We start from the raw sequence: 57,671 nt of genomic DNA, 5'->3' as shown, positions 1-57,671 counted from the left end.
AGTTGCCGCAAAAAACAATATTGACCCTTCTTGGGGGGCAAGTGCAAAACTGCGTTCAGTGCACAATAACTACCTTACACTGCCATTGTTATTCATCATGATCAGTAATCACTACCCCATGACCTACCAACATCCTCAAAACTGGGTAGTACTGATTGTGATCATGGCCCTTTCAGCTTGGATAAGACATTACTTCAATCTAAAGCATCAAGACGTGAAGAAACCTGCCATTCTCGTGTCAGGTGCAATGGGTATGCTACTGTTGGCCATTTGGGTTTCAATGCCAGTTAACAGTGATTCCACTATCGCAGAACAGTCTAATGCACAAGCGCACATGGCAGAAACACGCCCTTTGCAAAACACGACACAGCAGCAGGTACACCAGTTAATCAACACCCACTGTACCGGCTGTCACGCTACTGTACCAACCGATGACATCTTTAAAGTTGCGCCGTTGGGAGTGAAGTTTGACAGCTGGGAGGATATTGAACGCTACTCAGGTCAGATATATCGACGCACAGCCGTTAGCAAAGATATGCCGTTCATGAATAAAACCGGCATGACGGACGTAGAAAGAGAACAAATTGCCAGCTGGTATTTAGGCAGACATTAAAAACAGGCGCGTCGCCTCTTCACCTAGCGGCGGCGCGATAATATACGTATTGTTGTTTCCCTGAATCTAACGTCACTCCCACTGTTTTTACTGTTGTAGACTGGGAAGCGCCAGAAAGTTCTAGCGCATCATTCCTCCACTTACCCTCTGAACGCCCAGTGCATTTTATCAGCAATAAAATTGCTCAGTGCTCTAGCATTGTCATAATGTTGCTTTACTCGGGGGTGTGCTCTATAACCTGTGAACTCAAAAACAAAGGTGTGTAGGCGCTCAATATCTTTTTTCTGTTTAGGAGATGCTTTTATCGAGGCAATGGCATTGGCAATATAGTTCGGCCATTTAGATGTGCTTGCTGCATCCATACTGCCTATTGCACAGATGAATACAGCATCGGGATGATGGGACATCAGTTTACGCAAAAAAGTCTCATATGCCTGCTGAATGTCCTTGGGTTGTGCTTGAAGTCGCTTCTCGTTCTCGATCAACCAGCGATCGTTTTGTCCGAGATTAACTACCACCACGTCTGGTTGCCAGGCGGCAAAATCCCAGCGAGAGCTGTTATTGTTTTCTCCTGTAAGCTGGTCGTAATATTCCGGCATGATGAAATCAAACCAACTCACCATAAAACCTATACCACTTTTAGCGATAGCATGGTGTTCAGCATTGAGGATTCGCGCCGCTATTGATGCGTAGGAAAGGTAGTGATTTTTTTCTGCAGGTTTACTATCTGGATCATTGTACGCAGCTTCATTCCCCATGCCCACGGTAATTGAATCTCCGTAAAAGAGAATTCGCCTTTTAGGGGCCTTTGGGGGAGACAACAATTGTTGAGAATCTCCAATTTCCACACCGTGAAAATACGTCCCCCCTTCTTCGCCCTCCGTTCTTTTAAAAATGGTTACCTGGCTTTTTTCTCTATCTATAAAATGACTAAGATCGTAAACATGTCGACCCTTTTGCAAATGAAGTACATAGGGAAAGTCATCCTTGCCATTAAAAATAACATTCATGTAATTCTGGCCAGACGTGTCCTCTAAATCGAGCTTCAGCCTATTCCCAGTAAATGCAAAGTGAATACTACTGCCAGGCCAGGTAAGAAAGGCGCTCTCATTCTCAAAAGCAATTCTGCCAGTATATCTGAAACCGTCGTCAGAGTAGGGAAACTGTTGATCCGCCGACGCAGGAAATATCAGTACGCCGAATACCGCGAAAGTAACAAGCAAAAAAATGAGGATATTTTTTTTAAACAAGATGGGTGTTGTCCGTTCAGTAAAACTTCAAGTTTACACTGTAAAGCGACCGCGAAATAACAAGATTGCTTTTTGACAGCACAAAAAAAAGCGCCGAAGCGCTTTTTCCCGCTATGTTTTCTCAGCGTTTACGCAATCTGCGCATAGCCAAAAGAGACAAGCTTATTAAACCAAGCGTAGTCGGCTCGGGAACACCAACAGGATTACCTGGCAGGGCCTCAACGTTAAACGTCATCTTATAGTCAATACCTTCCATACATTGTGCAACAATGCCCACACCATTGGGATCTGGCACATAGGTTTGTGCGCAAGTGCCCGTTGCGTCAAGCAAGCTGGAATAAACACCTTCCATCACATTTAACGCTGGTGAATCGACACTTTGCATGGCTTCCCCAAACTGCGTGCCTTCAAGTCCGGATACAGTGAAAACTTCTGGTGTTGTACTGCTTTCTTCAAAATACCAGCTAGCTGCACTAGCACCATAGGTATTTTGCTGTAAATACCCTGAAACAGGTGGATAAGTAAACCCTATGCCAGGTAAATTTGTCCCCCATAAAATACTGGCGCTCGTCAGCACGTAACCTGACATTATCTCTACTGTGAAAACATCTGCATTATCTGTCGGCCCCCATACAGAACCGACAAACTCGTTTACGCCCTCGATGAGGGTGAACTTTGCAACGTCGTCTAAACCGCCAATGGTGTCAAAATCACCAGCGGATAAGCCGTCTTCAGCAGCCACTGACACCTCATCAAAAAAGCCTGAATACGGAACATCAACAAGAGCAGCATTCACCTGAAAACCCATGGTCACAGCGAGGAAAGCCAGTGATTTTTTAAACTTCATAAGTTACCTTAGCAATACATTTAATTTACATTTTCACCACATGCAAACAAAGTACCAACAAATATATAAGCCTATTTTTCATACAGTTATTGAAAAAGTACTATTGCAGGTGAGTAAGCATGTAAAGGAAGCCGACACTCGCCCACCTCCTATCGGTTGACCTTAAGCAGGGCTTTATTTTGTCGCAGTAAAGCTTCCATCTCCATGGCTGCGACAGGTTTGGAATAAAGATAGCCCTGCACATATTCCACTTTCAGGTTATTGCAATAAGAAGCTTGTTTTTGGGTTTCAACGCCCTCTGCAACGATGGCTAAATGCAGTTTGTGACCGACATTTATCATGGCTTCCATGAGTGCACCATCAAAATCATTCTCCGGTGCATCTTTAAGAAACGAGCGATCTATTTTTAATTTACTTACCGGAAATTGCTTTAAATAACTGAGTGAAGAATAGCCGGTGCCAAAATCATCAATTGATATTTCTACGCCCTTTTGCCGCTGTAATGTCAGCCCTTCTAGAATCTCAGATTGCGACCTTATAAGGACATTTTCAGTAAGTTCAATACCGATATCTTCAGGCGCTAGGCCGTAGTTTTTTCGGCACGCATCCAGACTTGCGAAAAAATTAACATCTTCTAACTCCCTTCCGGATACATTAATATCAATACGCACTGACAACCCTTTTTGTTTCCATATTTGGGATTGCTGACACGCTTTATCCAGTACCCAATGGCCTATCCGCTTTATCAAATCTGTGCGCTCAGCAATGGGAATAAATACGTCTGGTGGCACTGGTGTATTTTCCCCTCGAGGATACCAACGAAGGAGGGCTTCACACGCTGAAATCAGCCCCGTACATAAATCTACCTGAGGCTGAAAGTAAAGCGTCAATTCTTCGTTGACTAAGGCGTCGTGCAGTTTAGAGGCAATGGTTCGTTGTTTTAGTAACCGCTGGCTTAACGCAGAGGTAAAAAAATTGAAACGGTTTCTACCTTCAAGTTTCGCCTGATACATGGCGTTATCAGCATTTTTCAATAAATCCACCACGTCATCACCATCCCGCGGAAACACGCTAACACCTACACTGGCTGTAATACGGATGTGCTCGCACCCCAATAGAAAACCCGATTTAAAACATGCCATCAAATGCTCGGCCATGGCTGTTATCTGACTATCATCATCAATTGCTGGTAAGACAAGAACAAACTCATCACCACCGAAACGCGCGAGTTCTCCCTTCCCCGCTACGCAATCCTGGAGTCGCTTAGCAACGCCTTTGAGCAATGAGTCTCCCCACGTATGGCCAAGGGTGTCATTCACCTCTTTGAACATATCCAGGTCGATAAAAAAAATAGCGAACTGACGTTGTGACTCCCTCGCTTGGGTAATAATGTCAGACAGAAAGTTATTGAGATGACGACGATTTGGCAAGTTAGTGAGTAAATCCGTAGATGCCATGCGCTCCAGTTCGTTGCGAATGGCAATTTGCTCACTGAGATCTATGTCCACACAAAACATTTCGGGTGATTCGGTATCTTGTTTCAACATAACGTGAGACGAAAAAACATGAACAGGCGCGCCATCTTTACGCACTAACACAAGATCTTCAGAAGGAATGGGCTCCCCCTTTTCGAGCCATTGGGTGTGTAGCCTGACGACTTCCGAACGCATAAACTCTGGAATAATAAGGTTTTCCAGTTTTTGACCAAGGGCTTCTTGTTCGGTAAAGCCGTAAATATGCTCGCTAGACTGATTCCAATAAATTACTCTGCGGTTTTTGTCATACCCTTGAACGGACACTTTAGGTAAGCCGCTAATAAGTTCGACAAAGCGCCTCTCTGCGAGATCGTGACTTTCGAATGTCACATCAACTTTCGATTTTTGTAGTTTCATAGCACTCCCGCTGGGCTTTATCTGACACCCCTACCCGTTTGTACTGAAGACGTTGTAAATAAGTGCAGTGGCATATCCTGAAAAGCAGAAGAAAACGCCTAAAGAACAGATTAAGTGTAGCCTAAAATAGTGTTGGTGCAGCAATTTTGGCACCGCCACCTGGAAAGCTATCGTTCACTTTAAAAATTAATACCTGCTGATTAATTGCGTGTTTAAAGGACCAGATGCAAAATAATTATTAATTAAGTATTAGGGGGCCGCACCTCTTCAAATAGAAGTTGACGACTCTACTTCCCGACGCCCTTCGTATAGAAATGCTTCCGACGTTTATCTTTCCGATGTCTCCAAATTTTCAAACTCGTCAAGCAGATGTGTTAGCCTGTGACCTGCAACCTCTTTGTAAAGCCAACTAATAATTTTATTGTCTCTGTTTTCGGGTTTGAGTTTTACAATTAAAAGTGCGACCAGGCCTGCAAAGACCAAAGCGAAAATGCAAAACATAACTTTTATTTCGATGGGCATCAGTGAAAGTAAATCAACACCAATGACAATGTCATAACCAATAAATACATACGCCATATAAAAAGGTGCAGATAGCATAATGAGTTTAAATGTATTTAAATTATGTGTTCTCACCGCGATAAGCGCAGTAAGTGTTTCTTTAACAGGTTTGGCAAAATCTATCTTGCTAAGTAACACTATTTGGCCAATGCTCCCGGCTAAGCCAACTATTGCAAATATATTCAGTATAAAAGCCGACACGACAGGCGCCGTTAACGCCCAGGACGACGCCATGTAACTTCCCAGACAGGCGATAATGGAGAAAAATATAAAACCTTCGATGCCGCTTACCAAAATGAGTTTGTTTAACTCTCCTCTTTGACGCTCTATCTTTTTCTCTGCGAGTAGCGTTTTATTCAGATTGATACACTGATCTAATTTTTCGCTATGCACTTGCCACATAGCCTGGATTTCTTCTAAATTCATACTAGTTCCACCCTTTCGTTGTTATCCGACGCTTTGCTTTAACTTTTGCTTAATTCGACTAATTTTGGTTGAGACATTGGAAACAGAGATACTCAGGTTGGCGGCGATTTCAGACTGTTCCTCGCCGTCTAAGTACATTAATAAAACCGCTTTATCTATGTCATTTAACCTATTAATAAACCCGTACAATTCACGCAAATCCTGTTCATTTTCACTTTCCTGTTCCATATCATAACTAAGTAGCCTGTCTTCCATTTCCGTATGCGCATAAGCGATTGTTTTGTCTTTTCTGTAAAAGGAAATGGCAACATTAAGTGCCACACGATACATCCACGTGGTCACTTTAAAAGCAACGTTGTACGTATCTAAAGAGCGCCAAACTTGTGCAAAAATTTCTTGCGCCAAATCTTCCTGGTCAAAGAAATTTTTGCAGTAGGCGCGAGTAACTTTAAAAACAATGCCCTTGTGCTTTTCTATGATCTCCAGATATAGCGCATGCTTACTTGTATTCATCTCACTTTTCTTAACGGCCTGTTGCATCTATTCGTAACCCAGATAAAACGTCTTATTGACGGACAGTAAACTCCATTGGGCGAACCGCTGAAAATGAATTATCGCGATGCCATTCCCCATTGCAAAACTCAGTCGTTAAAAAATGTAGTTTAATAATGATTCGCCGCAGGAAGGTAAATCTCACACATTTTTTTTAAAAATGTGAAATGAGCCTGTAAAAGGGCCGTTGTCTAATAGAAAAAGTTTGGATTAAAAGACGAACTAAACGTGTTACCTTTACCTTGCCCAAACTATCAATAGGATGACAGAGTGATTCGGTTCTTTTTAATTATATGCATATTGTTTAGCACCAGCGCATTCGCGCAAGAATTAAAAATTGCAACGTGGAATATTCAATGGTTGAGCGACCATGAAAACAATGTTCGTACAGAAAAAGATTATCAGGAACTGCGTGACTATACTCAGCAACTTAATGCCGATGTGATTGCCTTACAGGAAATAGAATCCGTCGCGTTAACGCAAAAAGCCCTCGGCGACGACTATGATGTCTATGTTTCTTCGAAAGATTGGTTTCAACGTGTCGGCGTTGCTGTGCGTAAATCCGCCGGTTACGACATCAAAGCGTTAGAGTATAAAGCGCTGGACGTAGGCAGTGTGCGCTACGGTATGGATGTGACTCTGGGTAAAGAGGGTAAACAATTCCGTTTATTGAGCGTGCATCTCAAGTCAGGATGTTTTGAAAAACCTCTTGATAAAGACAATGTTGATGCCATGCCCACTACTGAAGAAAAACAACAAAAAGAAAAAAATGCCTGCTATTTACTGGGCAAACAAATCGAACCACTTGAAGCCTGGATAGATGCCCGCGCAAAAGAAGGGACACCTTTTGCCGTACTTGGCGATTTCAATCGCCGTTTTGTCCAGGACATTGCCAACAAACAGTCTGAAGCATCCGGCTTATGGCAGGCCATCGACGATGAGGGTGCTGAGGCGATGTGGAGTCCAACACTGACCAAGGATTCAGAATGTTGGGGCGGTTACTACAAAGACTATATTGATCACATTGTGCTTGACCCAAATGCGAGATCGCTTCTTATCGACGATTCTTTCGAACAGCTTATCTTTGCGGGTAGTTATAGCGAAGACGCCCATCGGTTAAGTGATCACTGTCCCATCGCAGTAACGCTTTCGCTCTAGGCAGAAATAAGCCACTCACTCCAATATGGGTTGTATCCTATCGGCAAGTGGCTTTGCTTTTTCATCAAACCATCAGTAACAGCGCCGTTACGCTGGCCATTAATTGCTGCTATGGTTTTAGGATGAATTCTCTGGATTCAGCATTGGCTTCAATTTCATCCCTTTGTAACCACAATGTCCGATATTCATCATTGCGTAAGCGCTTCAACTGATCAGCATAGTGCACCGTTCCTTTTTGGCGGGAGTTACCGTAAGCCATCAGTCCTTTTGCTTTAATGGGGCTTGAGAATTCGACCATAGAAACCCAGGTTTCACCGTGGTAGGGCTCGCGAACACCGTCGCCGTCTGAATCCATCCAAGTGATAACATTAAACGCGCCTAAATTACCAAAACCACCGTGGCCAGGCAGGTTTACATCTTCAATAATAAAGCGATTAATGTCACCAAAGCGCGGATCGATTTTTCCATATTTTTCTTTTGTTTTCTTTATGGCAACACGCAACATCTCAACCGCCTCATTACTATTTTTGAGGCCTGTAGGCGTGGTGATAGGGGCATCAATCGACCACGGAGTTTTATAGTTGTTTTTCCCCAGAAATCTCGGTGGCGGGCCGGAAAACTCTGTAGCAAAGGCTTCAAACAACATACCTGCTCGGTTGCCTTCAGAAAAAGTACGGTCCCATTCAGACAGTAGATTTACTGCGGCCTGCATGTCAGGGTCACTGTCTGTCGCTGCGGCTGCCAATAACTCATCCAAAACACGGTCTGCCATTAAGGCGTATGTAGACACCTTTATTTCTTCAAAATCATCAAAGCTAATCTTTTCTCGCTCAACCATCATTTTAACGGCATTTTGTGCCCGAAAGGACATGGGCCCTTTAACCGCTACGTACGAAGGGAAATCCTCCGCTTTATATACCGGCGGATAAGTGGCGACCCATGGTGGATCATTGGCGTTTTGTACAAAGCCACTTGGCGGATTAATTACCTTGGGTAACTCGTCATAGCTGTGAATGTCACTCCACAGATACTCAGAGGTATCGCCTGGTACTAACCCTTTCCAGAATGCTAAATCCCCCTTATCCCGTTTCGGCAAAATGCCATTGTCGAGATATTCAATGTTGCCTGCTCTGTCTGCATAGGTGATATTAAATGTGGGAATTTGCAAGCGCTTCATGATGGATTGAAATTCATCAAAATCTTTGGCTTGCAACATGTCAAAGTATTGTTGCAACATACCAGGGCGGTCAAGGCCGGCAACGCGCAGTGCAATAATCTCCCCGTCATCACGCTCAAATACGGCGCCGTGAACCGTCTTCCTAACCAATAATGACTTTTCAATTGTGCTGCCGTCATCCTGCAATACCTGATAAGTCTTTACTTCAGAATCAAATTTTCGTACTTCACCGTCGAACACGTAACCGTCGTCTTTTAGTTTAAGATGATAAGAGGTAGCGCCCAGCATGCCGTTGACCGTATTTGAGATCCCCATGTTTTGGTTAAACGCAAACCGGATCACCGGTAACCCCACTTGCGTAGCGCCATACATTTCAAAATCAGGCCCCACTAAATGCGCTTCGAAATAGGTGAAGAAGCCGGTAGCCCATGGCAAATGTGGGTTCTGCAACAACAGTGTATTTCCTGTTTTTGATTTTTGAGGCATGACTACATAGGTATTTGAACCAGATTTTACTGGTGGCGCAGCGTTGCCGATTATGCGACCAGGGTTAGCGACATAGATAAAATTCATTAACCTATGAGCATGTGTCACCACATCGACACCGGTTACAGGAAGTACTTTCAGTACTTCAGCGTCAATAGTGTCGCGATGGGTGTTTGCGTAATCGTTGATACCTTGAGCAAAAGCATCCAAATTTTGCTTAAAATCTTCAGATTGTTGGCGATACCATTGTTTTCCTCGTTCTGGCACATCATTGCCCAGCAACCATTTATCCGTTTCTTCGTACTTTTCTCCCCAATACTCTGCACCACGACCACGGGCTTGGCCATACAAACGCAAAATGGCGTCGCCCTGACTTTTCGCTTGTGACCAACCAAAACCATAAAAAACAGAAGGTGCATCATCGCCGTAAATATGGGGAACGCCAAATGTATCCCAGATGATTTCAGTTCCGGATGCGCGCAGAACGGTTTCTTTGTCTGGCGTTTTGGCGGTTTCCGATGACGACGAATCACATCCTGTCAAAAGTAGACTCAGCACAGCACCAAGTAGAAATAGCGTTATTTTATTTCTCATAATGTCATTCTTTATTCTTTGAAAAAGTTAAGCAGAACCCCACAGCCTTGTGATCGAGGAACATTTAATTCCAAAGGTTGGCAGCGGTTAAATACCCGCGCACGGGATGATTTATAGTCAGTGAAAATACGAAAGATGGACCTTTTTCCCACGATTCGTCCTGCAAGATATTTTCTTGCGATCTATTTTCATTCTGTCACAAACGACAAAATTAACAAAAACACGCATCGTAAAGATGCAATACAGGCAAGGTCCTATGCAGCCAACCATGTATTGGATGCTGAAGAAAACAGTAGATTATCGAGACTGGCAAACTCAGTAAAAATTGTTCTTTATTGATAAAGGCTCTAACGTTCCCGACCTCTTATATTTTGATTGGCAGGAATGAATTCTTCATCATTTCGAATTCCAGAATACCCCGATATTTCAGAGTTATGCAATAGTGAATTGCCGAATGATATCGATAACGGAAAAAGTGTGATCACACTTGATGAGCTTACTATTCGTAGCTCAAGCAAGCCTGGTCCATCGAAACCATATAACTTAACGTCAGAAGATATTTTTGTAATCAGGAAAAATTGGATTGTTTCGGTTAGGGGTCACTTTCTCTATAGTCCATTGTTCAGCGATAACTTGAAATGTATTTCCATGTGCCGTTTTACGCTCATGCTTGGCTTCGTCTCTAAAGGTTTTAGGGTCGATGTCACTAGCCAACTGTTCCCTGCATTCACTCCGCAACTTTTCGCGCTTTTGCAAGTTTACCTCTGGGTATTTACCAAAACTCTTGGATTTGGTTGAGTCTGTTTGGACCGAGTTGGAGTACTAGAGCCTTAAAGCATTGAACATTATGGAATTATAAGTCTGTATTGGACTTTATTGGATATATAATTGGTGCGTCTACCCTGACTCGAACAGGGGACCTCTACCATGTCAAGGTAGCGCTCTAACCAACTGAGCTATAGACGCATTCAGACCTTATCAGCGATTGCTGAGAACGGCGCGTATAATAGCCGCGCCTATCATGGGGTGCAAGCAGTTTTTGTCATAAACCGTTTAAATGAATAACTTTTGGCCAGCAAAGCAAACGCCGATCAATATTAAGAAGCGACCTGAACCGCGCTATCGTTGCGGTTTCGCATTTGTGCATAACTCAACGCCCACATAACAAACCCGCCGAGAAACAGCAAAGCCGCGGCATACCCCGTCATATTAAAACTGCCTCCGGAGGTTAGTACTACGCCGCCCACCATGGGCCCAATGGCGTTGGCGGTATTAAACGCACATTGTACCAGTGCACCAATCATAGCGTGGCCTGTAGGTGAAACGTCTAACAACATAGACTGTATTACCGCGGCCAAGCCAACACTTGCCCCCAAACAAAATACACTGATATAAACCAGGTATATGTTGTGAGCGGCGAAGACGTAGAGTATGGAAATAGCAATACTACATAATAATGCAATGCCAGTGGTTGCCAGAGGCGAATGATCGGCCAGTTTACCGCACACTAAATTACCAATGGTTGTACCTATGCCAAACATCATCATAGCGATTGAAATTGTTACCTCTGGCGCTTCGGTAACGTTGATGATTGTGTCCGCAAGATAGGTATAAATACAAAACACGCCGCCAAAACCTATGAAGATAATGCCAGAGATAGACCAAATGAGCTTATTTTTTAATACGCCGAATTCTTCTTTTAACCGTGTAGGTTTTTTTACTGGGCTACTTGGTACAACGAAGTAAATGAGAAAAGTCGCAATAAACGCCATTACCGCAACAATCGCCATACACGCACGCCAACTGATATTTTGCCCAATCAAGGTTGCCATAGGCACACCCACTATGGTGGCAATCGTCAAGCCTGCAAACACTTTAGACATATAACTGGCTCGCTTACCCAAAGGCGCCATCTCAGAGGCAATCAGTAGCGCCGTACCAAAATAGGCACCATGAGGTAATCCGCTCAGCACCCGGTAGAACACCAGTTCAGGTAATGACGACGCGATAGCACTCAGCGCATTTGCAATACACATCATTGAGGCAAATAAAATTAAAGACGTACGACGGTTAGTGCGATTTGTCAGCAACATAAATAGCGGCGCACCAATAACCACGCCTATCGCATAACCGCTAATGGCATTACCGGCTTCTGATGGCGTGATCTGTAATGACTCTGCGATTAATGGCAACATGGACATAGACGAAAACTCGGTCAGTCCGAGAATAAAGGACCCCATTGCCATAATGAAAATCGGCCAAAAATGTGACCGTGTTTGTGCAGTATTGATAACTGTCATAACTACCTTTTACGTTGGAGCAGGATATAAAAAACCATCATCGTTCGCCAGGTTTCAAACGCGGCGAAATCATTGATATAGACGTATTTAAGAACGTAGGGATTTGTCGAAAGGATTATTTTTATGGTACCTGTAACCGCCACGACAAACAGTTACAGTTTTCTAATTCTATTTTTTTGCAGATTATACCGGCTAACAATCGCCCTTAAAAGCCCTTTCGAACCTGGAAAATCTGTACTCAGGGCCGGAGTACAATGAAAAGCCGTGAATCAGCGCCCCTAGCTAGGTAACAGCGTAAACGGAAGTGGTTGTATTTTATCCATAATACTGCCATCAGCAGTAATTTTCATAAAGTACTCTCCCAACCTATCCGTTTCTTCCAAAACCTGTCGCCAGTACTTTATCCGTGTGGTGGTATCCAGGTTTTTAAAATCACTTCTGTCTGGTATTTTTCCGTATGGTAGCGAGGCAACAAATGCTTTAGACGGCACCAGCATAACGACATTGTTGTAACTACTTGCGTGGGGTAAACGCCGTCTAATTCCTTTGTCAAACCACCCTGGCACAGGTGTATCGTAAAAGTGAGGGTACAAAACCAAACCATCCTGAGACCCAAAAGACAAATCGAAATGATAGTCTACTATCCCGCCATCCCGATACATTCCCTTAGGCGCCTCAAGGATATCTTCCACACCCTCCAGTACCAAAGGAATTGAGCCAGAGGCCAATAGCACTTCTTTGACGTTCACCAAACACAAGTCTGTGATCTCCGTTTTAAGATTGTAGGGATCACTTATCTCAAAGTCGCTGCCAGGCGCAGAAAATATATGCCTTGAGTAAAATGCACCCAGTGCTTTCCTACTTACGGCGTTGACTGCCGCGCTCATGGCCAGACCGAGCATCTGTGTAATTCGACCACGACTTGCCATAGCATTATAACAACGGGAGACGAATATTTGCGCTTTAAAGCGTTGGTTGTTAATTACGTCTAACGTTCCATTTTCCCCCAGTACAGCTGAAATAAGGTCCCTGGCTTTGCCGGTAATCTCATTTGCCGTGGGCTTAGCAGAATACACGGTTTCCGAGTAGTGTTTGGCCAACGCGTTAAATGCCTGCAACGGGTCATTCTGCACTGCACAAGCGGCTCTAAACGCTCCCGCAGAAGAACCAATAACCTGAACCTGACCTCCCCTGTTGTTAAACCATTCAGGAAACAGCACCCTGTCTAATCCTGCCAGCACAAACCACTTGGGCCCTCCGGATGCCCCCAAAAAATAATTAAACAACAAGGGATAAAAACCGTACTTTTTAAGTGTCGCCAGCGCGCCAGGGCCAGCGTATATATTCAGCGGCGCGGTCAATGGATATTCCTTTACCTTTAAGTCAAACTCTTACTCTACCAGCGCAGGTTTACTTTGTCATGAAGACTCACCGTATAACGCGAAGCAAGCCCCGGAGGGATCTGTCACATAAACAAATTGTGCATTGCCATGCTGCCTCACTTTCCCCATTGTGTTAGCACCTCTTTGTTTCGCCCTGTGTAGCGCATCATCGAAGTCCGATACTGTAAAATACGTTATCCACCCCTCCGGAACCTGCGCGTTGGCGCCTTGGCGACGGCAAATCCCCCCCATTACATTGCCCGCTGCATCTTTCATAATGTAATCGTTGTAACCGTCCATGTTTACTGCTTCCTTTTCCCACCCCAAAACATGCTGATAAAATGCACTGACATCATCGGCATTGGCTACGGTAAGATCACGCCAGGATTCATTTGAAGTACTCATTGTCGCCTCATCTTTCTTTTAGTGTGTCAAGGTTAACAGAGTAAAGAATTTCTTCATTTTTCTAAATATTTTTTATTTAAAAGGTAGACACGGCCTGTGGAAAATGCTTCAAAAAATACCAATGTTATCCACTGAACAATGTTTGACCGATTAAATAACATTTATAATATCAACAACCTATAACAATCACACACACTACTCAACAAACTTATCCACAGATAAAGTGGATAACACCAGGTGAAGTCTGTTGAATAATCCTTTAAAATTTGACTTCCCTTTATCAGACGCAAAATCAATGAGCAAACAAACCCTGGCTATCATCAATGAAGAATTCACCATTCATGCATTTGACCCCCATAGTGCCATACCGAGTCAAGTTTTAAACAGTCGTTTATTCTTTATTGGGAAAACAGAAGACACCCTGTCTGTCGTTGTGCCAAGTTCCGTAAACCTCGTTTCGTTAGAATCCGACAAAGGGTGGTGCGCACTGGAATTATTAGGCCCATTGGCTCTCTCCATGGTGGGCATTATGGCCAATTTAGGTGCTGTTCTAGCAAAAGCAAAAGTCAGTATGTTCATCGTCTCTACATTCGACACCGATTTCTTTTTAGTTAAAGCCGATAAACTTCAGGATGCCGTTACTGCCTTGAGAAAAGACGGCTACACCATTATTGAATGAGAAAACAGCCATGCCATGGATACACCAGCGCCCGCTAAACGCAAAGCGCGAAATCATTCTAACAGCACCTGTTAACGGCACTATCGCTGAACAAGCAGATGTGGACGCCCTTCTGGTAACAAGCGGACTTTGGGGGCCTGCTTGTTTCTTTCACTTTTCCGGGCATACGCTTTTTGCGCCAACAGATTGCAAGGTAGTTTCATTGCCCCGCAACGGATATGAAGTCACACTAAAAACCCCTTTCGGTCTAAAACTGTGGATAAGCCTGAATTTGCCAAATCGCGCTCTAATGGGTGAAAAGTGCGAGTTTGTCTGTCGAGAAGGCCAAGCGCTAAAAACCGGTGACCCAGTATTCCGTTTCCAATTAAACTGGATGAAACAGAACAACATGCCCACTACTGGCGCTTTAACCCTGGTGAATGGAAATAAATGTGCGGGATTGAGAAAAAGTTCGTTACAGAGTGTTATCGCCAATCAAGACCCGCTAGTTTATGTATATTTATAACCAGGGCTGAAATCCGTAGCGAGGGTTTATTTTCTCGTTTTACCGCTTCGGGTACACGTTTGTCCCTACCAGGCTTTGCATCGCTCAGTTAACAAAGCTAGACTGGCAGCATTTTATAACTAAGCAAAATTATTTTATGAGTACTACCCTTTATGGTATCAGCAATTGCGATACCATCAAAAAAGCAAAAAAATGGCTGGAACAACGCGGTATCGAATATACCTTTCACGACTATCGCAAAGACGGGTTAAGCGAGGAGTGGCTTAGCCAAACCGCAACCCGACTCGGTTGGGAAAACCTGCTCAACAAACGCGGTACGACGTTCCGGCAGCTTTCTGAAGAAGAGAAAACGAATTTGGATGAACGCAAAGCCCTTGCGCTTCTATTAGCCAACCCTGCGATGATAAAACGCCCGGTACTGATACACAACAGCAACTATCACCTGGCTTTTAAACCTGCACAGTACGAGGAAATTTTTGCCTCATGAGCCAAGTTATAGATGTTGCTAAAAACCTCATTAATCGGCGCTCCGTAACTCCAGAAGATGCGGGCTGCCAGGAATACATGAAAGACTGGCTTAGCGAGTCCGGATTTAGCCACGAAACCATGGTGTTTGAAGACACCACTAATTTGTGGTCCCGCCGCGGTACCCAAGCGCCTGTTTTTTGTTTTGCGGGTCATACCGATGTGGTACCAAGCGGGCCTGAAGACGCCTGGCAAACCCCGCCCTTTGAAGCCACTGAAAAAGCGGGTTACCTACACGGCCGTGGGGCCGCGGATATGAAAGGCAGTCTGGCTGCAATGATGGTTGCCACACGCCGTTTCGTAGCCGATTACTCCACACACAAAGGCAGTATTGCTTACCTCATAACCAGTGACGAAGAGGGGCCGTTTATCAATGGTACCACGCGAGTTATCGATACCCTGGAAGCGCGCAACGAAAAGATCACCTGGTGTCTTGTAGGTGAGCCCTCCTCGACCAAACAGGTGGGAGATATTGTTAAAAACGGCCGCCGGGGATCGCTCACAGGCGACCTGACAATAAAAGGTGTGCAAGGGCATGTGGCTTATCCTCACCTGGCAAAAAACCCTGTTCACGATGCTGCACCAGCATTGGCAGAACTTAGCCAAACACACTGGGATAATGGCAACGCATCTTTCCCTCCAACCAGTTTTCAAATATCCAATATTCACGCCGGTACAGGTGCAGGCAATGTTATTCCAGGTACATGCCAGGTATGCTTTAACTTCCGTTTTTCTACGGAGGTAACCGATAATCAGCTCATTGAACGGGTCATCACTATACTGGATAAACACGGCTTAGATTACGACATAAAATGGACATTTAACGGGCAACCATTTTTAACAGATAAAGGCGATTTAGTAGAAGCTACCCAACATGCTATTTGCGAAGCGACAGGGTATGAAACGCAACTTTCCACCGCCGGCGGTACGTCGGATGGCCGTTTTATCGCTCCCACTGGGGCCCAGGTCATTGAATTAGGCCCTGTCAATGCCACCATTCACAAAGTTGATGAATGCGTCAAAATGGCCGATCTGGACATGCTTGCCAATATCTACTACGGAATTCTAGTGAGACTGTTGACATGAAGTGCAACAATGCCTGGTTAGGCATCGATAACCCGTTCCTTACCGCCCTTGCCAGTGGCTTTGAACTCCATGAAGCTGTGGTTGAAGATTGGCTTGCTTTACAACAAGCAGCTCAAGCGGATGGCATTGATTGCCAACTCCTCAGCAGTTATCGCAACTTCCACCGTCAGTTACAAATTTGGAACAAGAAATGGCGAGGTGAAGCAACCCTTTTCGACAAGTACGGGGTTGCACTGGATTACCGACAGCTGGATGACAACGGTAAAATTGAAGCTATCCTCACGTGGTCAGCCTTACCCGGAGGAAGCCGCCACCATTGGGGAACAGACATAGACGTGTTCGATAAGCGAGCTGTGGAACAATGTGATAATGGCTTTGATTTAGTTGATGCCGAATATCGCTCTGGCGGCCCCTGTTACCCGTTGGCGCAGTGGCTGGATAACAACCTAAGCCGATTTGGCTTCTTTCGCCCGTTCACGGAAGATAATAACGGGGTTTCAGTAGAGTTGTGGCACTTGAGTCATGCAAAAACTGCTGCGGACTTTGAACAACAACGCAACGTGAATGCCCTTGCTGATGTTATTGCCGGTGCTGACATGGAAGGAAAAGACGCGGTGCTTAGTCGTATCGATGAACTGTACCATCGCTACGTACTTAATGAAGGTATATGATGAGTATTGGTTGGCTAATTCTAATTATTGTGCTGGCAATGGGGTTCATTATCGGCAATGTACTATTGTTGAAATCATCCTCTAAATTTCACATCCCAAAAGGCTTTCAACCGCGAAAATGGGAAGATGACGAGGGCGATTAACCCCGTCAATTACTTCACTAGTCTGCAACGCGAACGGCAGTGCCTGCTATACTCACCATGAGCATACTGCCTTTATCGCCAATAACTTGATAATCAATATCGATGCCAACTACAGCATTGGCTCCCATTGCGCGTGCTTCTTGTTCTAACTCGAAAAATGCCAGTTTCCTGGCTTTTGTCAGTTCATCTTCATACGACCCCGAACGCCCACCAACGATATCTCTGATAGACGCAAATAAGTCTTTAAACAAATTGGCGCCCATTACCGCTTCTCCCACCACAATGCCGTGATACTGAGAAATGGTTTTTCCTTCTATTGTAGGTGTAGTAGTTATGATCATATTTTTTCCTTCGTTGAAAATGCCTGTTTCAGGCGACTGACGTGTTCGTCTAGTATTGCAGGTTCATAGGGAACAGCGGGCTGTCTGCCCCACACTGGTGCGGGCCAGGCAACATCGCAATCAAAACGCACCACGTGATGAATGTGCAACTGTTTAACGATATTACCAAGTGCTGCAATATTCATTTTATCTGGCTTGTAAAGCACAGACAGTATTTCACTACACAACAGAGATTCAAACGTGTATTGTGTCATCTGCTTCTCGTCTAAATCCGTAAATTCTGTAGCACCTGCAACCCGGGGTACCAGAATAACCCATGGAAACTGGGAGTCATTCATTAACAGCACACGACACAGCGGCAAATCGGTTATAAACACCGTATCGTTGTTAAGTCTCGCGTCAAGTTCAAACATGTAAATCCTCAAGCTTAGTCGGAACCACGGTAAGCAACGCTCGTTGCCCTAAAGCCACATTAGCATTGGGAAACACAATGGCTTCGCCGTCATACTCAGCCAAATAAGCCTTCTCTCCATCTGAAGCCAAACTCTCCCCCTTGCTAAAACCAGCAAAATTTGGCGTGGACGCATCAAAATGCAAGGTGAAATTTTCTGTTGTCCTGTTTATGACCTGGTTAACCCGAAACAATTCCAGTGTGTCCTTCTGCACGGTGTATGCCACATTGCGGTCACACATCAGCGACAGTAACGCGTTTCTGGCATCATTAAATCGACACATATCATTTTGCCCGAATGGTCTCACTTTGCCCAATTCTACGGTGAAAGCATGGGCGCCGAATTGCCGAGACGAAAAATAACTGAAGGTCGTGGTGGGCGATTCAGACAAGAGTATAGTGTTGACGCCACAGGCTTGCAGAAATCCGATCTGTTCTAAACTATAGGGTTTATCATGTAAAAAAGGATAAACAGCAAACTTTTCGTTCTTCGATTCCTTTATGGCTGTGTGTAAGTCGTAGTGTAAACGCGTACTACTTGGGCTGGACAGCGCGAAGAAAGCCGCCACCGCCTCTTCCAATTGTTTCGCTCTTATACGTTCTGCATTGGGCGCTGTATCACTTTGACTGTGAGCACCACTGAATAAGCGATTCATATTTTCTTCTACAAAACGCTCAGCTATAGCCATCGCGGGTAAATTGCCAAATACAAACAACACTGGAAAAACAGGAACCAGCGCGCCGGTAAATATCTGCTTGACAAAGTTGTCACATATTTCAATGGGCGCAGTTTCGTTTCCGTGAATACCTGAGGACAATACGATGAATTTTCCGGCATCGTCGATCTCTGGTGGCATAAACTGGACAATACCGGGCGCAATAATATTGGCGCTAACACCTGATGTTAATCGGAAAGTTTGTGCATAAACAAGGTCTGGAGAAAAACGTGAAAGGTTGAGAAAATCGCCATGGGCAAGCAGTCGGCTTTGCATTGTTGTCCTGTTTTGGCAGCAAATAAATGCCGATCATATCGACTTATACGAAAAAAACAAATAATGGGCTTGTTAAACTAGCATCCTGCGTAACGGAGAGCCACCAACCATAATTTCACTCCGGGCTAAATCAATAAATACTGATAACGGCACGGCACGTGAGAAAAGATATCCCTGCCCTGTGTGTATGCCGATATCTCTAAGCAAATGCAATTGCTCAATGGTTTCAACACCTTCAGCAACAACCTCGCAGTTCTTCGCCTGCCCAATTACCTTTGCCGCTTCAATAATGGCCCGATTGACCGGATTCTCGGTTAACTCCATCACAAAGGTTTTATCAACCTTGAGTACATTAATATCGAGATCGCGAATGTACGCTAAATTAGAATAACCTTTCCCGAAGTCATCAACGGCTATTTCAATGCCTAACGCGCCCAGTTGATGCAGTTGCTTTTTTACCATCAACGAATTAGATAGCGCCACATCTTCTGTTAATTCCAATTCAAAACACGATAGTGACAACTGATATTTGTCGCGCAAGCGAATAAGTGTTGGGATGAGTTTACTATCGTAAAGTTGCGTAGGGGAAATATTCACAGATAAGGAGATTTCAACCCCCTGTTGCTTGAGATGCTTCATGCTGAGAAAAGCTTGCTCGAATGTCCAGTAAGCCAACTCGTTCATCATATTGTAAGATTCAGCCGCCTCAATGAGCGGGCCGGGGAAAAGCACACCGTCCAAAGGGTGATTCCAGCGCAACAAGCATTCGGCGCTAATAATTTTCAGGGAACGCAAATCCACTTTGGGCTGAAAATACAACTCCAGCTCATTTTCCAATAAGGCCCTTTTTAAATCCGCTTTTAACGCCAGACTGCGCCCGGTTTCAGCTTTTTCTTCCATACTCATCAAATGGAAGTTTTCGTATTTGTTTTCCTTGGCTTGTTTTAGTGCTGCCTCAGCTTTAGACACAAATGCAGTTAATTCAAACCCTTGCTGTTTACCGACAACCGCCCCCACATTAAAGTCTGCGATGAACGCGTGATTTTCATGATGCATAGGCGTTTTAAAATGTTCAACCAGGTAATTAAAGCTGGCTTGCAACTCCCCGTGTTGGGTTTTATTCGGGAAAACCAAGCCAAAAACATCACCGCTAATTCGGCCAAAATAAACGGAATCGTCAAATAATAGAATAATGCGATTTGCTATCTCTAACAGGAATTGATCGGCCACTCTAATACCAAGACTTGTAGTGACATCAGAGAAGCGCACCACGTCAACCAACATAAGCGAGAACTGCTCATAGCGGGATGCACACTTATCGATGGTATCAATAAAGGCATAACGGTTAGGTATGGTGGCTAAGCTCTTATGCAAACAACTCATCTTATTTTCCGGCGCTAAAACAACGGCTAATGTCGGTGTAACTAATAAAACATGGCCTCATGAAACGAGCAAGCGTTATTTCGTATTGCTAACTATACCTGGCTATAAATCCCGCTTGACCTCGTTTACCCCACAAAAAAGAGGTGCCTGACGGCACCTCTTGATTTCCCCTATCCTTCAGACTTACTTCACCGCACAGGAATCCAGTTTCCAAATACGTTCGACATAATCAGCAATAGAGCGGTCAGAGGTAAACTTGCCCATTTTCGCTGTATTAATAATGGCCATCTTTGCCCAGCGCTCTTTTTCTCTGTACGCTTCATCTACCCTTTTGTGGGCATCGGAGTAGGCACGAAAATCTGCTAGCACCAAATACGGGTCGCCATTGTCCAGTAGGCTCTGCTTTATAGAAACCAATGCACCAGGCTTGCCTGGCGTGAAGTAGTCAGTTTCTAGCCAGTCCAGTACTGCTTTAATCTCTGCGTCGCGATAGTAAAAATCATAGGGGTTATACCCTTCTTCTTTTAGGGCGTGAACCTCATCTACCGTAAGACCAAAGATGAAGATGTTGTCATCACCTACTTCTTCAGCAATCTCAATATTTGCACCATCTAGTGTACCTATTGTTAACGCGCCATTAAGTGCCAGCTTCATATTCCCCGTACCCGATGCTTCTTTACCCGCAGTACTTATTTGCTCTGATACATCAGACGCTGGGATCATCTTTTCCGCTAGAGAAACGCGGTAGTTGGGCAGAAAGACCACCTTAAGTTTGTCATTCACACGCCTGTCGTTATTAATTTTATCTGCCACCATATTAATGGCATAGATAATATCCTTAGCCAGTTTATATCCCGGAGCAGCCTTAGCCCCAAAAATAAACACTCTGGGGTGCATATCGTAGTCGGGGTTTTCCAACAGACGGCGATACAACGCCATTATATGGAGTAAATTAAGGTGCTGGCGCTTATACTCGTGAAGCCGTTTGATTTGCACATCAAAGATTGCATTAACATCAACGTCAATCCCCAGCGAGTTTTTTATTTCCTCTGCGAGTAGGCGCTTATTTTCCAGTTTCACCTTCATAAATTGTTTCTGGAAAGTCTTGTTATCAGCAAATTTCGCCAACCCTTCCAGCTTTTTGAGATCCGTTGGCCAATCGTCGCCAATCTTCTTATCAATAAGCTTAGACAACGCAGGATTACAAGCTTTTAACCATCTGCGTGGCGTAATACCGTTGGTAACATTGGTTAACTTACCGGGCCACAACGCATCAAATTCTGGAAACAGGTTCTGTTTTACCAATTTAGAGTGAATCTCAGCGACGCCATTAACAGCAAAAGACGCGATAACCGACAGATTACCCATTCGGACCATCTTCTCATTCCCTTCTTCGATGATCGATAGCTTGGTTTTTTTCGCGTTATCGCCGGGCCATTTTTTATCCACCTCAGCCATAAAACGATGATTAATTTCATAGATAATTTCTAAGTGACGGGGCAGAATTTTTTCAATCATTCGTGCTGGCCACTTTTCCAGTGCCTCCGGCAACAGCGTATGGTTGGTGTAGGCAAACACTTTTGTACAAATACCCCACGCTGTATCCCAATCCAGTTCCGCCCTGTCCACCAAAATCCGCATCAGTTCAGGTATGGCGATAGCAGGGTGCGTATCGTTGAGTTGAATAACGACTTGATCGACAAAGCGACTCCAATCGTCACCGTGGGCCCGTTTGTAACGACGAATAATGTCTTTTAAAGAGCAACAGCAGAAAAAGTATTGCTGGATAAGGCGAAGTTCTTTACCGGCCTCAGTTTCATCATTGGGGTAAAGTACTTTAGAAATGGTTTCTGCCTGTACATTTTCCCGCTGGGCATCAACATAACCTCCGGCGTTAAACACATCCCAGTTAAAATAATGCGATGATTCACTTTTCCACAGGCGCAATACATTTACCGTTTTACCACCATAGCCAACAACCGGAATATCCCAGGGCACCCCTTTTACAATAGAGCCAGGGTGCCATTCCTTTTGGATACGCCCATTGTCACCGTATTTGGTTTCCACATAGCCGTATAAAGAGACCTGCTGAATAGACTCTGGCCGACATATTTCCCACGGGTTCCCAAAATCTCTCCAGCTGTCGGGACGCTCGATTTGAGCGCCATTCTGAATTTCCTGGCGAAACAACCCATGCTCGTAATGAATACCGTATCCAATTGCTGGAAGCTCCATGGTTGCCAGTGAATCTATGAAACAAGCGGCTAAGCGCCCTAACCCACCGTTACCCAGAGCCATGTCAGGCTCTTCTTCCATTACATCCGCTAGCTCTACGCCCAGTTCTTTCAGCGCATCGTTTGCGACATCGTACAAGCCAAAGTTCTGTAGGTTATTTGACAACAGTCTCCCCATTAGAAATTCAGCCGAAAAATAATGCACCGCCCGGGTGTCATTCATATAGTGGGTCTTCTGCGTTTTACGCAGCCCTTCAAGTACTTGTTCCTGCATGGCCGCACAAGTTGCTTTCCACCATGCATGGTTATTGGCTTTGTTTTCGTCTGTTCCCAGGGTGCAGTGCAGATGACGGATAACCGCATCTTTGAATGCTTTTTTTGAATTTGTACTAACGACCACTGAAGACGAAGCGGTTTTCGGTGATTTGGCGTTCATATCAATTCTCACTTTGCTATGAATGGATTTATGCGGTGATTTAATAACCGCATAAAGTAATAAAATTACAAACTATCACGGTGATATGACAGGAATATAGCAATGTTTTAGACGCCTTTTTGTAATTTTTTTGTTAAAAACACAAAAAAAAACGACTTCCTTTCGGAAATCGCTCTTTTATTAACACAAAAATAACATTTATTATGCAAAATAACTACATTTGGGTTTTATTTTATAATTTTATCAACCAAGGCTTCCGCTTCTTTAATTAAGTCCTGTAAGTGACTTTCACCATTGAAACTTTCTGCATAAATTTTGTAAATTTGCTCAGTACCCGACGGTCGAGCCGCAAACCAACCGTTTTCTGTTGACACTTTGACCCCACCAATTGCAGCGTCATTGCCCGGCGCATGAGTTTGAACCGTGGTGATAGCTTCTCCGGCTAAACTGTGGTTAGTCACAACAGATTTATCCATTTCAGATAACTTTCGCTTTTCTTCAAGTGATGCTGCAACGTCTACTCGCTGATAATTAGGCGCACCAAATTTCTGAGTTAATGCCTCATAGTGCTCACCAGGATCTTTGCCGGTGACGGCCAAAATTTCAGCAGCCAGCAAGCACATGATGAAGCCGTCTTTATCTGTCGCCCAGGTCGTGCCGTTGCGCTGTAAAAAAATTCCGCCAGCACTTTCTTCGCCGGCAAAACCAATCTCATTGTCCGCCAGTCCTTGAACGAACCATTTAAAGCCAACCGGCATTTCCGCTAACTCTCTTCCTAAATCAGCGGCGACTCTATCTATCATTGAGCTCGATACAAGTGTTTTACCAATTTTCAGATCTGCCGGCCAATCGGAACGGTGTGTATAGAGATACTGAATAGCAACAGCGAGGTAGTGATTTGGATTCATCAGGCCAGAGCTGGGACAAACAATTCCGTGGCGATCAAAATCAGGATCGTTACCCCAAGCCAGGTCAAATTTTTCTTTGAGTTCAATCAAGCCCGCCATTGCGTATGCTGACGAACAATCCATACGCAATTTGCCGTCTTTATCCCGACGCATAAACCCAAACTGAGGGTCAACGATGTCGTTTACCACGGTAATATCCAGGTCATACTTTTCAGCAATACGTTGCCAATAGCCCACACCAGCGCCGCCAAGAGGATCTGTTCCGAGTTTCAGCTTTGCCTTTGCGATGGCCTGCATATCAATAACATCTGCCAGGTCATCGATATATGCTTCCATAAAATCAGCTTCCTGCACCAGCTCATCGGTCTGTGCAGCTTGAATTGACATGCGTTTTACAGCCTTGCAGTTGTCGGCGATGATCTCATTGGCCCTGTTTTGAATGACAGTAGTCACATCACTGTCTGCCGGCCCGCCGTGGGGAGGATTATACTTGAAGCCTCCATCAGATGGCGGGTTGTGAGACGGCGTAATAACAATCCCGTCAGCCAATGCTGATGAGCGATTCCGGTTATAACGAATAATGGTACGGGAAATAACCGGTGTTGGTGTGTAGCCCCGGCTGGCATTGTCTTTGCGCTGAATGACCACCTGCACCTTGTTAGCACACAATACTTCAATGGCCGTTACCATTGCAGGTTCAGACAAGGCATGAGTATCTTTACCAATATACATAGGGCCGGTAATATTTTCAGACTGCCGGTATTCAGCTAACGCCTGGCAAATTGCCGCTATGTGGACATCGGTAAACGTAGTATTCGCCGCGGTTCCTCTGTGACCCGACGTGCCGAAGCTTACTGCTTGTGCCGCTACACCAGGTTCTGGCTCGTAACAAAAGTACTGAGTAATTAACTCCGCAACATTAACGAGTTGCTCGGGTGATGCGGGTTGTCCTGCCTGGGGGTGTAATGCCATTTTTCATCCTTTCTATCGCTGGGCGTCGCATTGACGTTTGAACGTGTTACGCAAATTTTGCAATAATTGCGCCGATTGCATCTTCAGTGTATCCCAATGTTTGCAATACCTGCCTGAGCATAGCAACTTTTTTGGCCGTATTGTTGTTGGTAACAACCCAATAGTCGCTGTTCGGAATTTGTTTCGGATTCGTACTGCTACCGGTATTTAACAGTGCCTCTTTGCTCGTTGCGAAATAAATGCGGTTTTTTCCCTTTATTTCTTCCACCTTAGAAAATGCGGTTTTGTGTAAATCGTGTAGTTCAGACAGTATAAAAAGGAACTGATCGACACGTTTGGAATAATTTGCCAACGCTTTATCATTTAATCGGTTTTCAATATCACCGCTGCCGTTAACAAATGTAAATTCAGCCGCAGGTGTTCTGGCAGAAGATTGGCGTTTGGGCGCTACCGCTTTTTTGCTTTGAGTCTGAGATTTAGCAGATTGGGACGTTTTATCCACTGATGCCACCGATACTGACTCCTTCGCTATCGAAGATTCGACAGACGCGGTTTTAGTGTGATCAGCGTCTGTCATCAATAAGCGCCTGAGGATCTCAGAGGCACTTTCACCGATGTGCTTAGTCTGACTGGCGATAAACGTATAGAGTTCATCATCTATTTCTATTATTTTCATAACTTACTTCCTTAACAATCCGAATCATTATAGACAACCGCTTCTGCGAAAACAGCACTTAATCTACCGGGATTGCAGAATGGCTATAATTCCATCAAAAAAATAGCGTTGTCGGTCTATACTTAGGTATCAATTCACTAACCAATAGCCGTTGTAATATTGATACCATGAACCAATAGACTACTAAGAGCCGGGACACCATATGCGCAGCGAGTTTGAATCCATTGTTGAGGCCCTGTCCGACGTTATTATCGGCAAGCCCAATCAGCTTAAACTGGCGGTGGCCTGCATGCTCGCCAGAGGGCATCTGCTCATTGAAGATTTACCGGGAATGGGAAAAACCACATTGTCCCACGCACTGGCTAATATTTTCGGCTTGTCTTATAGCAGAATTCAATTTACCTCTGATTTATTACCGTCAGACATGCTTGGCGTAAACGTGTTTGATCAGCAAAAACACGCATTCCATTTTCATCCTGGCCCCATATTCAACGAATTGGTATTAGCGGACGAAATTAATCGAGCGTCACCGAAAACCCAGAGCGCACTGCTTGAGGCTATGGAAGAAAACCAAGTGAGTGTTGACGGCCAAACTCGCCCTCTCCCGGAGTTATTTTTTGTTATCGCAACACAAAACCCTTCATTCCAGGGAGGCACTTTTCCTCTACCAGAGTCTCAGTTGGACCGATTCCTCATGCGTATTTCACTGGGGTACCCATCGTGGGATGCAGAAAAAGCCATGCTGAAAACGACGCTGGGCCGTGAACGTCAAAATCTTGAAACAATAATGACAGGCGACACGCTAAGGCACTATCAGCAAGCCGTACAGCACGTCAAAACCAGTGACGCCGTATTAAACTACATTTTAAACCTGGTGAATGAGAGCCGAGGTAATAGTACTTATCCTCAGCCGCTTTCGCCTCGTGCCAGCAGGGCACTTCTGAATGCAGCCAAGGCTTGGGCATTTATCCACAACCGAGATTATGTCGTGCCAGAGGATGTTCAAGCTACCTTCGTCGCAGTTGCTGAACACCGATTACACACTGCTCATCAGCAAAACACCGTAGAAACCAGCCTGAGTCAGCAATTGCTGGCCAGCATTGATCCTTTGGCTGCATAGCCATGGGGGTTCGTCAAACCCTGAATGTCATGTCGGAAAAATGGCTTGAATCGCGCATACCTGCCAACTCTTCCGTCCGGTTAAACAGAAAAAATATCTTTATTTTTCCAGGTTTGTTCGGCTTTTTTTACCTCCTCATGACCGTCTGCCTGTTTGTTCTTGCAGTAAATTATCAAAACAATTTGCTACTTTTTTTGAGCCAGTGCTTATCGAGCCTTTTTCTTATCTCCCTGTTTACAGCGTATAAAAACTTCGCCCGAATAACAGTGTCGGCTCAGCAGCCCCAGCCCGTTTACGCCGGAGAAACCGCTTATCTGACTGTAAAAGCAATGGGGTCAGCACACTCCCCCAAAGGAATGCTTGAAGTGGGAATGAAAAACGACAAAAACTCCTACTATATAAACTTCGATGCGGGAGAGTCGCAGTTTGCAGTACCAATAGCAACCACCACCAGAGGGAAATGTCGCCTGCCTCGCGTGACCCTTCGCTGTGCTTATCCCTTGGGCATACTGAGATGTTGGACCCACCTGGATTTTGGTCAGGAACTTTGGGTATATCCAAGCCCTCAGGCCGCAGACAAAACCTTCAGCGAACACGATATGTCAGACGGTAATAAACGCAATACTATTCCTGGCAGTGACGATTTCTTTGCACTACATCCTTTTCAACCAGGTGATCCACTCAATAAAGTAGCATGGAAAAAAGTCGCTAAAGGTGGCGAATGGGCAAGCAAGGTATTTATCCGGCAGCAATCGGCCGTTACCTGGCTGGACATCAGCACATTGAATACCGACATCGAGACAAGCCTGTCCATGTTGTGCTGGCAAGTGAACCGTCTAAGCCGTCGGCAACACCCCTTCGGATTAAAATTAGGTGACGTTATTATTCCGCCAGCTATGGGCAAGCTTCACGAGCAAACGTGTTTAGAAGCCTTATCATTGTATCCTGGGAGTTACCCAAAATGATGCATGCCCGCCTGCCAGTAGCATCGTACCTGCCGAGTCTATTGATTGCTATTTTTTACGCTGTGATTAGTGTATCTCTGGTTGCCGATACTCATTTTTGGATTTTATTACTGTGTTTGTGCGCCTGTGTAGTAAGGCTCTTTTTATATCTGGGCTGGTACAATCACGCACCGGGGAAACGCACGGTAAATCTGCTCGCGCTGCTGGCTTCTGTGACGCTTATCACCACCAGTGAAAACATGGACGTATTGCATATCATGGTGAATTTACTGCTGTTGGCTTGTTCGTTAAAACTCATATTGTTACATCGACGCCGAGATTTTTATCAACTGGTGATCAGTGGCGTTTTTATTGTTGCATGTGGCTTCATATTCTACCAATCGTTAGCGTGGTCTCTGTTCTATATCAGTGTTTTCGCCCTGCTCATCATGGTACTGATTTCAGCGCACACTCCTGCCATGAAGCTATCACAGCAGTGCAAAAGAGCCTTAATACTTGTGCTTCAAGCTCTCCCAATAGCAGTACTACTGTTTGTGTTTTTGCCCAAAGTTCCCCCGTTTTGGAAGATGCCCGAAGGGCATTCTGGTGAAACTGGCTTATCTGAATATATGACTCCTGGAGATATTGCCGGTTTAACTAAGTCGGAAAAGCTCGCTTTTACCGCATCGTTTACCGGTGTCGTGCCCGCTCCTCAACAGCGTTACTGGCGCGCCATTGTGTTAGAAGATTTCGACGGCAATAGTTGGTTTGTCAGTGATACCCGACGCTACGCCTCTGCGCAATTACAACACATGGGTAAGCAATTTGATCCTAAGGTTAGAGGTAAACCTTTTCGTTACGAGGTAATTAGCGAACCCACCCAGCAACGCTGGCTATACGCACTGGATACCGCCATTCCAGCCTCAGAAGCAGGAAGGCGTGATATACAACAAGGTTGGAATTATCAATTAACGGCAAACCAGCCATTGTTTAGCCGCTTCGCCTACAAAGTTGAGTCTTTCCCTGACACCAAGCGGGATCAAGGCATTGCTTCTTTAGATAAACAACTAAATTTACACGTGCCAACGCAAACAAACCCGCAAACCCAGTTGTGGGCAAAAAAACTTCGCGCCCGCTATTCTGATAACCATGCCTACGCAGATGCCATCATGATGTACTTTAGGGAAAATGGCTTTGAATATACACTGGCACCATCGGCAATGTTGTACGACCCCGTCGATTCCTTTCTCTTTAACTACAAAGCTGGTTTCTGTGCCCATTTCGCCAGCGCAATGGCTTATGCTCTTAGACTTGCAGGTATCCCAGCGCGCGTAGTGTCAGGGTATCAAGGAGGTAAACAAATTAACGATACCACCATAAACGTATATCAATACGATGCCCATGCGTGGGTCGAGGCGTGGTTGGATGACAGTGGTTGGCAAACTTTTGACCCGACTACTCAGGTTGCCCCAAGCCGAATCACTGCAGGGTTTGAAGAAGCTGCGCGGTTTTCCGGTGAACTAACCGGCGAGCACCCGTTTACCGGCTTAGGCCACTTAGAAGCGTTTGCGTTTTTTAGAAATCTCTCTGCGCAAATGGATTTTTTATGGGGTAAATGGTTTTTAGGTTTTAACAGCGAAAAACAAAATGCATTTTTTACCCAATTGCTAGGCGAGCTCTCGCCGTGGAAGTTGTCATTACTGGGCGTTGCTATTGTGCTTACCATTCTTTCTGCGCTGGCACTCTACTTTTTGCCCAACTGGCGGCGCAAAAACTATCCATTGCATTACAAACTCTATATGGCTGCGACAGCGCAGCTATACCGCCAGTGTCATATTGAGCGACAGAAAAAAAGTCCCGGCGAATTACTACGCACGCTGGAAATCCAGCTGTCGCCTATCGCTCTTACACCATTTCGCGTTATTACTGCATATTTTGAATATTGTGAATATGGCGGCCCACCTGTGAGTGCAGCCGAAGCTAAAGCGGCATCGAGAGAATTTAGTAAAGCGTTAAAACAACATTCGCGTTAGTTAGTCAGTTCATTGTCACGTTATTGTTCAATTCCCGTTGTTCCTGCAATGCTGTTTGGATCTGTTCATGCTGAGCGTGACCTAGCCGATATTTACACAAACTCGCCACACAAATAATCGCGCCGAATACGGGGAAGCCAAACGTCACCCAGCGGATGGCGTCAAGCACAACATCACTTTGTGCCGAATTTGCCACGTAACCAGAATCGGTCAACACATGGCCCAGTATTGACGCACTAAGGCCATGGCCGATTTTCATCAGTACCACAACCAACGCGATGAAAAGGGCTTCAGAACGGATCTTCGTGTCGCAATTAACCTTGTCTATAACATCGGGCGCCATACCCCAAATAACCGACCACAACCCACCTGCTGCAGCCCCCACTAATAAGCACCCAAGCGTAAAAAGAGCATTGCCATCAGTCACAAAAAAAATAAAAAACAGCACTGATAAAACATTCACCCCATGAGCAGCAATCAAGGTATGATGCTTTTCAAATCGGGTTGACAAATAAGACCAAACCGGCGTCGACACCGTTTGTGCAATAACCATGAGCGTTAACCCCTTGGCAATCAGCGTCTGATCACTAAGGTTATACTTACAGAAATAACTAAAACCCTTCGTGAAAATCGGTACTGTCAGCGCGCAGAAGAAACTTGCAACTAAAATGATAATGGCGTGACTATCGACGATGAGAAACTTAAGCCCACTGATTTGTTGTGACCAAGTCAGCACATGCTGACTTGCATTCACATCCCGCTCGCGTACTGCATACCACGACAGCCATACAGCGATTACCGAAACGCTTGCTGCGAACACGGCAAACTCTTGAAATAAAGTTGCTTGCGCCACGGTAGAAGTGCTGCCGAACAATTCAAAAGCTGCCACGGTGACACACAATGAACCAATTGAACTAAAGAAAAAACGCTGCGTTGCCACGTGGGCTCGCTCGCGACTATTGTCACTGATCCTCGATAATAATGCGTTGTGAGGTAAATCGATTAACGTATAACTTGCTCTAAAAAGTAACAGGCACGCAAATACCGTGGTAACCGGGTTTTCTGTGACCAAAGGCAAATAAAATATGCTCACAAAACTCAGTGAGCAGAGCGGCGCTCCGAAAATAATGTAACGTCCATATTTACCAAAGCGCCGGCTATGCTTTCGATCTGAAAGACACCCAATAAGCGGGTCTAACACGGCATCAACAATCAGCGCGACTAGCACAATAATACCGGCTAAATTAGGGTCGATACCCAGTACATCTGTGATGTAAATTAATAAAAAATACCCAAGAGTATTGGCAACGATATTTTTACCAAAGTTACCACCGGCATAGCCAAGGGATTGAGCGCGAGAAAGTGGACTGGAAGTCACGGCAATTCCAATTTACCTGTGATCACCCGTGACTGTCGCCACAGGTGAAGTATTGTTCCGATCCAATGAGATTATCTGTATTGGATAACAGTTTTGTGACTCCCTCGGCCAGGCTGTTAAAAAGTTTTCCTGGCAAAGAGGCTATGTTCAAAACACAACTGCGACGCCCCCACCACGCCGCCTAAATCACCCAATTCACTGGCAATGAGTTCTGGCACCGGTAATTTGTGCTTATCAAATTGGCAAAAGCCGTCGTTGTTAATATAGGGAAGCCATGCCTGTAAAATATCAAGTGGCAGACGCCCGCCAATAATAATGGCTTGGGGATCCAACGCACGGGCAAGTACTGTTAACGGCTGTGCCAATTGGTCAGCGGCTCTCTGCAGCCAGCTTTTTAGCGGTTCGCAAGTGTCTACTGATAAGTCTCGCAAGTCAGCAAAGTCGTCTGCCTGAATGCCGTGCGAGCGAAGTGTCTTAAGTAAATCAGCCCCTGATGGTCGGGATTTGTCTAAATGTGGAAATGGCGCACCAAACGCACCGGCGTTGCCATTTCGACCTCTATAAACGCGTCTGTCGATAATAATTCCACCACCAATACCATGACCTATGTGGACAAACACAAAATGGTCAAACGCATTCCCCGCGCCAGCGACTGACTCACCCCACGCCGCGCAGGTACCATCATTTTCAATGTAAACCGGATAATCTAGGCGTGACGTAAATGCTGAGAGCAAATCTACGTCTTCAAGTTCAGGAAAGTACACAGCATTCATTTTTCTGCGTGCGTAGGTAAAATCGCCAGGAATGGAAATCCCTACTCCGCAAAATTTTTTCCTGGCAACCGAATTGGGTTTCAACTGCTGCTCTATAAACGCTGAAATAGACTGACATAAAGCATCGAGGGAATGCTGGCTTTTGAGTTTCACTGATTCACTCACCCTGATCCCCCCGGTCCAATCTACCAGCGCAATCTCCATATATGCCCCGGTAAACGTCACCCCAACAGAATACAAAGCGTTAGCATTTAAGCGAATGGTTTTCACCGGTTGCCCTCTGGCCCCCGTAGGCGCAGCCTGATCAACCACCAGCTTTTTATCTAGCAAAGCCTTCGTAAGGTTAGTTGCCTGCACTTTAGAAAAGTTAAGACGCTTAGCCACTTCTACCCGTGTGCTGGACTTTTCCCGCCTGACAATTTCTAAGATCAATCGCTCGCTATTACTTAATTCTAGATGCGGCATGGTGCGCTTTGCTCAGTGGTGCCCTTCACATAGTTATTTAGTGTAGAGCAAATCATGCCTGATCGAAACACTTCAATTAAATTAAGTTAAGCTAACTTAATATTACTGTCACAAATCATCCATATGATGCTCGCATTAAAAATTGATCACATATTCAACAGCTGACAGCTATTCACGGAGACGATTTATGCACACGGCATTTAAGGTAAAAACACTTTCATTAGCGATGGGGCTTGCTTTCACGCATCAATCGTCCTTTGCAGATACAATGCAAGTTGCGCAGGACAGCCAACAAACTGAAGTGGTAACCGTAACCGGTACGCGGCTTCAGAACCAAAGGGCGGCAGCGATAAAATATGCGTCGGACAATATAGTTGATGCCATATCGGCCGATGAGATTGGCGCATTGCCAGATTTCTCGGTAGCAGAAGCCATATCCCGTATAACCGGTGTTTCAACGGAAGACAGAAATGGTGACGCGGAATTCGTCGTGGTTCGCGGTATGCGTTCCGACTTCAACTACTTGTCAATCGATGGCGCTATTGTGCCATCTACCCGTAAAAATGGACGTGCAACGCAACTCAGTGTTATTCCATCAAGTGTGATTGATACCACAACTGTTGCCAAAAGCTTCACGGCAGAAATGGATGCCAACGCAATTGGCGGTAACATCAATGTGCGCACGCGCAGTGCCTTTGATTACAACGCAGCTTACTTCTTCGCGCGCGGCTCGTTGGGTAAATACGACCATGACAAAACCCCTGCCGGCGGCGATTTAAGCTCTCGCGCCAATTTCACCTTTGCTAATACCTTCGGGGAAAATAGTCAATTCGGTGTTGTCGTTTCAGCTGGATACCTAAAATCTAACGGCGATACCTGGTTACCTGGCGTCGCCTACAATGAATACCGTGTACTGGGTGAACGGCTGAATGATGCAGGCGAAACAGAGCAATATACCACCCGACTTTATGAAGAAGGCATTGAAGACAGTGTTGAAATTCCTCACGGTAATCAAACTTACCAGTACAATAATGAAATCGAGCGCAAAGGCGCACTGTTAAAGCTGGAATATCTCAGTAATAACGACGCGCTTTACCTCAGCTTGTCCTCGTATTTATTCACAGAAGATGATACCGAGCAGCGCTGGGATAGCTTAATTTTCCGCTCAAGTGAAGGCACTATTCCTGATAATTTAACCGCCACAACCGGTTTGATTGACAGTGCCAGAACACAGCGCCAGTATTTCTTACAAGGCGATGAGAACACGTTAAAAAGTATGACCTTTCGAGGTCAGTATCAGCTCGATGATGACCAACATATTGATTTTTTGGCATCTAAAGCCACCGGAGAGCGAGAAAACCCCTTTTACCAAATACGCTTTGAAGCAGATGATCGCGCAGCATTTGCCTACAACTATGACAGCAGCGGCGACTACCCTGTAATAAACCTCGTTAATGCAGATAATTGGACGAATACTGAACTTTTCACGCCTGAATTCTATCGCCCACGCCTGGATATTAACGAGCAGGATGCATCGCAACTCAAACTCGACTTCACCCGGAACTGGACCCGTGCAAACACATTTGGTGTTAAAGCAGGTATAAGTCGTCGTACTGACGAACGCTTCCAGGATCAGATCTTCGATCATGATTATCGTCCAAGTAGCGACGGTGCCAAGGCTTACACGCTTTCTAATGTGTTATCAGACGATTTTAACTATTTCGAACCCAATCTGTTGCCGGGCCAACCGCAACAATTTATCGATCCGGCACTCTTTTTAAACTATTTCGATAGTAATCAGAACGATTGGGAAGACAGAAAAAACCAGGTAACAGAAGGGTTAAGTAGTCAATTTATCGTAAAAGAAACTATTGATGCTGCATACGTAATGGGGCGCTACGCAACAGATAATCTTACTCTACTTGGCGGCCTTCGCTACGAGAGTACTGATGTTGATTCAACGGGCGGTCAGCGCTTAAGTGATGACGACCCCACAACGCCTGACTATGTGTTGCGAACTCAATCGGGTTCTTACAACCACCTGCTCCCATCCCTTACGGCCAATTATCAGTTAAGTGATCGGGCAAAGCTCCGGGCAGCATACAGTGAAACTTTGGGCAGAGCGGAATACGGTGATCTCGCCGTACGCGGTAGTCGCAACATTGATGATACGAATCAAAGTATTTCTATTAGTTCGGGCAACACTAACCTTAAACCACGGGAAGCACAGAATATCGACCTGGCCTTTGATTATTCCTATCCCAAAGCCGGCATTGCCATGTCTGCAGGCCTGTTTTACAAAAAAATTGATAACGAAATCTACAACCGCAGAACCACAGAAAGCGTGACTATCGATGGGCTTGAGTATACGCAAAACACTACTCAACCGACTAACGCTACCAGCACTGCATTAAAAGGTATTGAAGCGGGTATGCTCATAAATAGCTTTGGCGGGTTAAGTGAGCAACTCGACGACGTGGGCATATCGCTCAACTATTCTCATATTACCAGTGATTTCGCTATTGAAACGTCAGATGACAGCAAACGTGAATTGTATGGACAAATTCACCAACCCAAAGACATCGCCAACTTAAGTGTATTTTGGACACCATCTCGGTTCGATATCCGCGTTGCGCTACGCTACAAGGGCAAGCGCCAAGTATCTTCTAGTGCGTCGTCTCCCAGTTATGACGAGTTTATCGACAACCAAACATTTGTCGACTTACGGGTGAGGTACAAATTTCAAAACGGGATTAACGTTTCTTTCGAAGGACGTAATTTGTCTGATGAAGCAGAGCATCAACTGTTAAACTCCGGTCGCATTCACTGGACCCGGGATTATGGAAAATCGTTCTGGGTAGGCGCAGCTTACCGTTTCTGATAGCCACGGCGGTGCCCAGACACCGCTTTTTTTTGTTGTGCTATTCACTCGCTGATAAGGAAATACCAAGCATTATGTTCAAGCTACGCACTGTTATATTTTTCATCGTTCTACACGTTTTTAACCCGGCATCTGCCAATAACATAGAAACAATTTTAACCCAGTGGCATTCCCCGTCTGAAGACTACATTTTTGTTGTTGCGCACCGTGCGGCCTTTATGGAAGATGGCCAGATTGTACTGCCAGAAAATTCGCTGCCGGCCATTGAATATGCCATTGAGTTAGGTGTGGATATGGTTGAGCTGGATGTTAGAGCCACCAAAGACGGCCGGTTTGTTATTTTGCACGATGCCACTGTTGATCGCACCACTAATGGCACGGGAAAAATTGCCGAACTCACTTATCAGCAAGTGCAACAATTGCGCCTGATAACTGAAGTCACCGGCGAAGTGACGGCACACCAGATACCTACCCTTGAACAAGTCTATGAGCTTGTTCGGGGCAATATTATGGTAAATCTTGACCCAAAACTCGCGCTAAGCGAATTAAGCGAAACCCTGACGATTGCCCATAAGATGGGCGTGTTAGACCACATAATATTGAAAGGAAAAGCAGACTCGCCCGAACAGCGAAAGGCGATTGAGAAGCTTATGGCCTCCCTGCCCTTTACTGTAGATTTTATGCCCATGCTACGGGACAAAAAAATCTCGTCATTTGACGATATAAAAGCGACTTATACGCAGCTAAGCCCCTCTGCCGTTGAGATGGTGGTGGGTATACCGGACTATGACGATGGCAGCTACTTGACCAAAGACGGCGGTATTCTTTTTTCATCTAAAACCCGCGCCCTTAACCAACAGTTTAACAGCCACTTGTGGATGAACACCCTGTACATCGATGCACTACGGGGACGCTTAGATGCCCTGCAATGGAATGGCGGTCGTCACGATATCCTGGGCCTTAAATACCCGGCGCAGGTGTTTGATTTCTGGATAGAACATGGTGCCACCATTATTCAAACTGATGAACCTAAATTCCTTATCCAATATTTGCAAGATAAGCAAAAGCGAAAGCCGGTAACACTCGCAAATTAACCAGTACAAAAGCAACACCACGTCGTTTCACATTTACTTTATAACGGGATAATTATGAACATACCTAAAATGATACTGGCCCTTTCAGTAGGGCTGATTGCCTCGCACTCGACCATTTAAAAGTGCCCCAAATGCACCAAAACAAAGCAGATTTTATAGGCATACCCCACCGAGGTATATGGGGCCCTAAGCGTATCGCTAACCCCAATCAGCCATTAGACCACTCCATACAGCAAGCTGAAAATATCTTCGGCGCTATTGAAGCCGCAACAGTTGACGCAAAATGCCGGTTTGTAGAAATTGACGTGGCGATGATGGGCGATATTAAAAAAGTTAGCTATGCGGATGCTTATACAGAGGGCGCCGGTAAAACCTGGCAGCTTTTTCTTGGGCACTATTTCATTCAGGCTTAATGCTACTGACCTTGAAGTTCGCCATAGAGCATACACTGACATTAATAGTAGAAGAATCCACGATAGTTACTATCCAAGCAGTGGGGAGAACCCAATTTTGCCAGAGTAAAGGCTTACGCTTTTTTGTCTAGCCTCGAAAACAAAAAACCCGCCAGTTGGCGGGTTTTTATTATTTAGCAAGTAATGAATTACTTAGCGTTTTTACGCGCTTTTGCTTCTTCCATTACTTTCTCAGCTACGTTGTTAGGACATGCAGCGTAGTGACTGAATTCCATTGAGAACTGACCACGACCTGACGTGATAGTACGCAAGTGTCCGATGTAACCGAACATTTCAGACAGAGGTACATCTGCCTTGATGCGAACGCCTGTTGCGCCAGCTTCCTGGTCTTTGATCATACCACGACGACGGTTAAGGTCACCAATTACGTCACCAACGTTGTCTTCAGGGCTGAACACGTCAACTTTCATTACCGGCTCAAGTAATTGAGGACCGGCTTTTGGCATTGACTGACGGAATGCACCTTTTGCTGCAATTTCGAACGCAATGGCAGAGGAGTCAACTGCGTGGTAAGAACCATCGTAAAGTTCAACTTCAACGTCCAGTACTGGGTAGCCAGCTAATGGGCCTTCTTCCATCATAGACTTAAAGCCTTTTTCGATGGCAGGGAAGAATTCTTTAGGTACGTTACCACCCACAACCGTAGATTCGAACTTAAAGCCGGAATTAGTTTCGCCCGGACGGATGCGGTAATCAATTTTACCGAACTGACCAGAACCACCAGACTGCTTCTTATGCGTGTAGCTATCTTCAACCGCTTGAGTGATAGTTTCGCGATAAGCAACCTGAGGTTGACCTACTTCCAACTCAACGCCGTAAGTACGCTTGAGGATGTCTACTTTGATGTCTAGGTGAAGTTCACCCATACCTTTGAGGATGGTTTCGCCAGAATCTTCATCAGTTTCAACCTGGAACGAAGGATCTTCTGCAACCAGTTTACCGATAGCAATAGACATCTTCTCGTTCGCGCCTTTATCTTTAGGCTTAACAGCAATAGAAATTACTGGCTCAGGGAAGATCATCGGCTCAAGTGTACAAGGGTGCTTAGGATCACACAGCGTGTGCCCAGTTTGCACGTTCTTCATACCTACGACGGCAAGAATGTCACCGGCTTGTGCAGATGTCAGTTCTGTACGTTCGTCAGCGTGCATCTCAACCATACGGCCGATACGCTCAGTCTTACCAGTAGCAGCGTTTAAGATGGTGTCACCCTTATTCAGTTTACCAGAATAAATACGGATAAACGTCAATGCACCAAAACGGTCGTCCATAATCTTGAACGCCAGGGCACGGAACGGCTCGTCAACAGATACTGTTGCTACTTCACCGGTAGGCTCACCGGTCTCTTCGTCAGTCAAATCCTGTGGATCAACTTCAGTGGGAGAAGGCAGGAAGTCTACAACCGCGTCCAGTACCAACTGAATACCTTTGTTCTTATACGCAGAACCGCAGTACGTTGGGAAAAATGCCAAGTCACGAGTACCCTTGCGGATACAACGCTTGATGTCTTCTAGAGAAGGCTCTTCACCTTCCATGTAAGCCATCATCAGGTCGTCATCTTGCTCAACGGCAGTTTCGATAAGTTGTTCACGGTATTCGTTCGCTTTTTCAACCATATCTTCAGGAATGTCTACCACTTCGTAGTTTTCTGGCAAGCCAGAGTCATCCCAGATGTACGCTTTCATATCGAGCAGGTTAACAACGCCTTTAAATTCGTCTTCAATACCGATTGGCAACGTCATCACCAGTGGATTAGCCGCAAGAACTTTCTTGACCTGGCCGACAACACGGTAAAAATCTGCACCCATGCGGTCCAGCTTATTAACGAAGATTACACGAGCAACTTCTGATTCGTTCGCATAGCGCCAGTTGGTTTCAGACTGAGGCTCAACGCCGCCAGAACCACAGAATACACCAATACCGCCGTCGAGTACTTTCAGTGAACGATATACTTCAACTGTAAAGTCAACGTGCCCTGGGGTATCGATGATGTTCATGCGGTGATCTTTCCAGAAACAGGTCGTCGCCGCTGACTGGATGGTAATACCACGCTCAGCTTCCTGTTCCATAAAGTCAGTAGTGGTTGACCCATCATGAGTATCACCAATCTTATGAATTCGACCAGTTAGCTTCAAGATACGTTCTGTGGTGGTCGTTTTGCCCGCGTCTACGTGGGCAAAAATACCAATGTTTCTGTAATGAGATAATTCTGACATTAGTTCACTTTCGTTGGTTCAGAGTAAAAAAACGGCCGGATTATAAAGGATTTCAATACCAGATTTATAGTCCTTTGCGAAAAAAGTCTAAAACTTATTCAGCAATTTCGCGCCAAGCCAATGCTTTTATGTTTATAAACATAGAGTTACCATCACAAAAGCAAAATTAACCTTTTATGACAGTAACGGTAACCTCGTCGCGATTGTGGTACAGGTGCCGGACATTTAACTGGTAGTCCTTTGCCTTTTTACCTAATCGCGCTGTTATTTCCCCGATAGCAGCTGTTACGGTGTCGTAGCGTTTTTTCATGGGCAACTTCAGGTTGAAAATAGCATGATCCGCCCAGCCTTTTTCAAGCCATTCACTCATTAGCACCGCTACTCTATCCGGGCGCTCTATCATATCACACACCAGCAAATCTACACGGCCAAATTTCGGCTTATAGGTAAAACCGTCTTCCGCGTAGTGATCCACCAAGCCCGTGGCCATTAGAGATTCATCAATAGTGCCATTATCGATTGCCTCTACGGTCATATCCCTGGCAACCAGTTGATAAGTCCAACCTCCCGGACACGCTCCCAAATCAACGGCCCTGGCACCCTCTCGAAAAATAGAGGCGCGATCATCGTCATCCAACATTGTCAAAATGGCTTCTTCTAACTTTAACGTAGAACGGCTAGGTGCTTTGGGTGGAAATTTCAATCGGCAAATTCCCAGCGCAAATGGACTGCGGCAATCGGGATACGAATGACCCACATAACAATGGTCATAATCGGTGAAAAAAACGTGTAACGCCCGGCCATCATCCCTTTCTTTATAGGTCAACCTGCCCTGCTTGCGCAGACCCTGGCGCAACGGCACAGTAAATTTTCGACAAAACTTGGCCAACGCCTTACCGCGTTCAGTGTCGGCATGTTCGACAAACAACAATGTGTTTTTCCACTCCTCAGAATCGGCCTCGGCAAGAGCGTTTAATACCGGGCCCAAGCGATTGCCTTTGTCAAGCTCCTGTAGATACGCGGTCACAACGACAATCTGACGAGCAAAAATAGTCTCAGACACGGCCAATCGCTGTCCCATTCTGTCAGCGTCACCCTGCCCGTAAAAGTGAAACAGTATAAAACCCTGCTCAGGCGTGAATTCTGGATAGCCGAAAATAGACAATGAAACCGAGAGCGAATTCATTTCATTTGCCGTATCCGACTCGTAACCTGCCCGGCAATAAATCAACAAACTATTCACCGTATCGCCCCTTGGCAATGCCGAAGATCAAGCTGCCCCAGCCAAACATAAAACAAGCGCCGCCAAGAGGTGTTAACGGCCCAACGAAACCCCATTCCAGTAGCGTGAGAAGGTAAATGCTACCACTGAACAAAACAGTGCCGAGGACAAAACACAGCCCGGTGATTTTTAGCAACTTTACATTCACGTATTGCTGTAACGCTGGTAAGCCAAGTAGCGCCAGCGCGTGATAAAATTGATAATCTACCGCGGTATGATAAGCCGTCAACTGGCTTGCCGACAGAATACCTTTTAATGCATGGGCACCAAACGCGCCAAAAATCACAGACGTCAGCGCTGTAATTGCACCGATAAGTAAAAAAGGTCTTAGCATGATAGATGCCTGTTAATAAATGATAGTGCGTGATCAGCGGCGGCAACTAAGTGTTCACTTAAGTGATAACCGCTCGCTTTGCGAGGTTTCAGACTGTGATCGCCATCGGGCATAAAATGCAATGTTACCTTATCGGACAAGCAATATCCCTCAACTTCCTCTTGCGTGCCAAAAGTGTCTCGCTCTCCCTGAATAATACAAACCGGTTTATTGATAGTTTCAAGATGTGCTGTACGCAGTTTGGTTGCTTTCCCTGGCGGATGAAACGGGTAGCCAAATACAATAGCACCGTCAGCTCCAGCGCTTTCAAGCACAAGTGTAGATACACGCCCTCCCATGGACTTCCCACCAATATATACAGGGGCTGATGTCGATTGTGAAACGGATTCCGTCAAGGTCAAAAAATGGGCTTCCATCTTGTCAATTTTATCAGGTGGCCTGCGTTTACCCGACTCAACCATGGTTTGCATATACGGAAAATTGAAGCGAACGACAGTAATTTCCCGGTCGCACAACAGCCTCGCCATATCCCGCATAAAGCCTGACGCCATTCCCGCGCCGGCACCATGACCAAAAATGAACACCGCCTTTTCGTTGTCAGCCCTATCAATGTGGGTACTAAACGTCATATTGTTCCTCTTCAACCTGGGCGAGGATCCAGGTTCTGAAAGCGGCAATTTTACCCAAATCTGCCTGAGCTTCATCACAAACCAGATAAAAGGCGTCCCGACTGGCTACTTTTTCTTCAAAAGGCATTATTAACCGGCCGGCATCTAACTCTGGACGAGCTAAAATTGTATTACCCAATGCAATTCCCTGCCCTAGTGCAGCAGCTTGCAATACCAGCATGGAATGGCTGAACACCGGGCCTTGATTGACATTTACACCAAATACCCCCACGCTTTTGAGCCAGTTTTTCCAGGCGTCCCGACTCATATCGTGGAGTAACACATGGTGTCTCAGATCACTGAGCTTTTGCAATGGTTTAGGCCCACCGAACAATAGTGGCGAGCATAGGGGCGTTAAATACTCAGTATGCAACTTATCGGCTTTAAGCCCGTTCCATCGCCCCTTCCCGTAGTAAATCGCAACATCGACATCATCGGCAAGAAAACCTTCATCAAAATCCACGGCTTTAATTCGAACGTCAATATCGGGGTGAACGGCACTAAACTTACTGATCCTTGGCACCAACCACTGGCTGGCAAAACTGGGGGGCATGGCAACTGTCACAGCGCCTTTACTGCCTTTTGCCAAAAGTCGCTCAGTGGCTTCCTGCAAGCTTTTAAATATGTCCTTCAGTTCCAGAAAGTACGCCTGACCTTCTTCCGTTAACAACAAGGTGCGGTTTCGTCTCAAGAACAATTTCATTGATAAGAATTCTTCCAGCGCTTTGATCTGATGACTTACCGCCGCTTGGGTTACAAACAGTTCATCTGCAGCTTTGGTGAAGCTCAAATGACGCGCAGCGGCTTCAAAGGCCTTCAGGGCGTTTAGCGGGGGTAGACGTCGGTGCACAAACACTCCGTAAGAAGATGACAGACAAATTAACTCTCCATTAGTTTTTCTAATGCAAATGCGACAATTTTATTCGGTTTAAGTATAGTGAAAAACTGTTTACTATTCACTCGCTTTCAAATTAGAGCACTTATTTTCAAGAAGTTATCAACTTCATTTGTAAAAAAAGCGCACTAATTGTTAATTAATGTTAAATTATTTATATTAGGTGTGAAATGACTAAATTCAAAAAATTTATTGGCCAAATGGCCATCATCCTGGCATCAACTACTGCGTATCCAACTATCTCTGAAGAACTTTCTTCAGAAGTTACCATTACACCGGTAATTGACGCTATTGACCTAAGCAGTCTTACCGTTAACGTACAGGAGCAGGTAACCAGTATTCTAACTTCTGAAACCCAACAAGCCATTGCTAAACAGTTGCTCGCCATGAATGAAAAAGAGCAACAAGAAGAGGTGTCTTCAGAAAAATCTGAATAACCTATATCCACACCTGATACGACTGCCAGCCCACTTCCAGGGCTGGCAATCGCCATCAGCGTCCTGTTAGTTCGCGCTTGTATCGAGTAGCGCAAACCCCTTAATCAATTCATCCAACGCTTTCATTTGTTGTAAATACGGCTCAAGTTTAGACAACGGCAATGCACATGGCCCATCGCATTTCGCCTCATCCGGGTTTGGATGTGCCTCAATAAACAACCCCGCTAACCCCAATGCCATACCACTTCGCGCTAACTGCGCAGCTTGTGCTCTTCTGCCATCCGCAGAGGTTGCACGACCACCAGGCATTTGCAACGCATGTGTTGCATCGAAAATTACCGGGGCGTATGCCTTCATCGCATCCATGCCCAACATGTCTACCACAAGATTATTGTATCCAAAACAACTCCCTCGCTCGCAAAGAATGACTTTATCGTTGCCGGCTTCGTTCAGCTTACCAATAATGTGCCGCATTTCGTGGGGAGCAAGAAACTGGGGCTTCTTAACGTTTATCACTGCACCGGTTTCTGCCATTGCAACAACTAAATCGGTCTGCCGGGCGAGAAACGCCGGCAATTGGATCACATCAACCACTTCGGCAACAGGTGCGGCCTGATGGGGTTCATGAACATCAGTAATTAAAGGCACATCAAAGGTGCGTTTTATCTCCTCAAAAATCCGCAACCCCTCTTCCAGGCCAGGCCCTCGATAAGAATTAACAGACGAACGGTTTGCTTTGTCAAAAGACGCTTTAAATACATAAGGAATATTGAGTTTACTGGTCACCTCCTTATAGTGTTCAGCAATTTTCATCGCCAAATCGCGGGATTCCAGTACATTCATTCCGCCAAACAATACAAAAGGTTTGTTGTTGTTAACAGTGATATTTCCAAAGGAAATTTCATGTTTGGAGTGAGTCATAAAGTTGTTCCAAATCTACAAAAACAAAGGTTGCTTAGTCACAGCTACATGAGCAATGGCTGCCAGGCAGACAAGCGCACCGACAAAAGCGGCCCATTTTACCGCCGTGTTACGCCCCAGCTTTAAGGCGACTAAGCCGAGAAAGATATACACAATAAGCCCTACCAGCTTGAATGTGAGCCAGCCCTGAAGAAGCGGATATTGACTCAATAAAACACACAGCCAAATAGCACTTGCCAACAGTACAGTATCTATTACGTGGGGTAAGACTTTAGCCCACGTCTTTTGCAATACTGCACTGTTGTATTGTGACCAAAGAAATCGCAGTACAAAAAGAAACACGCTCAAAGCCACGGCAGTGAGGTGAATATGCTTGGCCATCATATACATTTAGTTTTCCTTATTTGCGACAAATTTATCTGACAAACATTGTTGAATAGCGTCGAATCGGGGCGCGTTTTCCACCAGTAGTTTAACGAGATTGGGGTCAAAATGTCTGCCACTCTCGCCGGTGAGGGTTTTCAACGTCTTTTCAAGTGACCACGCCGGTTTGTACGGACGCTGGTTACGCAACGCATCAAATACATCAACAAGGGCAGCTATGCGACTTTCAAGCTTTATGGCTTCGCCTTGTAACCCAGCGGGATACCCTTTTCCGTCCCAGCGCTCGTGATGTTCTTTAGCCAGTATTGACGCCAGTTGGATAGTTGGGCTGTCGGAGTCTTTTAAAATTTGATAGCCAAATTCCGCATGTTGGCGGATAGCAAAGCGCTCATCTTCAGACAGCTCATCAGTTTTCATCAGGATCTGAGAAGAGACATTGGTATTACCCACATCATGAAGAGGAATGGCCATCCTGAGCGTGTAAACCTCCGTTTCAGACAAACCGGCATAACGACCCAGCAAATCGGCCATTTCGACCATTCGTTGAATATGTCGACTGGTTTGAGTATCGCTGTCCATTGCTCGCCCCAATCGCTCAATTATTTCCCGTTGCGTACTTTCAACGTCCTGGGTTATCAACACGTTTTCAAAGGCCAATTGCACATTATCAGAAAAGAGTTTAAGCATATGCATACTGTTGGCATTAAGGCGTCTTGGCACGCCCGACAAATACAGTACTGAGCCTTTGTGGTGTTTGCTGTAACAATACGCTACCACATAGTCATCGCCAAAAATAATGCGTTTTTCATTGAGTGCTTTAATACACAGTTCATACACATCGGCGGATATACTTTCTTTTAACTGTTGCCCTTCATAGCCTGCATATTCGCCGTTTCCGGCGAACACGAATAATTCGTCCTCAGCCGCATCCGTTTTCAGGGGGCGGGAAACGGCAACAGCATTGGTGATGTATGCGGCATCTTTGGAAAACCCCATGATCGAGGAAAGCTGCTGTATAAGGCCCTGCATGAATTTTTCCAAAGAGCGGGATGTGAATAAATCTGCCGACGCATCTATGATTTTTTCAAGCCCTGCCCGACTTTCCTCAATAACAACGATATCGCGATAGGAACGCAGAGAGGAAATCATCGCAGTAAATAGTTTTTGCGCAGTTAATTCCGTTTTGGATTTGTAGTCGTTGATATCGTAATTAACAATGACGCTTCGCTCAGGAGCCTGACCTGGCTGCCCGGTTCTCAGAATAATGCGGGTGAAGTGATTATCCAGTTCATTGCGAATATACTCGGCAACCTCCAGGCCGGCATTATCTGTTTCCATAACAACATCGAGCAGCACCACTGCCACATCACGATGTTGACGAAAATAAGCTTTGGCTTCCTCTCCGGTATACACACTGACAAAATCGAGGCGTTTATCATCGAGGACAAAATCCCCTAACGCCAGCCTGGTGACCGTATGAACTTCCGGTTCATCATCTACTATGAGTACTTTCCACGTACCCACTACCGACAGTTCTTCCTCACCATCGTCATCCGCAAACAAAAAGTCATCGCTCATTAATTACTATCCGTGATCCTGTTAACAGTAAAAGCATACGCAAAGTGTGCCTATTCGCAAGTATTGCGTTGTCCCATCGTCACCCTGTCTAATCCCGCATAATCCTGAACCGTTTCTACCGCAGTATAGCCGTAGTGAGCAAAGAGTCCGCGAATGGCTTTTCCTTGCTGATAACCATGCTCAAGCAACAGCCAGCCTTTAGCCTGCAAGTAGGGGATAGCTGCACCGATAATATGCCTGATATCCTCAAGTCCATCTTTGCCGGAAATCAGTGCTGAGCGCGGTTCAAACCGCACGTCCCCTTCTTCTAAATAAGGACTGCCTTCCTCAACATATGGCGGATTGCTCACAATCAAATTAAATTGGGAATTGCCAAGGGCACCGAACCAATCGCTTTGCAAAAACTGTACGTTGATAAGCTGGTTCACAATTGCGTTTTGCCTGGCCAGTTGAACTGCGCCAGCGACTTTGTCTACGCCAGTAACGGAAATATCAGGCCGTTCGCTGGCCAGAGCCAGGGCGACGGCGCCTGTCCCCGTGCCTAAATCACACAGACTGGACGCATCTTCCGACAACCGCCCTAACGCGTGTTCAACCAACAATTCTGTTTCCGGCCGAGGAATGAGCGTGCTTGGGTTTACCGCCAGCCGCAACGTCCAAAAGTCCCGATAGCCCAACAAATACGCAACCGGTTCGCCCTGCTGCCGGGCGTTGACGAGATGCTGAAAGTCCACATAAGTACGATCTGACAGGATTTTATCTGCCCAGGTATACAGATATGTTTGATCTTTGCCTAACACATGAGCAAGTAAAAGCCTGGCATCAGTTGAGGGAGAGTCGCTGCCGGCGCTAGCTAAGATGCTTTTCGCCCACGCAAGCGCGTGGGCAATCGTAGGTGACATTACTCGTCTGCCAGCGACGCAAGTAAGTCTGCCTGATGTTCCTGCCGTATAGGGTCGAGCATAGCAGCAAGGTCGCCTTCTATCACTTCGTCTAACCGGTAAAGCGTCAGGTTTATCCGGTGATCCGTTACCCTGCCCTGGGGAAAGTTATAAGTGCGAATTCGCTCAGATCTATCGCCACTCCCCACTAGATTTCTTCGCGTAGAAGCTTCCTCTGCAGCACGCTTTTCCTCTTCCATTTGGTTTAGTCGCGCTTGCAGAACCGACATTGCTTTTGCTCTGTTTTTGTGCTGTGAACGCTCGTCCTGGCACTCTACCACCAGACCTGTGGGTAAGTGAGTAATACGAATGGCAGAATCAGTTTTGTTAACGTGCTGCCCTCCAGCGCCGGAAGCGCGAAAAGTGTCAACCCGCAAATCTGCCGAATTTATTTCAATGGCTTCTGATTCCGGGATTTCCGGCAACACGGCAACGGTACAGGCAGAGGTATGAATGCGCCCTTGAGATTCCGTTTCGGGAACCCGTTGAACCCGATGTCCCCCGGATTCAAATTTCATTACACCGTACACACCATCGCCGGAAAGGTGGGCAATAATTTCTTTAAAACCGCCGTGTTCTCCCTCGTTCTGGCTAACGATTTCCACGCGCCAACCCTGGGTTTCCGCATACCTGCTGTACATTCTAAACAGATCGCCAGCGAAGATAGCCGCTTCGTCACCGCCTGCGCCAGCGCGTATTTCTAAAAAGCAGTTGTGATCGTCATTGGGATCTTTGGGCAATAACAAAATTTGTAGCTCGTCTTCCAGCCGCGCTAAATCTAATTTCGCTTGCTTGATCTCTTCCTGCGCCATTTCCCGCATTTCAGCATCGTCTTCTTCAAGCATTTCTTCTGCCGAGGAAAGGTTTTCCTCGGCCTGTTGGTACGCATTGAACCCTTTTACTACGTTTTCTAGCTGACTGAATTCTTTTGACAGTGCTCGAAACTTGTCCTGATTAGAAATGGTTCCAGGGTCACCCAACAGGGCTTGCACTTCGTCAAAGCGTTCTACCAGGTGTTCGAGCTTTCTGACTACTGACTCTTTCATATTTTTTACCTTATTTTTCTTGCTTTGGGGGCGCAAGATCCATTGCATCACCCAACCATTGAGTCAATGCAACGTCATTTTTTTGTGCAGCTTCCCGCAACACCCGTGTAGGACCATGCATTAACGCGTTAGTCAGCTTGTAAGAAAGCTCTTTCACTACCTCATCGGCAGCGCGACCGTCCGCCAATTGATGCATGGCTCTGGCGAGAAGTTCATCCCGGGATTGCATGCCTTTTTGTCTGTACTGTCGCACTAAATCTATGGTTTGCTGAGACTTTTTCCAGCTTGAAAACTGCGTGACTTGCTCGGCAATCATCTGTTCAGCTTCCCGGGCAGCAACTTCGCGCGATGCGAGATTCTGCTTTACAATATGTTGCAAATCATCAACCGTGTACAGGTAAGCGTCACTCAGTTCGTTTACCTGGGACTCAATGTCACGGGGTACGGCAAGATCCACTAAAAAAACAGGCATGTTGCGACGTTGCTTTAGTGCTTTCTCTACCATCCCCTTGCCAATTAACGGCAACTGACTGGCCGTTGAACTAATGACAATATCAAAATCTTTCAAATGTTCGGGCAACTGAGAAAGGGTTAACACCTCAGCATTTAAGCTTCGCGCCAGCGCTTCGGCTCTTGCCACGGTTCTATTCGCCACAGCAAGCCGCTGCACACCCTGTTCTTTTAAGTGTTGGGCAACCAACTCAATGGTTTCCCCAGCCCCTACCAACAATACCGAACGCTTTGGTAATGCACTAAAAATATGTTTGGCCAATTGAACAGCTGCGAATGCCACAGATACGGCATTCGCGCCGATTTCTGTTTCTGTCCGCACTTTTTTAGCTACGGAAAAAGTGTGTTGAAACAGCCGTTCAAACTCAGTGCCCACGGTACCTGAATGTTTGGCGTCACTAAAGGCTTGCTTTACCTGCCCCAGTATCTGAGGCTCGCCTAAAATAAGTGAATCCAGCCCGCTAGCTACTCTCATCACGTGCCGCACCACATCATCGTGTTGATAAAGGTAGCTGTTTTGTTCGATATCTTCTCTGGCCACGTTGTGAAAATCTGCCAGCCACGCGAAAAGTGTGTCCGCGCCTTCCCCACCGTTAATATAAATTTCCGTGCGATTGCAGGTAGACACGATAACGGATTCTTCCACCCCAACCTGCTCTTTTAAAGACGCCAGCGCGCCCACCAGAGAGTCAGGTGTAAAAGCAACCTTTTCGCGTAGTGCAACTGGGGCTGTTTTGTGGTTAATTCCGAGGGCAGTAAAGGTCATTCATTTTCAAGCTGGCATCGTCGGAGCGGCATTGTACGAAAAAGCCAAAATGATTGAAAGTGTTCCTGAAACTGTGTTCACATAAGAAATCGTCAAATATCACCGGTTTGGCCACCGTTTCAATATCGGGAATGCTTAATAATGAATTTCAGGATTGTGTTAACGTTTGCGGCCGCAGTGGGGTTGAGCGCCTGTACCATCGCCCCCGACGGCCCGCAAACCGCAGTAGATCTCCCTTTGCAGTTAGAGAAATTAAAGAACGTGACCCATTGGCAGATAAGCGGAAAAATGGCAGTCAGAACCAAACAAGAAGCGGTAAGCGCGAATTTGAACTGGAAAACCGATGGCACTGATTTTGATTTTAGATTGTCAAATGTTCTGGGGGTCACCCTGGCCCATATGGCATACCGCGATGGTATCGCCACATTGCGAGCGGATGGCAAAACCTACACTCATACCGATCCGTCAGTGCTTATTTATCAGGTTACCAACTGGGACATCCCCATCGCCAAATTACAAAACTGGATAAAGGGCCTTCCCCTTGAACAGGATAGCTATCGCTTAAACGACAAACAACTGCTGACATCGCTGAGCCCAGGTTGTTCCGCCTGTGGCTTTTGGCAGGTAAACTACGACCAATACAGCAATATAGATGATTTGTGGTTACCCCATCAGTTGACACTGACACAGCCACATCACAGCACTACTATGTTAAAAATTAAAATTAATCAGTGGACAATACGGTAATGCCTCAACAAGTGTGGTGGCCAAGCCCCGCAAAACTCAATTTATTTCTTCACATTCTAGGACGTTATGAAAACGGCTACCATCAACTGCAAACACTTTTTCAATTGTTAAATGTAGGCGATGAACTGGCCTTCAGAATTAACGACAGTGGCAAGATTACGCTGTCTCCTTCTCTAACTGGGGTGAAAGACGAAGACAACCTGGTAGTCAGAGCCGCCCGGCTCTTACAGCAGTACGCCAAGGTAGCCAAAGGTGCAAACATTTTTTTGAAAAAACAGTTACCCATGGGAGGCGGTATTGGCGGAGGCTCATCTAACGCTGCGACTACCCTGGTAGTTCTCAACAAAATGTGGCAATGCGGGCTGAGCACACAAGCACTGGCACGCCTTGGGCTGTCTCTTGGTGCCGATGTGCCCGTGTTTGTCAATGGCGCTACCGGCTTTGCAGGCGGAGTTGGCGAAACCATTTCTCCCGTGGCACTGCCAGAAAAATGGTATGCCGTTATCAATCCAGGTGTACACGTGAGTACTGCGAATATTTTCAGCGAACCGACGTTACCTCGCGACACCCCCGCCATCGCATGGGAAGACTATTCCTTTGACTCCACCCGAAATGACTGCCAATCAATTGTGTGTAAAATGCATCCTGAAGTTGCAAATTTATTACAGTGGTTGGTACACTACGCACCGTCGCGGATGACGGGCACAGGCGCCTGCGTATTTGCCGTGTTTGACAATGAAGCCTCAGCGCAAAAGGTAGTGAATATTTTACCTGAACACTGGAACGGGTTTGTTGCAAAAGGTGTAAATACGTCGCCTTTACAAGAAAAGCTAGAACGCGTGAACGAAGCATCGGACATGAACTAAATTTTGGGGTATAGCCAAGTTGGTAAGGCAGCGGGTTTTGATCCCGCCATTCGTTGGTTCGAGTCCAGCTACCCCAGCCACCACTATTATCAATGCACTGAGGAACCACTTGTGCCAGATATGAAGCTCTTTGCAGGCAATGCTGTCCCCGAACTTGCCCATAAGGTTGCCGAACGCCTTTATACCAAATTAGGTAACGCCAGTGTTGGTCGCTTTAGCGACGGTGAAATCAGCGTAGAAATTCATGAAAACGTCCGTGGCTCGGACGTTTTTATTATCCAGTCTACCTGTGCACCAACCAACGACAACCTGATGGAACTGATCGTGATGATCGACGCGTTACGCCGCGCATCTGCAGGCAGAATTACTGCTGTCATTCCCTATTTTGGTTATGCCAGACAAGACCGTCGGGTACGTTCAGCCCGGGTACCAATTACAGCACGTGTTGTTGCTGATTTCCTTTCGAATGTAGGTGTCGACCGCGTGCTTACTATTGATCTGCACGCAGAACAAATTCAGGGCTTCTTTGACGTACCTGTTGATAACGCGTTTGGAACGCCTATACTTCTGGCAGACATGGTTCGACGAGATTTCGCTGACCCTATTGTCGTTTCACCTGACATCGGTGGCGTAGTCAGAGCCCGGGCCACGGCAAAACTGCTCAACGACGCAGACCTTGCCATCATTGATAAGCGCCGCCCAAAAGCCAACGTATCTCAGGTAATGAACATCATCGGTGATGTTACTGATCGCGACTGCATCATTGTTGATGACATGATTGATACCGGAGGTACCCTTGCCAAGGCTGCTGAAGCACTGAAAAATCACGGTGCACGCAACGTCTACGCTTATGCAACCCATGCCATATTCTCCGGAAACGCGCCAACCAATCTAAAAGAATCAGTGATTGATGAAATCATTGTGACTGACAGCATTCCATTGTCTAAAGACATGCAAGCCATTGGTAAGGTAAAACAATTAACCTTGTCCGAAATGCTGGCCGAAACCATTCGTCGCATTAGTAACGAAGAATCAATCTCCGCCATGTTCGAATACTAAGCCAAACAGATACACCTGCCATATTACTTTTCGGGTGTATCTGCTTTCCTGCGATTTTTTTTCCTTGTATTTTGTTTCCTGTGTTATTCATTGTTCATTCAGTTTTTTAGCGGCACAATAGCGTTTTAGTTTGCTACATGTCAGGGCGTTATGAATCAATTCAGTTTAGCGTTATTCACCTTTGTCACTATTGGTCTAGTCGCTTGCTCAGAGTCTGCTGACTCTGCACCAGAAACTATCACCGACAGCACACAGCAATCGGTACAAGCCGGAGATAAATCCATGGCAACAATGACAATATCAGGCAAATTGATCTATCAGCAGCATGAAGGCGGCTTTTTAGGCTTTATTGCTAACGACGGTGCAAAGTACACACTACGGGGCATAGACAAGGCTTACCGGAAAAATGGCATGATCCTCACACTGTCAGGCTCGGTTCGCAATGACATTATGACAACCAGACAATTTGGTAGTGTTTTCGAAGTAAAGGAAGTGTTGTCTTCCGATAGCAGCCAAGTGACCGAAAAACCGGGTGTCAGCATTATTTAATACGCACGCCGGGTAATAATTGGTAAATCTGGTTTGTATATCCTTACACGCAGTGGTAGAATTCGCCGCCCTTTTATTTCCGGGCCGGCAAATAACACTTTTTATTCGCCGTATCGCGTGAGTTTTGGTCGCAAAAACTCACAGAATATAACTTATAAACATTGGAGACATATTAATGTCTGGAGCAATTTTCAACCTGGATGCAGTGATCCGTACTGACCTGGGGAAAGGTGCGAGCCGCCGCCTTCGTCATGCAGATAAAGTACCTGCTATCCTTTACGGTGGTGAAGAAGCACCAGTAGCGTTGACACTTGATCACAACAAAGTGAACAACGCCGCTGATTTCGAAGCGTTTTACTCTCACGTTCTGACCTTAAACATTGACGGTCAGAAAGTCGAAGCGCTGGTCAAAGATATGCAACGCCACCCTTATAAGCCTAAGATCACTCACATCGATTTCCAGCGTGTTATTGCTGGTGAAGAACTGCATACAAGCGTTCCTTTGCACTTCGTAAACGAAGAAAAATCTGCAGCGATCAAAGCTGGCGGTATTGCTGAACACCACGTAAACGAAATTGAAATCACTTGTCTGCCTAAAGACTTGCCTGAGTTCATCGAAGTAGACATGGCTGCCGTTGAAATGGATTCTACCGTTCACCTGTCTGATCTAGCCCTGCCTGCAGGCGTTGCGTCTGTAGAACTGGCGAAAGGTGACGAAACACATAACCTAGCAGTAGTCACTGTTAAACCTGCGCCTAAAGCACCTGACGCTGAAGAAGGCGAAGAAGACGCAGCTGAGGAATAATCAGCTTGTCATCAGATATTCGTCTGATTGTGGGCCTGGGAAATCCGGGCCCAGAATACGAACACACAAGGCACAACGCTGGCGCTTGGTTCTTGAATGAACTGGCGGCGCGATATAACACTCCCCTAAAGCCCGAAAGTAAGTTTTTTGGTCTCACTGGTCGCATTACTGTAGGCACTCAAGATATTCGTCTGCTATACCCCACTACTTTTATGAACAAAAGCGGTCAGGCGGTTGCGGCATTTGCCAATTTCTACCGCATTCCCGTAGAGAATATCTTGGTTGCTTTTGATGAGCTTGATTTGCCTCCCGGTATCGCTAAATACAAAGTGGGTGGAAGCTCCAGTCAGAATGGCATTCGCGACATTGTCGCCAAAATGGGCAATAACAAAGATTTCTTGCGTTTGCGCATTGGCATCGGTCACCCTGGTCATAAAAGCAGGGTAACTGGCCATGTGCTTGGCAAGCCACCGGCAAATGAAAAGCACGCGATAGATGACGCAATAGATGAAGCTGTCCGGTGTACCGAGATTTTAATTAAAAACGATTTAAAGCAAGCCCAGAACAGACTGCATAGTTTTAAAGCTGACGTTCAAGGCTAATAACTTAACAAGGGTCCAGCACATGGGTTTTAAATGTGGCATCGTTGGTCTGCCAAATGTGGGTAAATCTACCCTGTTCAACGCACTTACCAAAGCCGGAATTGAAGCGGCTAACTTCCCGTTTTGTACCATTGAACCAAACACTGGCGTAGTGCCGGTGCCAGATTTGCGTCTCGACAAGCTCTCTGAAATCGTTAAGCCTCAGCGGGTAATTCCAACTACGATGGAATTTGTGGATATTGCTGGCTTGGTTGAAGGTGCATCTAAAGGCGAAGGTTTGGGCAACAAATTCTTGGCAAACATACGCGAAACCGACGCCATTGGCCACGTTGTACGATGTTTCGAAAATGACAACATTGTTCATGTTGCAGGAAAAGTCAGCCCGAAAGACGATATCGATGTTATCAACACAGAGTTGGCGTTGTCTGATTTAGAAACCACAGAAAAGGCCATTCACCGCGTAGCAAAACGCGCCAAAGGCGGTGACGCCGATGCCAAGTACGAGTTGAAAGTACTGGAAAAAATTAAACCTCATTTAGATGAAGGTAACTTGCTTCGCTCTTTGGAACTGAGCAAAGAAGAAATAGGCGCTATTAGTTATATGAATATGCTGACGTTAAAACCGACTATGTATGTTGCTAACGTCAACGAAGACGGCTTTGAAAACAATCCGTATTTAGATCAAGTAAAAGAAATTGCCGCAGGTGAAAACGCTGTTGTGGTTGCGGTATGCGCGGAAATAGAAGCCGAAATTGCAGAGCTGGAAGATGACGAGCGGGAAGAGTTCATGCAGGATATGGGGTTGGAAGAACCCGGTCTGAACCGTGTTATTCGCGCCGGCTACAACCTGCTTACTTTGCAAACGTATTTTACCGCTGGAGTAAAAGAAGTGCGCGCCTGGACTTACCCTGAAGGTTCAACGGCGCCTCAAGCAGCTGGTAAAATTCACACCGACTTTGAAAAAGGCTTCATACGTGCAGAAGTGGTGAGTTACGACCATTTCGTAGAATTTGGTGGGGAACAAGGTGCAAAGGACGCGGGTAAATGGCGTCTGGAAGGAAAAGACTACATCGTAAAAGATGGCGATGTCATTCACTTCCGCTTTAATGTGTAGTAAATATTGTATTTAAAAAGCACCGCCTTAAGGCGGTGTTTTTGTTTAAACCCAATACAACACTCCCCCAATTATCACCCCAGTTAGTACTAGCTGAACCACACAAAAACCCATAATGTCCTTGGCCTTCAACCCGGCTATGGCCAACACTGGCAGTGCCCAAAAAGGTTGAACGAGGTTTGTCCACGCATCACCCCAAGCCACCCCCATCGCCACTCGATTTACATCTGCGCCCAACGCTAGTGCCGCAGGCAAAACCACAGGCGCCTGTACCGCCCATTGCCCGCCTCCCGATGGTACAAAGACATTGACAATACCGGCACTAATAAAACTCCAAACCGGCAGCGACTCAGCACTTGCGAAACTAATAAGCCATTGCGACATACTGTGCGCCAAGCCAGATTGCACCATCACCGCCATGATGCCAGCGTAAAAGGGAAATTGAATAACAATTCCTGCACTGCCTTTTATCGCCTGCTGTAAACTGTGAAGCAAAGCTCGGGGCGTACCGTGAAGCACAATTGCTAAAAACATAAATAGCCCGTTAACAATATTGAGATTTAGCGAGCCCCCCTTGAAGAAATGCATCGCCAGATACGCCAAACCTGACAAACCGATGAGTTGTGCCAGCAGCACACTATTTTCCAGTTTGTCAGCTGGCCGTTTGTTTGCTACTTCAGGAAGTTTATCGTCTTCTAACCGAGATGCCGGAACAATGACGCTTTTCTCTCGGGTTGGCAGCATTAACCGATTAATCAAAGGAACAGCAACAAACAACATTGCCACCAATACCAGATTAAACGCAGCAAAGATGGTTTCGGACGTGGCTATCACGCCTATTTGGTCTGCCGTAAAATGCCCTGGCGTGGCAATAGTTAAGGGCACAGAACCCGCTAACCCACCGTGCCATACCACAAAACCAGAGTAAGCACTGGCAACGAGTAACCGGTAATCCACTTCAACGTGTCTTGCCAATGCTTTGGCAAACAGCGCCCCCACCACCAAACCAAAGCCCCAGTTAAGCCAGCTTGCCGCCAGCGATACCACTGACACTAAAACAATGGCTTTCGGTGCGCTACTTGCCAGGCTTGCCAAGCGATTTAGCGCGATTTTCACTACCGGCGTGCTGGCTAACATGTAACCCGACACCAGCACCAGCAACATTTGCATCGAAAAACTCAACAGCCCCCACAAACCATTTCCCCAATACTCGATGATCTGAATCGGCGATTGCCCTTCTATACCCATTGCTGCCGCAAACACCACCAAGGTGAGTAACAAGACAAAAATATAGGGATCGGGCAGATAACGCTCTACAACTTTAACAAAGGGAGAAGCAACCTTAGTCAACATTTTTTATTCTTCCTGTAAGGAACAAAGAAAACACTTGTTCACATTAGCGAAAAGCGCGTCATTTTTCAGCGGTAAACGCCAGATTTTGTCAAAGCCTGTCGCTGAATGTTTTATCTGAACCAAAAGTAGCAGCGAGTAAACAGGCGACAACTGGATAGTAAACTGTTGTCTTTTTCGTCATTTTGATGTCATATCGCGCAATTCAGTACACATTGTAAGCACTTAAAAAAAGTTAGTAAAAAAGGGGTTGACGGTAAGGAGTCATATACGCATAATACGCGCCACTTCCTGAGAGGGAAAAGAAATAAGAGGCTACGTAGCTCAGTTGGTTAGAGCACATCACTCATAATGATGGGGTCGCAAGTTCGAATCTCGCCGTAGCCACCATTCTTTCTTTTTCAGGTATGTCTAGCTGCGCGGAAGTGGTGGAATTGGTAGACACGCTGGATTTAGGTTCCAGTGCTTCACGGCGTGAGAGTTCAAGTCTCTCCTTCCGCACCATAATTGGGGTATAGCCAAGTTGGTAAGGCAGCGGGTTTTGATCCCGCCATCCGTTGGTTCGAGTCCAGCTACCCCAGCCATTTTCTCAGTATAATTGCGTTTTCGCGGTTATCACTTGGGGTATAGCCAAGTTGGTAAGGCAGCGGGTTTTGATCCCGCCATCCGTTGGTTCGAGTCCAGCTACCCCAGCCATATACGAAAGCCAGTCTTTGACTGGCTTTTTTTATGGCTCCAACCCACAAATTCATTCAATTTTTTTTAATAAATATGCAGCTTTAACAGTCTGAAGACTTTTCCCCTGAACCGTATCTGATACTATACAAACATTCGCTTTCAAAAATAATTCAAAAAGTTGAGAAGGAAAAGCTGTGATTAACGATATCGTATCGGCCGTGAATAATGTGCTTTGGGGTGACGGTCAGATCCTTATCGTCATGTTGTTAGGCTGCGGTCTTTGGTTCACGTGGAAATTAGGAGCTGTTCAATTAGTCCATTTTGGCCACATGTTTACGCTCATGAAAGGCAGCACATCTTCAACTAAAGAAGGTATCAGTTCTTTCCAGGCTCTATGCACGAGTTTATCGGCCAGAGTGGGAACAGGTAACCTTGCCGGGGTCGCGGTAGCTATTTCACTTGGCGGCGCCGGCGCTATATTCTGGATGTGGGTTATTGCATTTTTGGGAATGGCGACAGGCTTCGCAGAAAGTGTGCTCGGTCAGTTATACAAAGTAAAAGATGATCATGGCGAATATCGTGGTGGCCCTGCGTACTACATCAAGCAAGGGCTAAATAAAACTTGGCTTGCCGTTGCTTTTTCCTTGTGTCTCTTCTTCGGTTATGGATTTGTATTTAGCGCCGTACAAGCAAATACCATCACCGATGCCCTAAACAATGCCTATGCCTTCCCCCCACTCTATATTGGGATCGCCATCATCTCTCTGGCAGCACTAATCGTTGTAGGCGGCTTACGGGGTATCGCCCGGTTTGCAGAGTGGATTGTACCATTTATGGCCATTGGTTATGTCATTGCAGCGCTGCTCATAGTGGCGATTAACATTTCTGAACTTCCCGGTGTTCTGTTGAGCATTATAAAGTCAGCCTTCGGATTAGAAGAGGCCGGCGCAGGCATGTTAGGCGCAGCAATAAAAAATGGTATTCAACGGGGACTATACTCAAATGAAGCGGGCTCGGGCAGCGTGCCTCATGCCGCAGCAAGTGCCGCGCCTCAACCTAATCACCCGGTTTCGCAAGGTTATATTCAGATGCTTGGGGTATTTGTGGATACCATGAT

The 57,671-nt window shown here is 45.8% G+C and carries 53 protein-coding genes and 6 tRNA genes (2 of these 59 cut by a window edge); 28 read left to right on the top strand and 31 right to left on the bottom strand.

All coding sequences use genetic code 11. The annotated features are described in order from the left end of the window. A protein-coding gene (locus KO518_RS12515; protein WP_216026150.1) for a urate hydroxylase PuuD crosses the window boundary here: on the top strand, positions 1 to 613 show its 3' portion. 611 nt of this gene lie to the left of the window's left edge; the window shows 613 of its 1,224 coding nt (coding positions 612–1,224); its start codon lies beyond the left edge, outside the window; the stop codon is at positions 611 to 613. 140 nt (positions 614 to 753) lie between these two features. Here KO518_RS12515 and KO518_RS12510 read toward each other — a convergent pair whose 3' ends face one another. The 5 genes from KO518_RS12510 to KO518_RS12490 form a co-directional block, all read right to left on the bottom strand. Continuing rightward, entirely contained in the window at positions 754 to 1,863 is a 1,110-nt protein-coding gene (locus KO518_RS12510) for a GDSL-type esterase/lipase family protein (protein ID WP_216026149.1), read from the bottom strand. A gap of 121 nt (positions 1,864 to 1,984) precedes the next feature. After that, positions 1,985 to 2,710 carry a PEP-CTERM sorting domain-containing protein gene (locus KO518_RS12505; RefSeq protein WP_216026148.1) on the bottom strand — a complete coding sequence of 242 codons (726 nt, stop codon included), beginning with the start codon at positions 2,708 to 2,710 and terminating at the stop codon, positions 1,985 to 1,987. A gap of 149 nt (positions 2,711 to 2,859) precedes the next feature. After that, a complete protein-coding gene (locus KO518_RS12500; protein WP_216026147.1) occupies positions 2,860 to 4,602 on the bottom strand; it encodes an EAL domain-containing protein in 1,743 nt (580 codons plus the stop codon). Between the two features lie 327 nt (positions 4,603 to 4,929). Next, on the bottom strand, positions 4,930 to 5,589 hold the full coding sequence (locus KO518_RS12495; protein WP_216026146.1) for a hypothetical protein: 660 nt from the start codon (positions 5,587 to 5,589) through the stop codon (positions 4,930 to 4,932). Positions 5,590 to 5,610: 21 nt separating this feature from the next. Continuing rightward, complete coding sequence (locus KO518_RS12490; RefSeq protein WP_216026145.1) at positions 5,611 to 6,102, bottom strand: RNA polymerase sigma factor; 492 nt, start codon at positions 6,100 to 6,102, stop codon at positions 5,611 to 5,613. 309 nt (positions 6,103 to 6,411) lie between these two features. Here KO518_RS12490 and KO518_RS12485 point away from each other — a divergent pair, with 309 nt between their 5' ends. After that, positions 6,412 to 7,299 (top strand): endonuclease/exonuclease/phosphatase family protein, encoded by an 888-nt coding sequence (locus tag KO518_RS12485; protein WP_216026144.1) that lies wholly within the window; start codon positions 6,412 to 6,414, stop codon positions 7,297 to 7,299. A gap of 109 nt (positions 7,300 to 7,408) precedes the next feature. Here KO518_RS12485 and KO518_RS12480 read toward each other — a convergent pair whose 3' ends face one another. The 5 genes from KO518_RS12480 to KO518_RS12460 form a co-directional block, all read right to left on the bottom strand. After that, positions 7,409 to 9,556 carry a penicillin acylase family protein gene (locus KO518_RS12480; RefSeq protein ID WP_216026143.1) on the bottom strand — a complete coding sequence of 716 codons (2,148 nt, stop codon included), beginning with the start codon at positions 9,554 to 9,556 and terminating at the stop codon, positions 7,409 to 7,411. Positions 9,557 to 10,445: 889 nt separating this feature from the next. Continuing rightward, positions 10,446 to 10,522, bottom strand: a tRNA-Val gene (locus KO518_RS12475). A gap of 131 nt (positions 10,523 to 10,653) precedes the next feature. Next, on the bottom strand, positions 10,654 to 11,856 hold the full coding sequence (locus tag KO518_RS12470; protein ID WP_216026142.1) for an MFS transporter: 1,203 nt from the start codon (positions 11,854 to 11,856) through the stop codon (positions 10,654 to 10,656). A gap of 278 nt (positions 11,857 to 12,134) precedes the next feature. After that, positions 12,135 to 13,217, bottom strand: coding sequence for a patatin-like phospholipase family protein (locus KO518_RS12465; protein ID WP_216026141.1), 1,083 nt, complete (start codon positions 13,215 to 13,217; stop codon positions 12,135 to 12,137). 57 nt (positions 13,218 to 13,274) lie between these two features. Then, a complete protein-coding gene (locus KO518_RS12460) occupies positions 13,275 to 13,643 on the bottom strand; it encodes a VOC family protein (protein WP_216026140.1) in 369 nt (122 codons plus the stop codon). A 295-nt stretch (positions 13,644 to 13,938) separates the two neighbouring features. Here KO518_RS12460 and KO518_RS12455 point away from each other — a divergent pair, with 295 nt between their 5' ends. From KO518_RS12455 to KO518_RS12430, 6 genes are all read left to right on the top strand, one after another. Continuing rightward, complete coding sequence (locus KO518_RS12455) at positions 13,939 to 14,322, top strand: ACT domain-containing protein (RefSeq protein ID WP_216026139.1); 384 nt, start codon at positions 13,939 to 13,941, stop codon at positions 14,320 to 14,322. 10 nt (positions 14,323 to 14,332) lie between these two features. Then, positions 14,333 to 14,827: a PTS glucose transporter subunit IIA gene (locus tag KO518_RS12450; RefSeq protein ID WP_216026138.1), complete on the top strand. Its 495-nt coding sequence runs from the start codon at positions 14,333 to 14,335 to the stop codon at positions 14,825 to 14,827. A gap of 136 nt (positions 14,828 to 14,963) precedes the next feature. Next, positions 14,964 to 15,314 (top strand): ArsC family reductase, encoded by a 351-nt coding sequence (locus tag KO518_RS12445; protein WP_216026137.1) that lies wholly within the window; start codon positions 14,964 to 14,966, stop codon positions 15,312 to 15,314. Beyond that, on the top strand, positions 15,311 to 16,438 hold the full coding sequence (gene dapE, locus KO518_RS12440) for a succinyl-diaminopimelate desuccinylase (RefSeq protein ID WP_216026136.1): 1,128 nt from the start codon (positions 15,311 to 15,313) through the stop codon (positions 16,436 to 16,438). Before KO518_RS12445 ends, dapE begins: the two co-directional genes overlap by 4 nt. Further along, positions 16,435 to 17,109: a M15 family metallopeptidase gene (locus KO518_RS12435; protein ID WP_216026135.1), complete on the top strand. Its 675-nt coding sequence runs from the start codon at positions 16,435 to 16,437 to the stop codon at positions 17,107 to 17,109. The genes dapE and KO518_RS12435 overlap by 4 nt, the downstream gene beginning before the upstream one ends. Next, positions 17,106 to 17,252, top strand: coding sequence for a DUF2897 family protein (locus KO518_RS12430; RefSeq protein WP_252736109.1), 147 nt, complete (start codon positions 17,106 to 17,108; stop codon positions 17,250 to 17,252). The genes KO518_RS12435 and KO518_RS12430 overlap by 4 nt, the downstream gene beginning before the upstream one ends. 17 nt (positions 17,253 to 17,269) lie before the next feature. On the opposite strand, the gene KO518_RS12425 is transcribed toward KO518_RS12430, so the two are convergent. The 7 genes from KO518_RS12425 to seqA form a co-directional block, all read right to left on the bottom strand. Then, positions 17,270 to 17,593 carry a heavy metal-binding domain-containing protein gene (locus tag KO518_RS12425; RefSeq protein WP_216026134.1) on the bottom strand — a complete coding sequence of 108 codons (324 nt, stop codon included), beginning with the start codon at positions 17,591 to 17,593 and terminating at the stop codon, positions 17,270 to 17,272. Then, positions 17,590 to 18,006 (bottom strand): HIT domain-containing protein, encoded by a 417-nt coding sequence (locus tag KO518_RS12420; RefSeq protein WP_216026133.1) that lies wholly within the window; start codon positions 18,004 to 18,006, stop codon positions 17,590 to 17,592. The genes KO518_RS12425 and KO518_RS12420 overlap by 4 nt, the downstream gene beginning before the upstream one ends. Continuing rightward, positions 17,999 to 19,036, bottom strand: coding sequence for a succinylglutamate desuccinylase (astE, locus tag KO518_RS12415; protein ID WP_216026132.1), 1,038 nt, complete (start codon positions 19,034 to 19,036; stop codon positions 17,999 to 18,001). The genes KO518_RS12420 and astE overlap by 8 nt, the downstream gene beginning before the upstream one ends. Positions 19,037 to 19,108: 72 nt before the next feature. After that, positions 19,109 to 20,419, bottom strand: a complete 1,311-nt coding sequence (locus KO518_RS12410; protein ID WP_216026131.1) for a bifunctional diguanylate cyclase/phosphodiesterase — start codon at positions 20,417 to 20,419, stop codon at positions 19,109 to 19,111. Positions 20,420 to 20,602: 183 nt separating this feature from the next. Next, positions 20,603 to 23,089, bottom strand: coding sequence for a glycogen/starch/alpha-glucan phosphorylase (locus tag KO518_RS12405; protein WP_216026130.1), 2,487 nt, complete (start codon positions 23,087 to 23,089; stop codon positions 20,603 to 20,605). A 227-nt stretch (positions 23,090 to 23,316) separates the two neighbouring features. Continuing rightward, positions 23,317 to 24,969 (bottom strand): phosphoglucomutase (alpha-D-glucose-1,6-bisphosphate-dependent), encoded by a 1,653-nt coding sequence (pgm, locus tag KO518_RS12400; RefSeq protein ID WP_216026129.1) that lies wholly within the window; start codon positions 24,967 to 24,969, stop codon positions 23,317 to 23,319. Positions 24,970 to 25,015: 46 nt separating this feature from the next. Further along, a complete protein-coding gene (gene seqA, locus KO518_RS12395; RefSeq protein WP_216026128.1) occupies positions 25,016 to 25,645 on the bottom strand; it encodes a replication initiation negative regulator SeqA in 630 nt (209 codons plus the stop codon). Between the two features lie 202 nt (positions 25,646 to 25,847). Between seqA and KO518_RS12390 the strand changes: the two genes are divergently transcribed. The 3 genes from KO518_RS12390 (at position 25,848) to KO518_RS12380 (ending at position 29,742) form a co-directional block, all read left to right on the top strand. Next, on the top strand, positions 25,848 to 26,765 hold the full coding sequence (locus KO518_RS12390; protein WP_216026127.1) for a MoxR family ATPase: 918 nt from the start codon (positions 25,848 to 25,850) through the stop codon (positions 26,763 to 26,765). 266 nt (positions 26,766 to 27,031) lie between these two features. Further along, positions 27,032 to 27,730, top strand: a complete 699-nt coding sequence (locus tag KO518_RS20250) for a DUF58 domain-containing protein (protein ID WP_216026126.1) — start codon at positions 27,032 to 27,034, stop codon at positions 27,728 to 27,730. Next, a complete protein-coding gene (locus KO518_RS12380; protein ID WP_216026125.1) occupies positions 27,727 to 29,742 on the top strand; it encodes a DUF3488 and transglutaminase-like domain-containing protein in 2,016 nt (671 codons plus the stop codon). Before KO518_RS20250 ends, KO518_RS12380 begins: the two co-directional genes overlap by 4 nt. Before the next feature lie 4 nt (positions 29,743 to 29,746). Here the strand turns inward: KO518_RS12380 and KO518_RS12375 are convergent, their stop codons facing one another. Together KO518_RS12375 and KO518_RS12370 are read right to left on the bottom strand one after the other, a co-directional pair. After that, positions 29,747 to 31,120 carry a glycoside-pentoside-hexuronide (GPH):cation symporter gene (locus tag KO518_RS12375; protein ID WP_216026124.1) on the bottom strand — a complete coding sequence of 458 codons (1,374 nt, stop codon included), beginning with the start codon at positions 31,118 to 31,120 and terminating at the stop codon, positions 29,747 to 29,749. Between the two features lie 116 nt (positions 31,121 to 31,236). Then, complete coding sequence (locus tag KO518_RS12370) at positions 31,237 to 32,358, bottom strand: ROK family protein (RefSeq protein ID WP_216026123.1); 1,122 nt, start codon at positions 32,356 to 32,358, stop codon at positions 31,237 to 31,239. Positions 32,359 to 32,545: 187 nt separating this feature from the next. On the opposite strand from KO518_RS12370, the gene KO518_RS12365 reads away from it, so the two are divergent. The 3 genes from KO518_RS12365 (at position 32,546) to KO518_RS12355 (ending at position 36,746) form a co-directional block, all read left to right on the top strand. Beyond that, positions 32,546 to 35,239: a TonB-dependent receptor gene (locus KO518_RS12365; RefSeq protein ID WP_216026122.1), complete on the top strand. Its 2,694-nt coding sequence runs from the start codon at positions 32,546 to 32,548 to the stop codon at positions 35,237 to 35,239. 74 nt (positions 35,240 to 35,313) lie between these two features. Continuing rightward, the gene (locus KO518_RS12360; RefSeq protein ID WP_216026121.1) at positions 35,314 to 36,333 is read left to right on the top strand and encodes a glycerophosphodiester phosphodiesterase family protein; all 1,020 of its coding nucleotides are present in this window, start codon (positions 35,314 to 35,316) and stop codon (positions 36,331 to 36,333) included. Positions 36,334 to 36,464: 131 nt separating this feature from the next. Further along, positions 36,465 to 36,746, top strand: a complete 282-nt coding sequence (locus tag KO518_RS12355; protein ID WP_216026120.1) for a hypothetical protein — start codon at positions 36,465 to 36,467, stop codon at positions 36,744 to 36,746. Positions 36,747 to 36,934: 188 nt separating this feature from the next. Here the strand turns inward: KO518_RS12355 and fusA are convergent, their stop codons facing one another. The 5 genes from fusA to KO518_RS12330 all read right to left on the bottom strand — a co-directional run bounded on the left by fusA (position 36,935) and on the right by KO518_RS12330 (position 42,156). Further along, entirely contained in the window at positions 36,935 to 39,022 is a 2,088-nt protein-coding gene (fusA, locus tag KO518_RS12350) for an elongation factor G (RefSeq protein ID WP_216026119.1), read from the bottom strand. 166 nt (positions 39,023 to 39,188) lie between these two features. Then, positions 39,189 to 40,265, bottom strand: coding sequence for a 23S rRNA (cytidine(2498)-2'-O)-methyltransferase RlmM (gene rlmM / locus KO518_RS12345; protein ID WP_216026118.1), 1,077 nt, complete (start codon positions 40,263 to 40,265; stop codon positions 39,189 to 39,191). Further along, positions 40,258 to 40,638: a DUF423 domain-containing protein gene (locus tag KO518_RS12340; RefSeq protein ID WP_216026117.1), complete on the bottom strand. Its 381-nt coding sequence runs from the start codon at positions 40,636 to 40,638 to the stop codon at positions 40,258 to 40,260. Before KO518_RS12340 ends, rlmM begins: the two co-directional genes overlap by 8 nt. Next, positions 40,632 to 41,267, bottom strand: a complete 636-nt coding sequence (locus KO518_RS12335) for an alpha/beta family hydrolase (RefSeq protein WP_216026116.1) — start codon at positions 41,265 to 41,267, stop codon at positions 40,632 to 40,634. The genes KO518_RS12340 and KO518_RS12335 overlap by 7 nt, the downstream gene beginning before the upstream one ends. Beyond that, positions 41,257 to 42,156, bottom strand: a complete 900-nt coding sequence (locus KO518_RS12330) for a transcriptional regulator GcvA (protein WP_216026115.1) — start codon at positions 42,154 to 42,156, stop codon at positions 41,257 to 41,259. The genes KO518_RS12335 and KO518_RS12330 overlap by 11 nt, the downstream gene beginning before the upstream one ends. A gap of 215 nt (positions 42,157 to 42,371) precedes the next feature. Between KO518_RS12330 and KO518_RS12325 the strand changes: the two genes are divergently transcribed. After that, on the top strand, positions 42,372 to 42,638 hold the full coding sequence (locus tag KO518_RS12325; protein WP_216026114.1) for a hypothetical protein: 267 nt from the start codon (positions 42,372 to 42,374) through the stop codon (positions 42,636 to 42,638). Positions 42,639 to 42,704: 66 nt separating this feature from the next. On the opposite strand, the gene kdsA is transcribed toward KO518_RS12325, so the two are convergent. From kdsA to hemA, 6 genes are read right to left on the bottom strand one after another with little or no spacing between them, the layout of a single operon-like run. After that, entirely contained in the window at positions 42,705 to 43,559 is an 855-nt protein-coding gene (gene kdsA / locus KO518_RS12320) for a 3-deoxy-8-phosphooctulonate synthase (RefSeq protein ID WP_216026113.1), read from the bottom strand. Positions 43,560 to 43,574: 15 nt separating this feature from the next. Next, positions 43,575 to 43,949 carry a SirB2 family protein gene (locus KO518_RS12315; protein WP_216026112.1) on the bottom strand — a complete coding sequence of 125 codons (375 nt, stop codon included), beginning with the start codon at positions 43,947 to 43,949 and terminating at the stop codon, positions 43,575 to 43,577. Then, positions 43,950 to 45,521 carry a DUF3369 domain-containing protein gene (locus KO518_RS12310; protein ID WP_216026111.1) on the bottom strand — a complete coding sequence of 524 codons (1,572 nt, stop codon included), beginning with the start codon at positions 45,519 to 45,521 and terminating at the stop codon, positions 43,950 to 43,952. A gap of 50 nt (positions 45,522 to 45,571) precedes the next feature. Further along, the gene (gene prmC, locus KO518_RS12305) at positions 45,572 to 46,423 is read right to left on the bottom strand and encodes a peptide chain release factor N(5)-glutamine methyltransferase (RefSeq protein ID WP_216026110.1); all 852 of its coding nucleotides are present in this window, start codon (positions 46,421 to 46,423) and stop codon (positions 45,572 to 45,574) included. After that, on the bottom strand, positions 46,423 to 47,508 hold the full coding sequence (gene prfA, locus KO518_RS12300) for a peptide chain release factor 1 (protein WP_216026109.1): 1,086 nt from the start codon (positions 47,506 to 47,508) through the stop codon (positions 46,423 to 46,425). The genes prmC and prfA overlap by 1 nt, the downstream gene beginning before the upstream one ends. A 10-nt stretch (positions 47,509 to 47,518) precedes the next feature. Further along, on the bottom strand, positions 47,519 to 48,784 hold the full coding sequence (hemA, locus tag KO518_RS12295) for a glutamyl-tRNA reductase (protein WP_216026108.1): 1,266 nt from the start codon (positions 48,782 to 48,784) through the stop codon (positions 47,519 to 47,521). A 141-nt stretch (positions 48,785 to 48,925) separates the two neighbouring features. Here hemA and lolB point away from each other — a divergent pair, with 141 nt between their 5' ends. From lolB to ychF, 8 genes are all read left to right on the top strand, one after another. After that, positions 48,926 to 49,531, top strand: coding sequence for a lipoprotein insertase outer membrane protein LolB (gene lolB, locus KO518_RS12290; protein ID WP_216026107.1), 606 nt, complete (start codon positions 48,926 to 48,928; stop codon positions 49,529 to 49,531). After that, entirely contained in the window at positions 49,531 to 50,397 is an 867-nt protein-coding gene (gene ispE / locus KO518_RS12285) for a 4-(cytidine 5'-diphospho)-2-C-methyl-D-erythritol kinase (protein WP_216026106.1), read from the top strand. Before lolB ends, ispE begins: the two co-directional genes overlap by 1 nt. A 4-nt stretch (positions 50,398 to 50,401) precedes the next feature. After that, positions 50,402 to 50,477, top strand: a tRNA-Gln gene (locus KO518_RS12280). A 31-nt stretch (positions 50,478 to 50,508) separates the two neighbouring features. Continuing rightward, a complete protein-coding gene (locus tag KO518_RS12275) occupies positions 50,509 to 51,456 on the top strand; it encodes a ribose-phosphate pyrophosphokinase (RefSeq protein WP_216026105.1) in 948 nt (315 codons plus the stop codon). A gap of 150 nt (positions 51,457 to 51,606) precedes the next feature. After that, positions 51,607 to 52,005 carry a hypothetical protein gene (locus KO518_RS12270; protein ID WP_216026104.1) on the top strand — a complete coding sequence of 133 codons (399 nt, stop codon included), beginning with the start codon at positions 51,607 to 51,609 and terminating at the stop codon, positions 52,003 to 52,005. Between the two features lie 175 nt (positions 52,006 to 52,180). Beyond that, a complete protein-coding gene (locus KO518_RS12265) occupies positions 52,181 to 52,810 on the top strand; it encodes a 50S ribosomal protein L25/general stress protein Ctc (protein ID WP_216026103.1) in 630 nt (209 codons plus the stop codon). Between the two features lie 5 nt (positions 52,811 to 52,815). After that, complete coding sequence (gene pth / locus KO518_RS12260) at positions 52,816 to 53,412, top strand: aminoacyl-tRNA hydrolase (RefSeq protein ID WP_216026102.1); 597 nt, start codon at positions 52,816 to 52,818, stop codon at positions 53,410 to 53,412. 22 nt (positions 53,413 to 53,434) lie between these two features. After that, on the top strand, positions 53,435 to 54,526 hold the full coding sequence (gene ychF, locus KO518_RS12255) for a redox-regulated ATPase YchF (RefSeq protein WP_216026101.1): 1,092 nt from the start codon (positions 53,435 to 53,437) through the stop codon (positions 54,524 to 54,526). A 45-nt stretch (positions 54,527 to 54,571) separates the two neighbouring features. Here ychF and KO518_RS12250 read toward each other — a convergent pair whose 3' ends face one another. After that, positions 54,572 to 55,879 (bottom strand): short-chain fatty acid transporter, encoded by a 1,308-nt coding sequence (locus tag KO518_RS12250; protein ID WP_216026100.1) that lies wholly within the window; start codon positions 55,877 to 55,879, stop codon positions 54,572 to 54,574. A gap of 310 nt (positions 55,880 to 56,189) precedes the next feature. Between KO518_RS12250 and KO518_RS12245 the strand changes: the two genes are divergently transcribed. From KO518_RS12245 to KO518_RS12225, 5 genes are all read left to right on the top strand, one after another. After that, positions 56,190 to 56,266 (top strand) — tRNA-Met (locus KO518_RS12245). 29 nt (positions 56,267 to 56,295) lie between these two features. Beyond that, a tRNA-Leu gene (locus tag KO518_RS12240) sits at positions 56,296 to 56,380 on the top strand. Positions 56,381 to 56,384: 4 nt separating this feature from the next. Next, a tRNA-Gln gene (locus KO518_RS12235) sits at positions 56,385 to 56,460 on the top strand. Positions 56,461 to 56,496: 36 nt separating this feature from the next. Then, a tRNA-Gln gene (locus KO518_RS12230) sits at positions 56,497 to 56,572 on the top strand. Positions 56,573 to 56,748: 176 nt separating this feature from the next. Then, on the top strand, positions 56,749 to 57,671 hold the 5' portion of the coding sequence (locus KO518_RS12225; protein WP_216026099.1) for an alanine/glycine:cation symporter family protein. The gene runs 481 nt beyond the window's last position; only the first 923 of its 1,404 coding nucleotides appear in the window; its start codon is at positions 56,749 to 56,751; its stop codon lies beyond the right edge, outside the window.

Origin of the sequence: Aestuariibacter sp. A3R04, from assembly GCF_018860805.1 — a bacterium.
Lineage (GTDB): Bacteria > Pseudomonadota > Gammaproteobacteria > Enterobacterales > Alteromonadaceae > Alteromonas.
Note: the sequence above shows the minus strand (reverse complement) of the source record. Positions and strands in the feature narration are given on the sequence as shown.

Excerpts from the sequence above, each read along its gene's own strand:
- KO518_RS12505 (WP_216026148.1), bottom strand. The coding sequence starts at position 2,710 with ATGAAGTTTAAAAAATCACTGGCTTTCCTCGCTGTGACCATGGGTTTT.
- KO518_RS12500 (WP_216026147.1), bottom strand. The coding sequence starts at position 4,602 with ATGAAACTACAAAAATCGAAAGTTGATGTGACATTCGAAAGTCACGAT.
- KO518_RS12495 (WP_216026146.1), bottom strand. The coding sequence starts at position 5,589 with ATGAATTTAGAAGAAATCCAGGCTATGTGGCAAGTGCATAGCGAAAAA.
- KO518_RS12490 (WP_216026145.1), bottom strand. The coding sequence starts at position 6,102 with ATGAATACAAGTAAGCATGCGCTATATCTGGAGATCATAGAAAAGCAC.
- KO518_RS12480 (WP_216026143.1), bottom strand. The coding sequence starts at position 9,556 with ATGAGAAATAAAATAACGCTATTTCTACTTGGTGCTGTGCTGAGTCTA.
- KO518_RS12470 (WP_216026142.1), bottom strand. The coding sequence starts at position 11,856 with ATGACAGTTATCAATACTGCACAAACACGGTCACATTTTTGGCCGATT.
- KO518_RS12460 (WP_216026140.1), bottom strand. The coding sequence starts at position 13,643 with ATGAGTACTTCAAATGAATCCTGGCGTGATCTTACCGTAGCCAATGCC.
- KO518_RS12455 (WP_216026139.1), top strand. The coding sequence starts at position 13,939 with ATGAGCAAACAAACCCTGGCTATCATCAATGAAGAATTCACCATTCAT.
- KO518_RS12450 (WP_216026138.1), top strand. The coding sequence starts at position 14,333 with ATGCCATGGATACACCAGCGCCCGCTAAACGCAAAGCGCGAAATCATT.
- KO518_RS12445 (WP_216026137.1), top strand. The coding sequence starts at position 14,964 with ATGAGTACTACCCTTTATGGTATCAGCAATTGCGATACCATCAAAAAA.
- dapE (WP_216026136.1), top strand. The coding sequence starts at position 15,311 with ATGAGCCAAGTTATAGATGTTGCTAAAAACCTCATTAATCGGCGCTCC.
- KO518_RS12435 (WP_216026135.1), top strand. The coding sequence starts at position 16,435 with ATGAAGTGCAACAATGCCTGGTTAGGCATCGATAACCCGTTCCTTACC.
- KO518_RS12430 (WP_252736109.1), top strand. The coding sequence starts at position 17,106 with ATGATGAGTATTGGTTGGCTAATTCTAATTATTGTGCTGGCAATGGGG.
- KO518_RS12425 (WP_216026134.1), bottom strand. The coding sequence starts at position 17,593 with ATGATCATAACTACTACACCTACAATAGAAGGAAAAACCATTTCTCAG.
- KO518_RS12420 (WP_216026133.1), bottom strand. The coding sequence starts at position 18,006 with ATGTTTGAACTTGACGCGAGACTTAACAACGATACGGTGTTTATAACC.
- astE (WP_216026132.1), bottom strand. The coding sequence starts at position 19,036 with ATGCAAAGCCGACTGCTTGCCCATGGCGATTTTCTCAACCTTTCACGT.
- KO518_RS12410 (WP_216026131.1), bottom strand. The coding sequence starts at position 20,419 with ATGAGTTGTTTGCATAAGAGCTTAGCCACCATACCTAACCGTTATGCC.
- KO518_RS12405 (WP_216026130.1), bottom strand. The coding sequence starts at position 23,089 with ATGAACGCCAAATCACCGAAAACCGCTTCGTCTTCAGTGGTCGTTAGT.
- pgm (WP_216026129.1), bottom strand. The coding sequence starts at position 24,969 with ATGGCATTACACCCCCAGGCAGGACAACCCGCATCACCCGAGCAACTC.
- seqA (WP_216026128.1), bottom strand. The coding sequence starts at position 25,645 with ATGAAAATAATAGAAATAGATGATGAACTCTATACGTTTATCGCCAGT.
- KO518_RS12390 (WP_216026127.1), top strand. The coding sequence starts at position 25,848 with ATGCGCAGCGAGTTTGAATCCATTGTTGAGGCCCTGTCCGACGTTATT.
- KO518_RS12380 (WP_216026125.1), top strand. The coding sequence starts at position 27,727 with ATGATGCATGCCCGCCTGCCAGTAGCATCGTACCTGCCGAGTCTATTG.
- KO518_RS12370 (WP_216026123.1), bottom strand. The coding sequence starts at position 32,358 with ATGCCGCATCTAGAATTAAGTAATAGCGAGCGATTGATCTTAGAAATT.
- KO518_RS12365 (WP_216026122.1), top strand. The coding sequence starts at position 32,546 with ATGCACACGGCATTTAAGGTAAAAACACTTTCATTAGCGATGGGGCTT.
- KO518_RS12360 (WP_216026121.1), top strand. The coding sequence starts at position 35,314 with ATGTTCAAGCTACGCACTGTTATATTTTTCATCGTTCTACACGTTTTT.
- KO518_RS12355 (WP_216026120.1), top strand. The coding sequence starts at position 36,465 with ATGCACCAAAACAAAGCAGATTTTATAGGCATACCCCACCGAGGTATA.
- fusA (WP_216026119.1), bottom strand. The coding sequence starts at position 39,022 with ATGTCAGAATTATCTCATTACAGAAACATTGGTATTTTTGCCCACGTA.
- KO518_RS12340 (WP_216026117.1), bottom strand. The coding sequence starts at position 40,638 with ATGCTAAGACCTTTTTTACTTATCGGTGCAATTACAGCGCTGACGTCT.
- KO518_RS12335 (WP_216026116.1), bottom strand. The coding sequence starts at position 41,267 with ATGACGTTTAGTACCCACATTGATAGGGCTGACAACGAAAAGGCGGTG.
- KO518_RS12325 (WP_216026114.1), top strand. The coding sequence starts at position 42,372 with ATGACTAAATTCAAAAAATTTATTGGCCAAATGGCCATCATCCTGGCA.
- kdsA (WP_216026113.1), bottom strand. The coding sequence starts at position 43,559 with ATGACTCACTCCAAACATGAAATTTCCTTTGGAAATATCACTGTTAAC.
- KO518_RS12315 (WP_216026112.1), bottom strand. The coding sequence starts at position 43,949 with ATGTATATGATGGCCAAGCATATTCACCTCACTGCCGTGGCTTTGAGC.
- KO518_RS12310 (WP_216026111.1), bottom strand. The coding sequence starts at position 45,521 with ATGAGCGATGACTTTTTGTTTGCGGATGACGATGGTGAGGAAGAACTG.
- prmC (WP_216026110.1), bottom strand. The coding sequence starts at position 46,423 with ATGTCACCTACGATTGCCCACGCGCTTGCGTGGGCGAAAAGCATCTTA.
- prfA (WP_216026109.1), bottom strand. The coding sequence starts at position 47,508 with ATGAAAGAGTCAGTAGTCAGAAAGCTCGAACACCTGGTAGAACGCTTT.
- hemA (WP_216026108.1), bottom strand. The coding sequence starts at position 48,784 with ATGACCTTTACTGCCCTCGGAATTAACCACAAAACAGCCCCAGTTGCA.
- lolB (WP_216026107.1), top strand. The coding sequence starts at position 48,926 with ATGAATTTCAGGATTGTGTTAACGTTTGCGGCCGCAGTGGGGTTGAGC.
- ispE (WP_216026106.1), top strand. The coding sequence starts at position 49,531 with ATGCCTCAACAAGTGTGGTGGCCAAGCCCCGCAAAACTCAATTTATTT.
- KO518_RS12270 (WP_216026104.1), top strand. The coding sequence starts at position 51,607 with ATGAATCAATTCAGTTTAGCGTTATTCACCTTTGTCACTATTGGTCTA.
- KO518_RS12265 (WP_216026103.1), top strand. The coding sequence starts at position 52,181 with ATGTCTGGAGCAATTTTCAACCTGGATGCAGTGATCCGTACTGACCTG.
- ychF (WP_216026101.1), top strand. The coding sequence starts at position 53,435 with ATGGGTTTTAAATGTGGCATCGTTGGTCTGCCAAATGTGGGTAAATCT.
- KO518_RS12250 (WP_216026100.1), bottom strand. The coding sequence starts at position 55,879 with ATGTTGACTAAGGTTGCTTCTCCCTTTGTTAAAGTTGTAGAGCGTTAT.